The organism is Kitasatospora sp. NPDC098663 (genome assembly GCF_044760075.1).
Classification (GTDB): domain Bacteria; phylum Actinomycetota; class Actinomycetes; order Streptomycetales; family Streptomycetaceae; genus Kitasatospora.
The window spans coordinates 113,237-170,091 of the sequence record NZ_JBIWAP010000010.1 but is presented as its reverse complement, the minus strand read 5'-3'; the positions used below and the strand labels follow the sequence as shown (position 1 = coordinate 170,091).

Sequence of the window (56,855 nt, the reverse complement as noted above, 5' to 3'; positions counted from 1 at the left end):
GGCGTCGAGGTGCTGGTCGACGATGTCCTGGATGCGCGGAGCGAGTTGGTTGATGCGGCGGGCGGTGAACTGGCCGGTCACCAGGCGGCGCAGGCGGGTGTGTTCGGGCGGGTCGCTGGTGAGCAGGTCCGAGGGGCGCAGCCGGGCCATCTCCTCGGTGGTGATGAGGCTGGGGCGCACGTGGGAGTTGAGGTGGGGGCGGCGGGAGCTGAGGCGGGGGTCGGCCAGGGCGGCGCGGACGTCGTCGTAGCGGGTGACCAGCCAGCCGGGCGGGCCGTCGGGGAAGGCCAGTGGCGCCACTGGGAGTTCGGTGCGCAGTAGGCGGAAGTCGGAGGGCGGTTCGAGCGGGGTGGGCCGGTCGACCGGTAGCGGCCTGGGCGAGGGGGCGGTGTCCGGGTCCGCGCTGGGCGTGCTCACCGGGCTTCGCCGCCGGAGCAGGCGGTCAGGGCCAGCAGGACCCAGGTGTCGGTGAAGACCGGGGCGTCGAAGAGCAGGGGGCGCGGGGCGACCTGGTCGGGCCGTGCGGTGAACGACCCGTCGGGGTGTCGGCAGGAGAGCAGGTGGGCCGCGCCCGCGCGTACGACCGGGTCCAGCTCGGGGCGCACGAGCATCGCCGTCAGGGCGAGCAGCGAGTAGCAGGTGCTGGCGACGTCGCTGGGATCACCGGGCCGGTAGCCCCAGCCGCCGTCCGGGTTCTGCGCCCCGGCGAGGAAGCGGCGGGAGGCCTCGCTCGCATCGGCGATGCGGTCCTTGAGGGCGGTGCGGGTCGCTTCGGGCATCGAGTGCAGGGCCCACATCGCCCGCCAGACGGTGTTGGCCTCGCTCAGGCTCCAACTGCGCTCGAACGTGCCGTCGGCGCGCTGCGCGTCGAGCAGCCAGCGGGCCGCACCGTCCAGCAGGTCGGCGTGATCGCTTCCGTTCCAGGCCAGCGCGCTGACCGCGCCGGCGGTCATGCCGGCCTCCGAGGGGTCGCCCGCCATGTAGGTGGGGAACCCGCCGTCCTCGCCGGCGATGCCCCGGAAGTAGCTGCCGGCGCGCAGCAGTGCCTGGCGGTGGCGGACCGGGTCGACGGCGGCCAGGCAGGCTGCGGCGTAGGAGCTGGCGTCCACGTCGCTGTGGCGCATGTTCTCGCCGAACGACCAGCCGCCGTCGGGCATCTGCCGTGCGATCAGGTAGTCGCACATGCGGTGCAGCAGGGCCGGGTCCGCGCCCGCGCGGGCCAGCGCCAGGCCGGCGGGGCCGGTGCTGAACACGTCCAGGTTCGACATGGGTGGCACGCCGCCGTCCCGGTTGCGGCACGCCAGCACCGCCGCGACGCCGGTCTCGACCAGTTGGTGGCCGGGCGCGTACTCCTGGACGGCCAGTAGCGCCAGCAGGTGCGCGGCCGTGTAGTTCTCCCACACCGGCGCGCCGCTGGAAGGCAGCAGCTCCAGCAGCCGCTCCCGCTGCGCGTCGGTGATCCGCTCGCCCCGGCCGAGACCGTGAGCGACCACGATCCGCACGCTCAGCATGATCATCTCGATCCAGGTGACCGAGTTGTCCCCGCCCCGGCGGCCCGGGTCGGCGGGGCGCAGCATCGTTTCCGCGAACGGGACCGCGCCCACCACGGCCAGGTACACGTCGAACAGCAGCCGCTTGCGTGACAGCGAGAAGTGGTCGAACCCGGCCAGCAGCTCCTCGCCCACCACATCGGCCTCGACGGTGCGGCCGTGCAGGACTGCCTGCGCCAACGCCGCATCGAACCCACTGCCCTGCGACCCCGGTGCGGCCAGGTACTGCCCGAGCTCCCGCTCCGGCCCGGGTGGCCGCCGCGCCGGCGCAGCAGCACCAGCAGCAGCGCCGACTCCAGGGTGCGACTCGCACACGGCCTGCGCACCGAGCCGTCGGCTCCCACCGCCTCGCCCAGGCGCACTGCGGTCCGCTCCCGTGCAGCCGCTGACGAGGCCTCGGAGCCCGCTGCCGCGGTTGTGCCCGAACCGGTGTTCTCGACCTTGTCCGTCGTCATCTCACCTCTCCTCTCCTTCGGTTCGCATCATCGGCGACACGGCACCGGAACCTGCGGGGCGATGTTCGATCGCCACTCGAACGAGTGGTTCCGCTTGAAATCGGAACCCGTTCGTGCCTTGGCCGCCAAGGCCGGTCCGGCGACGGCGCGGACCACCGGACGCTCGACGGTCCCGTCTCTGCCGAGGACTCGGCGACTGCTCATCGTGACGGTGTCCGGGGAGGTCGTCCGGTCGTTGGACGGGGCACGAGTCCCCGGTGCCCCGTGGGGACGCTCCGGCTGCACCCTGTGTGAAGCCCGGCCCGGGTGTGAGGTGTGTATGGGTTGGATGGGCGCGACTGCGGGACGCCGCCTTGTCCCGCCGACCGACGCCGCCCCGGCGGCGCAGCCGGGCACCGAAGGGCCGCAAACCGCACCCGTGCGCCGGCGCCTCACCGCGTTGGACGCCTTCCGCAGGTGCCTCGTCGCACTGCGCATCTGCGTCGGCAGCCAGGTGGAGGAGATCGCGGCTGCTGTCCTGCGGCACCCGGACGGCTTCGGGCTGACGGTGGCCGACCTGGTCTTCCCCGGGTTCCTCTTCATCATGGGGATGGCGGCGCCGGTGTCCATGTCAGCCTTCCTGCGGCCGGCGGCCGAAGGCTGCTCGGCGACCCCGGACCGGCGCCCCCACCTGCTGCGCGTCGCGCGCCGGGCCGTCCTGTTGTACGCGATCGGCCTGTTCCTCAACGCCTACCCGTTCCTGCCCGAGGTCCTGGCGGGGGTGCGGTTCGTCGGTGTGCTGCAGCGGCTGGGCGTCGTGTACCTGGTGGTGTCGCTGCTGTACCTCACGTGTGCCTGGTCGGTGCGGCCAGGTGGCGGCACGCGCTCCCGGGGAGTCCGGTTCCTGGCCCGGGCGTTGCTGCTGGGCGCCCTCCCGCTCGGGTGCCTCGTCCTGTGGACCGTGGCGACGTACGCCTTCCACAACCCGTGGCCCGAGTGCGTCGGCGTGCACGGCCTGGTGCGGGACTGCTCGCTCGAGGCGTACGTCGACACCGGCATGTGGGGTGTCCGGCACAATCTCGACGGCGCCAGGTTCGACCCGGAGGGCCTACCCTCGACGTTGGTCGCCGTGGTCAACTGCTGGGCCGGGCTCGTCGTCGGCATGGACCTGGTCCGCAACAAGCGGCTGTACCGGACGGTCGGCGGTGTGCGCAGGCGCGCGTTGCTGCTGATCGCCGTCGGTGCGGGTGTGCGTCGGGGTGGGCCTGGCGCTGGGTCTGGTCATCCCGATCGGCAAGCAGCTGTGGACTCCGTCCTACGCGCTGGTGACCATCGGGATCATGGCCGTCGGCTTCGGCGTTGTGCTGCTGCTGTTCGACGGCGGGCTGTGGGCCGGTCGGGGCCCGGGTGCCGCCGTCCGGCGCGGGAGCGGGCCGGTGGGCGGGACGTTGGTGGCTCTAGGGCGCAATCCGCTGTTCTTCTACGTGCTGTCCGAGTTGGTCATCGACACGCTGGACTACCTTCCGGTCCGCTACCACGGTAGGCACGGGTCGGTGCGGAGCGTGGGCGCCGAGGTGGGCCTCGCCTCGTGGCTGCCGGCGCCGGTGGCGAGTCTGGTGTGGGCGTTGCTGTGGCTGTTGCTGTTCTACGTGCCGATTGCGCGGCTGCTCACGTCGCGTGGGTGGTACATCCGGGTGTGAGAGGAGTGCTCCGCGGACCGGCCGTTCACACCGCTGCCGGGACGACTCGCGCTTCCGGCCGGGGCGCCGTGTGGTTGCGCCAGTGGGGGCCGGCCCCCAGGGCCGCGCTGACCAGGGCGTGGATGGTGACCAGGCACAGGGCGGTGCGGTAGAGGGTCTGCTGGAGCGGCACCAGCCACAGGTGGCGCAGGCTCTGCCGGTCCTGGCGAAGGGCGTGGGCGGCGAGGGCGAGTTGGGCGAGGCTGAACGCGGCCCAGGTGTAGGCGGGGGCGGGGCTGACGCCGAAGGCGAGCCCGTAGAGGGCGGCGGCGTCCAGCGCGGGGGCGGTGAGCGGGAGGGCGAGTTGGAAGAGCAGCAGGTAGGGGAGGGTGCGCCGGCCCAGGCGGCCGGCGGTGCCGCGCTCGGTGACGGAGCGGCGGTGCTTCCAGATCGACTGCAGGGTGCCGTAGGCCCAGCGGTAGCGTTGGTGCCACAACTCCCGCACCGTCGTGGGGACGTGGGTTGAGGCGTGGGCGTCGCTGCGGTAGACGACGCGCCAGCCCGCCCGGCACAGGGCCATGGCGATGTCGGTGTCCTCGGCGATGGTGTCGGCGCTGATCCCGCCGCAGGAGGCGAGGGCCGGCCGGCGGAAGGCGCCGATCGCGCCGGGGACGGTGGGGCTGGCGCCGAACAGGTCGAACAGGCGGCGCTCCAGGCCGAAGCTCATCACGTACTCGAGGTGCTGCCACAGCGGTAGCAGGCCGGCGCGGTTGGCGACCTTGGTGTTGCCCGCCACCGCGCCGATGCCCGGGTCCGTGAAGGCGGCGGCCAGGCGCGCGACCGCGCCGTGGGCGAGCACGGTGTCGGCGTCGACCATGAGGATCACGTCGTGTGCGGCGAGGGCGACGCCGGCGTTCAGGGCTGCGGGCTTGCCCCGGTTGGGCTGCGTCACGACGCGGACCCTGGGGTCCGCCACGGCCGCGGCGGCTGCCGCGGTGCCGTCGACCGAGCCGTCGTCGACGACGACCACGTCGACGCCGGGGCAGCCGCCGTCCAGCAGGGCGCGCACGCAGGCGGCGATGGTCGCCTCCTCGTTGTGCGCGGGTACGACGACGGAGACGGGCAGCCCCGGATCGGGCAGGGCCTGCCTGTCGGTGCGCCTGCGGTGTGCGGTCGCGGCGACGGCGAGCAGGAGCAGGCGGACGGCCGTGAGCACCGCGACGGTGGCCAGTAGCCAGGCCGCCGTGGTGGGCACGGGGAAGGCGGCCCGCAGCAGTTCGATCAGCGCGGCGCCGTACCAGCGCTCCAGCCGGGGCACCGGCGCTGATTGGGGCGGCAGGCCGACCGCCTGGGTGAGGGTGGTGAAGCGGTAGCCGCGCGCCTTGAGGGTGTCGATGAACCGCCCCAGGGCCGCGACGGTGTGCGAGCGGTCGCCACCGCCGTCGTGCATCAGCACGATGGCGCCCTGGCCCGCGGGCGGGACGGCCTGGCGCACGATGTCGTCGACCTGGCCGCCCTCCCAGTCGAGGCTGTCCTGCGTGGACAGGACATTGAGGTAGCCGAGGGCTCCGGTGCGCTGGATCGCCTGCCAGTCCCGGTTGCCGACGGCGTCGGGTGTGGAGGAGTAGGGCGGGCGCAGCAGCGCGGTGCTGCGGCCGGTGGCCCCGGCCAGGACTGCGCGGCTGGCGGCGAGTTCCAGCTGCACCCGCCAGACGGGTGCGGTGGCGAGGTCGACGTGGGTGAAGGTGTGCAGCCCCACCTGGTGCCCGGCTGCGGTCTCGGCGCGGACGAGCTCGGGGTGTTCGGCCACGTGCTCGCCGATCACGAAGAACGTACCCGGGACCTGCTTGGCGGCCAGCAGGCGCAGGATCTGCGGGGTCCAGGCGGGGTCCGGGCCGTCGTCGAAGGTCAGCGCGACCGTCCCCGGGCGGACGGCTGAGCTGATCGGTGCGGCCCCCCGGGCATCGACCACGGGGCCGCCGCCGGAGACCGACCCCGGCACCAGGTCGTCCGGCCCCTGGCTCTGACTGGTGCCGGCCGCGCCGACGCCCCGGATGACCGAGGTCGCCAGGAACAGGGCGAGCAGGAACACCGTCAGCAGGCTTCCCAGGAGCCACCAGTGCCCGCGCGGCGTCGTGCCCCTCACCGCGGTGCGCTCGTGCTGCCAGCCTCGGCCGCCGGTGCGTGCGGATCGGCGTACAGGACACCACCGACCAACACCAGGACGCCCAGGCAGCCCAGGAACACCAGCACGCCGCCGGCGGTCACGGCCGCGCGGCGAAGACCGCGGGGGTCCTCGAACACGGCCGACGCCGTAGCGGCGGCGGATGAGGGACTCGCAAGCGTGTCGGTCGTGCCAGCGGATGCTGGGAAGGTCACGGACGGCTCCTGCCGGGCGCGCGGGCGTTCCCCCGGAGGAACGAGCGGCCTGCCGCAGGGCCACGGGGGCTACGGCGAACGGGGCAACCCGACGGCGAAGCGGTCACCCATTCGGGAGACCAGTGTCGACTTCCGTGCCCTGCAGGCCGTTAGCATCGCTGCGCTCCGCCCTACCGGCCGAGCTCCGGGCGACTCAGCCGGCCACCACCCCGACACCGGACGAACTGGACCCCAACCGATGGCCGCGCCTCAGGACACCACCCCGCCAGGACCACGCCGCCCCCGCTCCGGTCGCACCCGAACAGCACTGCGCCTGGCCTGCGGTCTGCTGGCGGCCGTCGCCCTCCTCGGTGCGGGTCTGCAACTGCACCACCGGCTCACCACCATCGACCTGCCGCGGGTCGACCAGCCGACCCAGGACGGCTACACCCTCACGGTGTACTACACGCCCAGCGAGGCGTTCTTCCACGGCCCCGCGCGCAGCATCCGCGACCAGGCCTGCGCCGGGCAGGACCTGCCGGACGACCATCCCGGTGACTACCTCGACCGAGTCGCCCTCGAGGGCTTCGGCAAGACCGTCCACGGGGACTACCTCGGCTGGGACTTCACCCGGCACTGCTACTTCACGACCGGTCAACCACCCGTCGGCTCCCACGAGAACCCACTCGTCCCCTGGCACTCCGTCGCCGCCAACCAACTGCCACCGGGCACCCGGATCCGGGTCCTCGACTGCGGCCAAGGACTCTCCACCGACATCTGCGCACGGGTGAAGAGCGCGGACTGGCACGTCGACGACCTCTGCAGCATCGGCTGCGACGACGCCAAACACCTCGACCTGTACATCGGCGAGCAGACCCACGCCAACCTCGAGGACCAGGACTCCTACTTCGTCACCACCAGCGCGAGGGTCCAGGCCGAGGCCCCCGCAGCGGCGAACTGAAGTGCGGTCGAACGCCGCGCGACCGGCCGGCTCGCCGATCTCCCAGTAGCCCAGACGGGTCTGGGCGATCGCGTCGGCCGACTCCGGCACGGCGTCCACCCGGAACCCGTCGATCGCGGGCAGGTGTTCGGCCAGATGCATGAAGGTACGGACGAGGTTCTCCCGATCGGAAGTGTCCAACCCGAACTCGATGTCCGTTGGACTCATCTCTTCCAGCAAGCGCCAGACGGACTCGAGCTTCTCCAGGTTGGCAGCCACCCGGTCGAACTGGTCGATCGCCGCCGCCAAGTCGGCATCCTGAGGCCCGAAACGCATTGAGGCTCCCCGCCTCGTCCGGCTTCCTCACGCAGCCCGGACGCCAACCGACCACATCCGCGCCCGTCTCGGCAGCGACTGAGTACCGAGCCCGAGCGTCGCAGGCATCCGTGTCCTATCTGGGCGCTCGGAAGGAGCCTCCGAAGCCGCCCGCAAATCGCCCCCAGCGAGCTGCTGCAACGATGTTGCTAGGTGCGACGCTTGGGGGGAACCGGGCCGGGGATGACGTCGAGGTTCAGGTGCTCCTTGAAGAGGTGGACCAGGTTGGCGCCGTCGAGGAGCTCAAGTCGGCCGTGGTCATTGGCGAACGCCTGGCTGGCCCTGCCGAACCAGGAAGTGGTGACCAGGATGCCCTTCGCCGCCCGCTTGTGCTCGACGACGCCGGCCAGGGCCGAGACGGTCTCGAAGGGCACGACGTTGCGGCTCCGCTTGGCCTGGATGACACACAGGCCCTTCATCACCGGGTCGGTGTTCATCACGATGGCGTCCACCCCCTCGTCCTTGGACGGCTGCGTGTTCCACCCCTCCATGCCGATGGCCTCGAAGAGCTGGCGGACCAGGTGCTCGAACTCGAGCGGGGAAAGGTCGATCAGCACCGGGCGACTGTCGAGGCCGGCGACCACGTCCATGCTGTCCATCAGCTTGAACTTCGACAGGTCGAACGTCACCAGCGGACGCACCGGTTCCAGCTCGTAGGGGTTGGGGGAGACGAGAGCCCGAAGCCGCTGAAGACACAGGCGCGGTTCCACCTGGGTCAGGACCAGGGCCTCGAACTCCTCCCGGCTCGCCTGCAAGGTGATCAGGCACGGATGGACACTGCGGCCCGTGGCACGGTCGATGGTGTCGACGTGGCAGTTGAGGGCGACGGACCGGATGACCCGGTCCGGGTCGGCAGCGAACACCTCGTGCAGAGTGCGAAGCGCGCTCTGAGCGAGCACCGACGCGTACAGCTCCTTCCGCTCCTTCTCGGGCCGCGGCACCGGGACGATCTCGTCCCGCGTCTTCACGTACTTGAACGACCGGGCCGCCGGCACCACGTCCTCCAGCGGCAGGTCCAACTGCACCAGGAGATCACCGGTGTCGGCCTGGTAGGACACCTGGTGCCGCTTCGGGAAGCCAAGGGGATAGACGGACGCAGCCAGCACCTGGTCGACGAACCACTCCACAGCCTCGACGTCCCCGGCCCGGTACGCCGATTCCCGCTCTGCCAGCGCGGCGTTGAACTCGCGGACCCGCTCGCCGACTTCCCGGACCTTCGAGTCGTGTGCGGCCCGGCGCTCCGCGAGCTTGGCCACCCGCTTCTTGTCCGCCCGGGCGTGCTCGCCCAGCGCCCTGTCGAAACGCTGCCGGGCCTCTTCGACCTCGGCCTCGTAGCGTCGGCTCGCGAATCCGAGCGACGCGAGCAGGCCGCCTCGGGCGGGCGGTTCGAAGTCCTCCCACCGTGGTGCGGCCACCGCACGGTCCAACTTGCCGGCCACGAACACAGCAGGCGTGAACTGCTGGCGGAGCGCGCCGAACGACAGCGGTGCCGTGTGCCGGACCGACCGGATCAGGAGGGTCCGCAACTTCTCGGCATCGTCTTCCGCCACGCTCGTGAGGTCCACTGCCTCCTGGGCCCGCGCCACTGCGTAGGCAGCACGCTGCTCCCGTTCAGCCTGCTTGGCACGGGCCTCCGCGGCCTTGCGCTCACGCTCCGCCTGCTGCTGGAGCCGACGTTGCTCGGTCTCGGCCCGCCGTGCCTGCGCCGCGTAATCCGGCTGCCGCTTCGGACGCGCCGAACCTCCCGCCACTGGCCCTCCCCAGACTCATGCGTTTCGTGCCGCTACCACTTTGCCCTAACCGACCCGGTGCCATGCAGCAAAGTCGACTAAACAGTCTCCCAGGGTCGGCCGTTCGGACACCAGGGGATCCGCTGGTGTCCGAACGGCCGACGGACCCCGTGCGAGTTGGGCGAACGGTTCACCGGATGAGGAACTCGCAGTCCACGAGCAACATCTTGACGAGGCCGGTGGACCGGTGTGGTGCGGCAGCCGGCACTGTGGGTCAAGAACACGGAGAGTTCCTCGATGGTGCAGCGATTGCGCCCGCCAGTGAGACTGGGAGCTGCTGTGGCTTCGCACTCGGTACCCGTGATCGAGGCTGAGCCTGGGTGGGTCGGCGGACCGGCCCCGCTGTCGACGCTGCGCTCGGGCCTGCGATCCTTGGCCGCGTGACGACAGTCGACTCGTACCAGGTGAGACTCCTCCTGGCGGCGAACTGCGGCCCCTGCGGTTTGCCTCGGGCGGTGACGCGAACCGGCCAGTGCCCCGAGTGCGGGCATCTTCTGCCGGATGACGAGGTGCGTGAGGTCAGGGCTGCGGTCGGCGCCCGGCGCAGGGCGTTCAAGGTAGCTCTCCAACGCCTTGGCCAGCGTGTCACCGTGACGGCCGACAGCATGTCCGCCTTCGCGACGCGTGGCGTTCCCCTCGGCGACCACGAGCACCTGGACAAGCTGATCCTGCCGGCGCTGGCAAAGCTGAGCGACCCGCTCCCCAAAGTGAAGCAGCTGCTTGAGAGTTGCACCTGGGACCCGCGAGAGGCTGGTACGGTCGCCGCTTTCAGCGAGCTGGTAGCGGCGTTCGATGCCGGTCTGGCATGGGTCGAGTCGTTGAGGGACATCATGCCGCCGATGGCCTGGCGGGCAGTGCACCGCGAACTGGCCCGGGCCGGCATGGCCCTGCTCCGCGGCCAGGTGGCCATGGCCAGCACGATCGTCGCGGTCGACCTGGACGCGGCACGAAAGCTGCAGGGGGAAGGCGAGAACTGGTTCGGCGCCGCAGCAGAGTACGGCCGGCGGGTCGCCAAGCAGATCGAGATCATCAGGAACTCGCCCGCCGACGGCCCGATCCAGGCGGACGGATCGATCGACGTCGCGGCCGTAGCCTGGGCGGGCGTGGGAGGCCGCGTCACGCTGATCGCGGCGGCAGCGGACACGTTGCGCACGGCCTTTGTCGACATCACCGGGGTGAGCGAGGCAGCTGACGAGCACATCCTCGGTCTGCTGCCGGTCCTGGCCACGAGCTCGGGAGCCGTCGACCATGAACTCCTCGTGGCACGGGCCCTCCAGCTCAGGGCCGTCCTCGACCAGGCCGACACCGTTGGCCCGTGGGTCGTCGATCACGTCCTCCTCGTGGCCCGCGTGAATTCCGCTCTGGAGCGGATCACGGACGAAGCCGAGCGGCTGGGGCGCGAATGGCGCTACCGCCTGCCCCGGCGCCACCTGATGCGGACGCTGACCGAGGTCTACCGGGAACTCGTCGAAGGCGCGCTGTGCGATCTCGGGGCCGTGATCCTCGTAGCCTCCCGAGCCAGCCGCCAGGACCGCGACGGCGTCTACGAGGAAGCCGTGGTGGAGGGCATCAAATCCGGCGACATCGTGAGCGAGCTCGCCCGCCTCGGACCACCGTGCGGCAACACCGTCGACATGCTCTACCGCAACGCCAGCGCCCACGCCTCCATAACCGTCAACGACCACGGCATCACCGCGACCCGGCGAGAGATCCGCGACGGCCGCCTCGTGTCGAGCAAGACCGCAACCCTCTCGGACGAGGAGTTCAGCGAGGAACTCCTCGCCCTGCACGAGCTGCTCCTGGCGCTCCAACTCGCCCTCCTGCCGTGGATGACCGGGCACAGCGATCCCGGCATGGCCACCGCGGTCGCCACGGCCACCGCCTCGGCGCGCCAACGCGACCAGATCCTCGCCCTGATCGCCGGCCTGGCCGGGATGAGCAACGTCGCCGTGACCACAACCGAAGGCCACCTGACGATCACGGCAGCCCCGCCCGCCCCAGGGGCCGACGACCGGCCAGAGACCAAGGTGCTCAGCGTGGTCCCCGCCGCCTTCGGCACCACTCCGACTCCGGCCACGGTCACACTGGATGTGACCGGCCTGCGCCCGGTGACCTTCACACCCGAGGAGTTCGCGGTCCTCCGCGATCCGGACGAAGCACCGGACACCGAAACGGCCCTTGGAGTCGTCACGGCACGCTGGCTCCTGGAGAGCTCCGAAACGCTCAGCCCGCGCGACGAAGCGACCTACATCACCGTGCCGCTCGCCGACCTGTACATGCGGTGCGCCAAGCTCGCCCCCGCCGACCAGGAGCTCGCGCTTCGCACGCTTCGAACGGCCCGGGCCCGCGTGGTCGAGGTGATCGCCGAAGGCCGGCGGTCACCTCTGACGCGCTCCGTCATCAGTCAGGTCGACATCATGATCGACTTCCTGGGAGGGCTTGCGCCTGGAGGCGATGCACCGAAGAACTCGGAGGAGGCCCACCGGCGAGCACGACGTGCCGTCGCTGCCATCGAAGAGGCCCACCGGATTGGCGAACAGGCCCGAGCCGTTCGCGACGCCGAGCGATGAACGCGCGGGGCCCTGCGTGAAGCCGCGGGCCGGTGCCCTATGCGACCTGTAGGACGACTTTGTCGAGCACCGTGGCGGCATGCTCGGCCCACTGGGCGTCAGCCTGGTTGAGGGCGGCGGCGAGCGCCTCGACGGCCTGATCGGCGGAGTCCTTGAGGAGGTGCCCGTAGAGGTCGGTAGTGATGGCGAGGTTGGCGTGGCGCAGGGTCTTGGAGGCGACGGCCAGCGGGATGCCGGCGGCGATCATGATGCTGGCCGCGGTGTGGCGCAGGTCGTGAAGGCCGATCTTTGGCAGGTCGAGCTCGGCGGTGCGCTTTCGGAGCTGGTCGAGGACCCACTGCGGGCGCAGGGGCTTGCCGTCCGGACGGGCGAAGACCAGGCCTTCGAGCCGGCCGTCGGGGTGGGCCGTCATCTGCAGGTTTGCCTGGCGATGGAGGGCGGCCATGACTCTGGGGGAGAGGCTGATCCAGGCGCGGCTTGACTCGGTCTTGGGCTCGCCGAGGTGGATCGTGCCGTTGTTGACGGCGGTCAGGGTCCAGCGGACGTAGAGCTGATGGTCCATGAGGTGCACGTCGGACCAGTGCAGGGCGAGGATCTCACCGCGGCGCATGCCGGTGCCGAGCATGACCTCGAACAGGTCGGTGAGCCGGTCCGCGTAGTGCTCCGCGTTGTGCCGCAGGAACGCCGCGGCCTCGTCGGGGGTCCAGCAGACGCGTACGGCGGCGCGGGGCTTGGCGGGCACGGAGTGCTTGGCCGGGTTGTAGCGCAGCCGCCACGTCCGCACCGCGTGGTTCAGGGCGTTGCGCAGCATGGCCACCGCGTGGTGAACGGTGGTGCGCCCGCGGCCGGCGGCAAGCTGCCTGCTTACCCAGGCGTCGATGTGCTTGGGCCGCAGATCGAGGAGCAGCATGCCGCCGAACGCGGGGACCAGGTCGCGCTCGATGCACGCCCGGTAGCCCGTCCAGGTGTTCGGGGCCAGCGCTGGCCGCTTCGACTCCAGCCACTCGTACAGGAACAACCCGACCCGCAGCGTCCGGTCCTCGTACACGCCCCGGTACTCGGCATTCAGCACCCGCGCCATCTCCCGGGCCGCCTCCGCCCGCGTAGCGAACCCGCCCCGCCGCCGAGTACGGCGCCTTCCGTCCTCCGGGGCGAGGTCCACCGCGTACGTCCACCGGCCATGCGTGGCGTCGGCGGCCAGCCGCGGACACCACGAACCCAACTGCTTCCCGCTGCTCCCGTCCGTGCACCCGCACCTGCGGTACACCCTGCCCCGCTTGGGACGCTGCGCCATGGGGTTCCTCCTCGAATCCAGTGGTGATGGCGTGTCCAGAGTTGCGGGTGTGGTGGGTGTGGCGGCAGAGCGTGCGGGGCGGGGCGTGGAGCACTGGCAAGATCGACTGGCCGGGACGCGCGCTGGCGACACGCCGCGAGGGTGATCACGTGGCACGTTCGGTGGGTAGGGCAGCTTGATCGCGCAGCATCCGCTCGCCCGTGGCCGCTGCTCGGAAGAGTGGCCGCGGACCAGGAGAAGGCGTCTGCCGGCCGGTCGTGGGTTGTTGGGCTCGTACAACCTGACGCACGTGCGGTGCGGTGGCGCCGAGCCTCGGAGCGGTCTTTGGAACACGCTATGGCGAGCGCCGGAAATTCTGCGAGCCCGCGTTGAATTTACGGTGCCGGGATTTGCTGGGGCTATTTCCTGGTTGGCTCCCGCCAGGGCCGGATTGATTTCTCTCGGCGGCGATGGAATCCCTTTCCGGGGCGACCTGAGGGAAACGCTGGAACCTGGGCCGGAGTCGCGCTACCCTGGAGGCATGAACGGCATCCGGACCCTCCGTCAAGCCCCTGACCTGGGGACCAGCTGGGGACCACACGTCATGCGCGCTGCCGCACGAGGTGCGCGAAACGTGCTCATCTGCACACGCACGACGTGTGTGCGAGCGCATTTCAGGCAGGAAAAGGGAAACCTCGCCTGACTGGGGGTCAAGGGGTCGCAGGTTCAAATCCTGTCGTCCCGACTGGAGTTCGCTCCATTGTCGCAGGTCAGGGCCTTGTTTCACGAGAGTGGAGCGAGGCCCTTGATCGTTTTCAGGGCCTGCCTCTCACAACTTCTCACATCGGTGATGATCATGGTCAGCCGAGTAGCTCGCCGAGCTTCTCCGAGCCTGCCTTGAGGCTCTGCGGGTCGGGGTGCACGTAGACCCGCTTCGTGAAGCTGAGGTCCGAGTGACCGGCCCAGGCGGAGACCACGGTGTCCGGGACGCCATTGTTGGCCATCCAGGAGAGTGTGGCGTGCCGGGCGTCGTAGAGGCGGACCTTTCGAACGCCGGCGGTCTCCATGAGTTTGTACGCCTCGCGCCGGAGCTTGTCCGTCTTGAGCGGGTTTCCCAGCTCGTCTACGAGAACATATCCGGTGTCGTTGTAGGCGGTTCCGGCCGCGAGTTTCTCCGCCGCCTGGATCGCCTTGAAATTCTTCAGGGCCTTGAGGGCGGGTGCCGGTAGGGGAAGAGTGCGCTTTCCGGCTTCGGTTTTGGTGTCCTTCTCGACGACCTTGTTGCGCGATCCCTTCTCCAGTGTGCGGTCGTAGACGATGGTGCGGGTGTTCTGGACGGCGATCGTGCCGCTTGCGTTGAGGTCGACGTCCTCGTCCCAGCGCGCGCCGCAGACTTCGGCGGGGCGTTCGGCGATGAGCGCCAGCATCATTGCGGCGTGGAGGCGGTGACCCTTGATGGCACCGAGGAACACCTTGACCTCGGCCTCGTGCCACGGGATGTTGTTGGGCTTGTTCGCCTCCGCCTTCTTCTTGGCTTCGCGTGAGATCGTGACGTGCTGGGCGACGTTGCGAACCACCAGGCCGCGGCGTACAGCGAGGTTCAGCGCGGCGCGCAGGCGGCCCAGGGCCAGTCGCACGCTCCTGACCCCGAGTCCGGTGCCGGGCCGCCCGCCGCGACGCCGACCGCTCGTCAGCATCCAGTCCACGAGGGCCTCGATGTCGTCCTCGGTGAGGCTCTGGAGTTCCCTGTGGCCGCTGTGGGCGCGTACCGGCACCATCGCGCTCTCGTAGTTGGACGCGGTCCCTTCCTCGACGTCGCGCGTCGCGCTCTTGAGCCAGATGTCCAGCAGGTCGTTCAGCGTCATCTTGCTCGGGGCCACGAACGCGCCGGTGCCGAGCTCGTGACGTATGCGGGAGAGCTCGGCCAGCGCCTCCTTCTTGGTCTTGAAGGTCCGAGTGAGCTGCTTGCGCTTGCCCTCGGCGGTGACGCCGATGTCCACGACGAGGCGGTAGCGGACGCTGCCGTCCTTGTGGACGATCTTGCGTATGGGTTCCTTCACGTAGCTTCCTTCATTCTCTGTCTTCTGTGCGTACTGCATCCTCGGCCTGATCGACGGCCGAGAGATCGTCGGGGAGCACGGGCGGGACGAGACCCCGCTCACGCATCCGCTTCCGGAAGGAAGCCAGCTCCTTGCGGTCGGCGTCCGCGTACTCCTCATAACCGGCGGCCAGCTCCAGAAGAGCGGCTTTGCGATCCGGAGCCGGTGTGGTGCTCGCGGCCCGGCGCCGCTCCGTTGCCAGTGCTGCGGATGCTCTGGTTGCGGCGGCGAGGTCGGCGTGCGCCCGGAAGGTGTCCAGCACGTCGCGAGCGCTCCCCGGCGGTGCCGGATCTGCGGCCGGCGTCTCCCCGGTGAACCAGGCAAGCGCATCCCAGGTGGAGACCTCCTGGCCAGGCAGAACCTCGACGGTCTCGGCGGCGCCGAGAGGGAACAGCAGGGTGATCGGTGGCACCCTGAGTACGTCTGCGAGGACAGCGAAGTCGGTGAGCGTGATGGTGCTTCGGCGCCCTGATTCCAGGTTCTTGATCGTCTGATCGGTGATCTCCGGCAGGCCGCGAGCGGCGCAGCCGTCCGCGACCGCCGACATCGTGAGGCCGACCGCCTTCCGGGCCTCGCGCATGGACTGTGCTACCCGGGTGGTGAAGGTCGTCGACCAATGCTCTGGGGTCATGGGTGCACTTTACGATCAGAAAAAGTGCTGCCGCAACTCCGTGATACAAACAAACTGCATCACGGCGGCACAACTATCGACATGGAGAGCATCATGGCGGCACCTTCGTGTGCTGGTGGCATGAGCGTGGCTGATCTGCTCGCCCTTCCGGTGGCCATCGACCTCGACACGGCCAATCGAGCCTTGGGGATTGGCCGCTCCACTGGCTACGCGCTCGCTAAGGCTGGCGAGTATCCCGTCAAGGTTCTGCGGCTGGGCAACGCCTACAGGGTGGTCACGGCGGAGCTGCTGTCGCTGCTTGGACTCGGGCGCGCCAGTGGGGCTTTCGCGAGCAGCGGAGAGCCCGTGGGAGGGTGCGCGCACGAGCTGTGCGCATAGTGCGGCTGAGGTCTGCCTGACACGTGACCACCGGACAGGTTGGGGTGGCCGCGCCATGGGCCGCTAGCCAACTCGCCGCTGCCAGCCGCGAGATCGCCTCTCAGGCTAGTCTCAATGCCGTGTAGATAGGGCCTCGGGCGGGTGAGTCAAGTCGCCTGAAATGGGGCGGAGCTCCTGCTAGAACTGTGTCGACCAAGATCACTGTCCGGTAGGAGCTCCGTGGATGCTCAGTCGGTCATCTCTCGTGAGGTTGTGGTTGCCGCTGGGGCGTTCGCGCCCGGCCATCTCGGGGAGTTGACCCGGGTTGTCCCGTTCGAGATGGTCGACGAAGCGTTGACGCAGACCGGCAGGATGCAGGCCCGGGTGAGGGACCTGCCGTCGCGGGTGGTGGTGTATCTGCTGCTGGCCGGGTGCCTGTTCCCGGGGCTGGGCTGGCGGCAGGTATGGCAGCGGCTGACCGCCGGCCTGGACGGCCTGCCGGTCGCCTCTCCGACCGGTGGCGCCATGGCGCAGGCCCGCACACGGTTGGGGGCCGAGCCCCTGCGCTGGCTGTTCGACCTGCTGCGCGGCCCGGCCGCGGGAATCCGCACCCCCGGCGCGTGGTGGCGAGGGTTACTGGTGTGCGCGATCGACGGCACGACGATGGCTGTGCCCGACAGCCCGGCGAACCTGACCGAATACACCAAACACGGCTGCAACAACGGCGGTTCGGGGTATCCGGCACTGCGGTTGCTGGTCCTGGTGTCCTGCGGCACCCGCACGGTCCTGGACGCGGTGTTCGGGCCGACCACCGACGGCGAGACCACCTACGCGCCACGCCTGCTCCGCAGCCTGCGCGAGGGCATGATCGTGCTGCTGGACCGCAACTTCGCCGTGCAGAGCCTGGTGGCCGCTATCGCGACCACCGGCGCGCAGGCGCTGGTCCGGGTGAAGAACGGCCGCCACCTGCCCGTCCTTCACCGCAACCGTGACGGCTCCTACCTGTCCAGACTCGGCACCGTCGCGGTCCGGGTCATCGACTGCGAGATCAGCGTCGCCACGGTCACCGGTCGCCACACCGGCCGCTACCGGCTGGTGACCACCCTGACCGACGACCGGACCCATCCCGCCGCCGAACTGATCACGCTGTATCACCAGCGATGGGAGATCGAGACCGCCTACCTGGAGATCAAGTCCACCGTTCTGGGCGGCCGTGTCCTGCGCGCCCGCACCCCCGCCGGCCTCGACCAGGAGATCTACGCGCTGCTGGTCACCTACCATGTCCTGCGCCTGGCCATGGCCGATGCCACCGAAACGCGCCCCCATGTCGATCCCGACCGGGCCAGCTTCACCATCGCCCTGAACACCGCCCGCGACCTGGTCATCCAGGCCGCGGGCGTCATCGCGGACACCGTCATCGACCTCGTCGGCACCATCGGCCGCCGCATCCTGGCCGACCTCATGCCCGACCGGCGCATCCGCACCCGACCCCGCATCGTCAAACGCGCGATCTCCAAGTACAACGCCAAAGGCACCGTCGACCGGACCAGCTACAAGGCCACCATCAGCATCAACATCCTGACCACACCAGACCCGTGACAGCCGGAGTAGGTCGAGGGAGAGCCTGGAGAGGCTGCACGGGCTGACCTCGTCCTCGTCAGGAGCCGAGAGGGCGCTCACCTCTGCGGCGGGGCTCGGCTGCGCGCTACTCAGGAAGGAGTTCCATGGATCCACGGAGTCGGGCTGGGACCATTGCGTACTCCATCGGCGGCAGCGACGGCACCCGCCTGCATTGTGCCGCTCGCGGCCCGAGAGGGAGTGGGAGCACCGCCGTACCCCGGACGGTCGTCGGCCGGGGCACGGGCGGAAGGGAGTCAGGAGAAGTGCGCCTTGAGCGTCTGCTCCAGCGTGTCGGACGAGCCGCCGGGGAAGTTCACCACCAGACTCCGGTTCAGGTAGAAGGAGAAGGCGGGGGCGCTGCGGACCTTCTTGACCAGCGGGTGGGTGTCGAGCTTGTCGATGTCCACCTTGCAGAACGTCGCGTCAGGGTAGTTGTCGGCCTGCTGCTTGAAGATGGGGGCAATCTGCAGGCTCGGTCCAGCCCACTCGGCGTGGAACATCACTGCGACCTGCGGGTTCGCCAGCAGTTTGTCGAACTCCTCAGCGGTCTGCGGTTCGTTGTAACTCATGGGCCCTCCCGGCGGTTGGCAGTGAACAGTTCGATGGGCCGTCGGCTGACACCTGACGGCCCGTCGGCAAAAGGCTTACCACCCGCCCCGGAGAAGTGGCGTCAACCGCCTCTGTATTCACTTGAATGGGTGACGGCGGTTCCTCCGGCCCTCTCGGTGAGCTGTTTGGAGCACGTGGTGCACCAGGGCGGCGGCCTCCTGGTCCTCGTACGTGCCGTACAGGCCACCAGCACAAGCGAGCCGCCGGTGACCACGGCTTCGCGGTGGCAGGAGTTGCCGGTCCCGTCCTGGACGGTGGCCCGGGCGACGGAGGTGGTGCTGACGGCGGACCGGGCCGCGCCGTTCGGCCGGCGGGGCCCGGCCGGGGGCAGTCGCGGACTACGTCGTTCTACCGGGGCTCCGCTTCCTACGTCAGGCGAACCTGCAGATCAAGCCCCCTCGACAACCCCCATCAGCCCTTAACTTCACGGCCTTGAGGCTAGTCTTGGGATCGTCCGCTCGGCAGAGGCCTCGTCGTCCCGGTGACCCAGTCGCTGTGCTGGATGGAGAGGGCCGTCCTGGTGTCGCCCTTTCGTCGCGGTAGCGGAGTGGGCAGGAGGTCGTCAGACCTATTCACGGCGAACGCTGGGTCGTTAAGTGCCAGGTTCGCCATCCGCTGGAAGTTGCGTCGGTGCTCCGCGAACATGGTGATCCGCTGCTCGAACTCGTCGATTGGGTCCTTCCCGGCCAGAACCCGGTGAGGCAGCGCTGCCACCAGGGAGGTGACGGCGATGTAGCGGAAGAGCCAGTCAGGATCGAGGATCTGGTAGGTCGGCCATGAGCCGATCAAGTACCGCTGGGCCCGGAAGTACGCACTCGGGTAGCTGTCGTCGCCGCAGTCCTCCACCAGGCGTGCTGGCCCGAATGCCAGGATGAAGCAGGCCTCCAGATCGCGTAGGCGCTCGGCTGTGGCGATGTACAGGTCGGCTCGGCGCCCCGAGACCGCCTCGCTGACCGGGAGCTGCGAGATGCTGATGCCGCCCACGGAGTCGGCCTGCACCAGGACCCCGACCCTTCCGCCGGACACCGAATTCCGCACCCGTCCCCCAGGCATACCCGCTCGGCCCTCCGCTCCCCGCGCATGCTGCCACACATCGCCGCTGCCATCTCACAGTCCGCATCTGTGGCGGCAAACAGGACAGACCGCTGAGCGGGCTACTTCCGCTTGCTCTTCGGTTGGCGCTTGGGCTGGACCTGCCTGCCGACCGTGCGCACCGAGGGCTCCGTCGTCTTGGTGAGCGTGGCCGTGGCAGCCTGCAGCACGGTGAGGAGTTTGGCCTTGAGTTCTTCGGCCTGCTCCGGGGTGGTGGCGTCGGCGGGCGTCTCCAGCAGGTGCGTCTTGAGGACGGCCAGCATGTCCCACTCCCAGGGGCCCCGATCACGGGGGCCGGGGATCGGCCGGACGTACTCCTCGTCGTACAGGTCCGCGAGCAACGCAAGGGCGTCAGCGTCGCTGATCTCGTTGATCTGCTCGCGCTCCGGGGCGCCGGAGGCCGTGCTCTCTGCGTAGCGCACCTGCTTGAGCAGGGTCAGCCGCACGGACTGCTGCATCGCCATGCGCCCCCGGCGCCGCCGATCATCCACGCGGCTGCCGTCGCGGCGATGACGGAGTCGACGGCCCCGGCTTCCTCGCCGCCGGAGAGGCCCATCGGCTCGCTGCCTGGGGGCAAGGCCGCCAGCTTCTCCAGAGCGGCGTCGTGGTACTCCGCAGGGGCGAACCGTTCGATCAACGGGCGGGCGCCGTCCACCACGGCCTCGTTGGGCAGCGGGCCGACCTCCTCGATGGCGGTGAAGGCGTCGTTGACGATCCGCAGCGCCTCCGTGACGGCGAACTGGTAACGGGGCCGCGGGTACGGCGTGCGCCCCGGATCGTCGTCCCAGGTGCCGATTCGCTCCACCAGAGCGGCGAAGGTATCGGGCTGCTCGTCGACCAGGGCGATGATGCCGCGCAGTGCCATCGCCGTCCTCGGCGTCGAGGTGGTGGAGCGTGTGGACCAGGTCCAGGTCCTCCTCGCTGATGCCGATGCCGAGTTCCTCTTCGGCTTCCCGGACCATGCCGCGCAGGACGGACTCGCCCTCTTGGAGGTGGCCGGCGGGAACGTGCCAGTAGCCGTCCGCGAAGGCGGCGTTGGTGCGCTGCCCCAGCAGCACCCGCCCGTCCTCGATCAGGACCAGGTGGACTCCCACAACCAGTATGTGGACCATCGGAATTCTTCCTCTCGAAGCGGCGGAGAGCGGACGTGAAGGGCCGCCCGGCCGGATCAGGGCGCGGCGAAGCCGCGATCAGGCAAGTGATCGCTTGTCGTATGTGAGTGCGTCAGCAGGTGTTCCACCGTAGGCGGCTGGGCGGGGCCGCGTCGGCGTGTCGCGTCGGATGACACACGATCCGGTGAACGACCCCAACTCGCATGACCGACGAGGATGTTGCTGATCGCCTCGGACACTGTGTCAGGGACCTCCGGCAACCGCGCCGAGCCCGGCGGGCCGCAGGGTCGGTGAGCGTTGGTCACTGGTGCAGCAGGGCGAGCAGCCGGTTGTGAAGGCGTTCCACGTCGCGGCTGCTGCCCAGGTTCCGGTACTGGTCCTGGCTGGCGGAGTACCAGCTGGCCGCGACCTCGGGCAGCCCGCCGCGTTCGGCGGCCTGTCCGAGGTACTCGATGGCGTGGGCCGTCCAGTGGCGGTGGCCGAGGTGCGCGAACTCCTGTACGGCGATGTTGATGGTCCAGTTCGCGGGGTCGTGCTGGCCGGCGAGAGACTGGGCTTCTCCCAGGAAGACCTTCGCCCTGGCCGCGTTCAGCGGGTCGGGCGGGGTGAGCGATTCGAGGTCGGCGAGGGCCTGTTGGAGTAGGGGGATGCCGAGGTCGGTGTTGCCTTGGCGGGCGGCGGCGGAGCCGAGGAGGATCTCGGCGAGGCCGGCGCCGCGCCGGTCGCCGAGGTCGGCGTAGAGCGTGATGGCTCGGGTGAGCTCGGGTTCGGCGGCGGCGTACTGCCCGGCGTCGTAGAGGGTCGCGCCGATTCCGGCCGTGCACTGGGCGATGCGGCTGCTGTCCTGGTCCTCGGTGGCGAGGGCGCGGCCCTCCTCGTAGAGCCGCAGCGCCTCCTCGCGGGCTCCGGTGCGCTTGTGCGAGATGGCCAGGGTGGTGGTCATCTCGTAGATGGCCAGGCGGTGGCCCCAGAGCCGGGCGAAGCCCAGCCCGAGCGTGTGGCAGGGGACACTCAGGTCGGTGCGCCGCAGGCGGTGGAAGAGAGGCCACAGGTCGTGGACCAGGACGGTGGCCGCCTGGTTCTCGTCGAGTTCGCGGGCGGCAGCGAGGGCCGGCAGGACCGCGGGGGTGATGGCCTCCAGCCATTCCTGCGCGGTGCGGTCGTCGGTGATGGGGAACCGCTCGGCGGGGTGGTGGCGGTGCTGGCGCGGTAGGACCCGGTGGTGAGGGGTGAGGCGCTGGATGGTGTCCTGGGCGGTGGCGATCAGGTGGTCGAGGTAGCACTGCACTACGCGCTGGCGGGTGTCGGTCGGGCTGCGGATCAGCTCCCGGACCTCGGGGCGGATGCGGTAGACGTCGCCGCGCACGCTCTGGCGGCCGGTGTGCTCCAGCAGTTGTCGGGCCGCGAGTTCGTGCAGCAGGTTCAGGGTCTGGGCGGCGGGGGTGGCGGTGGCGGCGGCCACGGCGAGGTGGTCGAGGTCGGGCGCGGGGACCAGGGCGGCGAGCCGCAGCAGGCGTGCTTCGGGTTCGGGCAGTGAGGTGAGCGCGAGCGCGGTGGTCATCGGGACGATCTCCACGTCTGTTGCGGCGAGGGCTGGGTGGTGGACGAGCGGTCGCGTGGGGGCGAGGACGGCCTCGCTGGCGGCCAGGCCGAGGGCCAACGGGTTGCCCCCGCAGGTGCGGGCGAGGGCTTCGGCGGCGCCCGGCTCCGCGCTCACCCGGTCCTCGCCGAGGATGCGAGCGAGCAGCCGGACGGCGTGGGCGGGCGTGAGCGGGGCCAGATGGTGGTGGTGCGCTCCGTGGGCGGCGAGCGCGGGCATCGGCGCGCGGCTGGTGACGACGACCAGGCAGTCGGCGGTGGCGGGGACCAGCGGCAGGACCTGGTCGGCGCTGGTAGCGTCCTCCAGCGTCACGAGCAGCCGCCGGGTCGCCGCGATGGAGCGCCACAGCGCCTGCAAGTCGGCGTCCTGCCAGGGAAGATGCCCTCTTTCGCCTTCGCCGAGGCCGAGCAGCAGGGACCGGGCGATCTGGGCAGCCGGGGCCGGACCGCCGACGCTGCTGGCGCGCAGACGGACGAGGAGTTGTCCGTCCGGGTACCGCTCGGTGTGCCGGTGGCCCCAGCGAGTGGCGAGGGTGCGTTTGCCGATCCCGCAGGCCCCGGTGATCACGATCACCGGGGCGGTGCCTTCCGGCAGGCCGGTGAGCAGCCCGTCCAGGGCGGCCTCGTCATGCTCGCGGTCGGTGAACACTCGGGTGACCGCGGTGAGTTGTCGGGGAACCGGTCGCGGCGGCGCGGCGGGGTGGAAGTGGACGTCGCGGACTTGGCCGGTCTGGACGACGGGGCCGCTCCGGGTGCCGGTGATGCGGTTGGACACGGACGGCAGGGGGGCGGTCATCAGCGGCATTCCTGCCGCACGCCCGCGACCGTGAGCGTGCCCTGTTCCCGCTCGGGGGGCGCCCCGGCGGGCTGGGTGCGCTGGGCCGGCAGGTAGGCGGTGCCGCAGGCGGTCAGTCGCATGGCGGCGTCGACCAGGGCGAGGTGGGTGAAGGCTTGCGGGTAGTTGCCGACCTGGCGCCCCAGCCGGGGGTCCCATTCCTCGGCGAGCAGGCCGAGGTCGTTGCGCAGCGCGAGCAGCCGGTCGAACAGTTCGCGGGCCTCCTGCACTCGGCCGATCATGGCGAGGTCGTCGGCCAGCCAGAACGAGCAGGCCAGGAAGGCGCCCTCGTGGCCGGAGAGCCCGTCCACATTGTTTCCGGACTCGTCGTGGGTGGGGTAGCGCAGGACGAAGCCGTCCTCGGTGGACAGTTCGCGCTGGATCGCCTCGACGGTGGCGATGACGCGCTTGTCGTCGGCGGGAAGGAATCCGACGGCGGGGATGAGCAGCAGCGAGGCGTCCAGTTCCCGGCTGCCGTAGTACTGGGTGAACACGCCGCGCTCGGGGTCGATGCCGTGGGCGCAGACGTCGGTGTGGATCTCCTCGCGCATCGCGCGCAGGTGTGCCACGGCCCGGCCGGTGCCGGGGCGCCGGGCCAGGAGGGTGGCGGCCCGGTCGAAGAAGAGCCAGCTCATGACCTTGGAGTGGGTGAAGTGCCGGCGTGGGCCGCGGACTTCCCAGATCCCCTCGTCGGGCTCGCGCCAGCGCCGCTTCAGCTGGTCGGCGAGCGCGAGCAGCAGTTCGTCGGCGTCCCGGTCGCGGGGCAAGCCGGCGTCGTCGGCCAGCAGCAGGGCGTCCGCCAGTTCGCCGTAGACGTCGAGTTGCAGCTGGCCGGCGGCGCCGTTGCCGATCCGCACCGGCCGGGAGCTCTCGTAGCCGGGCAGGTGGTGTAGGACCTCCTCGTCGGTGTCCGTCGTGCCGGAGAGCCGGTAGAGCGCCCGCAGGTTGGAGGGGTCCAGGCAGCTGGTGAGCCAGTCCCTCCACGCCCCGGCCTCCTGGACGAAGCCCAGCCGCAGCAGGGAGGAGACGGTGAGCGCGGAGTCACGCGGCCAGGTGAAGCGGTAGTCCCAGTTGCGTTCGCCACCGATCTGTTCGGGCAGGGAGGTGGTGGGGGCGGCGATGATCCCGCCGTGTATGTGGCACATGGCCTTGAGGGTGATGGCGGAGCGCACCACGGCCTCGCGGTCCGGCCCGGTGTAGGTGCAGCCGGAGGACCACGCGTGCCAGAACGCGAGGGTGTGGCCGAGGGCGCGGTGGGCGTCGGGCGCGGTGGGCGCGGGGTGGCGGGCCTCCTGCCAGGTGAGGACGAGGGCGACGCGCTGTCCGGCGGCGACCGGGAAGTCCGCGAGGCAGGTGCCGTGACGCCCGGGGCTGTGACGCGGGCCGCCCTGCAGCCAGTACGCGTCGGTGCCGCTGACGGCGCCGACGGTGCCGAGTTGGGCCTGGCCGTGCTTCTCGGCACGCCGGATCGCGGGCTGGTGAGCCCCGTATCCGGGGCGGGGCCGGAACTCCGAGGCGACGCGGACCTCCCCGGACAGACCCTCGATGATGCGGATGACCTCGGCGGGCGCGTGGTCGGTGTCGTCGGGCGCGGGCATGAAGTCGATGACCCGGATGGATCCCTCAGGGGTATCCCATTCCTGTTCCAGGACGAGGGAGTCGCCCCGGTATCGGCGCCGGGTGCTCGCCGCAGGCGGCGCGCCGTCGTACCCGGCGGGGCCGACGCGCCAGAAGCCGTGCTCCTCACTGCCGAGCAACGCGGCGAACACCGCCGGCGAGTCGAACCGGGGCAGACACAACCAGTTGAGCGACCCGTCACGGGTCACCAGGGCCGCGCTGCGCATGTTGCCGATCAGGGCGTGGTCCTCGATCAGCGGGGCCGACATTGGGCTGGAGAGCATCAGGTTCCTGTCGTGGGCGGGGGTATGCGGCCGGTGGAGCTGGGTTGTTGGCGCGTGTTCTGGGCGGCGTCGGCCTGCGCGTGCTCCATGGCGGGTCCGGCGGCGTCGGCGACGACCTGTTCGGCGCCGGGGCGGGCACGGGCGGAGCCTTCAGCGGGCTCGGCGTCGGCGGTCGGTCTCAATGCCGGCTGGTGGCCGGGGCGCTGAGGTGGTCGAGGGCTGCGCGCACGGTGGCGGCGAGGTCGGTGGCGACGGCCAGCCCAGGTGTTGTACCGAGCAGTTCGGCGTGGACGAACCGCTGGAGGCGGTCTTCCAGATCGCAGCCGACGACCAGCGAGGTGCGGGAGCGGTGGAGGAAACGCTGCTGGACGTCGCGCACGTGCTGCGCGCCGTGCGGGCACCACAGGAGGACGGCGCCGAGGCGTCGCAGGTTGTGTTCCTGCCAGCCGGACGGTGCTTCCGTCTCGGAGTCGGGTTGGGGGTTGAGGACGGTACCGGTGAAGCCGGCCACGTTCAGGAGGGCGACGGCGTCGGCCTGCCAGCCGGGACGGCCGGCCCCCGCCCCGGCCAGATACAGCGACAGTCCGCCATCGGGGGTGTACTGCCGGGGGTACTCGACCAGCCTCACCGCGCACCACCGGATTCGGCGGGGTCCGGCCGGCCGAGCAGGAGGACCATGACGACGGCGTGGGTGCGGCTGCGGGCTCTCACGGCGGTGACGGCTCGGGTGATGACGCTGCCGATGGTGTCCTGGTTGATGCCAACCAGGCGTGCGACGGTGCGGACTTCGTGGGTGGCGAGCAGGGTGAAAACCTGAAGCATGCGCGGGGGAAGGCCGGGGAGCTTGTCGGGCAGCGCGGCGCGCAGCTCAGTGGTGTCGAGCAGCCCGGTGGTGATGAGGTCGGCGATGGTGCGGGTGCGGTCGCTGCGGCCGTGGCGGTGCATCAGCCTGGACATGGTGTTGGAAGCCCTAGCGATGGAGCAGCCGAGTTCCTTGGCGGCGCTTTCGTAGGTGTGTCCGAGGGCGATCAACTGGGCGAGGGCGTGTTCGTATTCGTTCAGCCCGGTGACGGCCGTGGCGGACCTGCTGAGGACTCCGGTGCGGCTGAGCAGTACCCGGCGTGCACCGCTGGCCCCCGCCTCGGGGGGCGCGGGGTTGGTGGTGATGACCAGACAGCTGTCCACCGACAGTCCGAGAGCGTGGGCTGCGGCGCGGTAGGGGTTGGCTCCCCGTTCGCGCTGCTCGGCGGTGGACACGGATGCGGACCACACGTTGGGGACGCGCTGTGTGATGAGCATGCCGGTCAGTTGCAGGCCGAGGCGTTCGGCGACCAGGGCGCACGGGACCGCCATGGAGCCGGCGCGCATCAGCAGCCGCAGTAGTGGTGCGGGGACGCCGGTGGGCACGGGGGTACCTGTGGCCAGGAGGACGGGGGAGGCCCCGGACAGACGGGTGACCGGTAGGTCGTCGAGCGTGCGGGAGTCGACGAGGATGCCTGCGCGGTTGATCAGGTGGCGGTCCAGGTCACGGGCGGCCAGACCGTCGGTGGAGGGTGGCGGAGTGCTCAATCTTCTTCTCTGTGGTCGAAGGGGTGCGGCCCGGGCCCGAACGGCCGCCATGGGTCGGTGCGGTGGTGGCGCGGGTGCTCAGTCGGCCGGGCGCGGCGGCTCCTCCGGGGAGGGGTCGGTGCGGCGTTTCGGCGTGGAGCGCGAGGCGAGCAGGCGGTCGGCGACGGCCAGGGTGGCGAAGCCGACGAGGGCGAAGACCGCCAGGTAGAGCGGCTGGGCGAGCTGGGCGCGGTGCTGGACGAGGAAGAGGGCGGCGGCCCCGACCTGGACTCCGAGAAGGAAGCAGACCAGCCCGATCGCGGCCCGGCCACTCGTGTGGGGAGCGTTCACGCGGCCTGCGTGCGGGGTGCGGCGGCGCGCTCCAGAGGTTCGGCGGGCCAGGACGGGTCGATGTCGCTGAGCAGCACCAGGCCGGACAGGACCGCGGCGATGCTCGCCTGCACCTGGGTGCGCACACCCAGCCAGGCACGCAAGTCCTTGCCGTAGCTGCGCACGGTGGTGGTCGCGACGTCGAAGCCCGCCGCGAGCTCCGGGGCGGTGCGCCCGCCGACCCAACCCACCAGGACACGGTGGAGGCGCCGGGGGAGCCGGATATCGGCGGTGAGCGCGGCGCAGGTCTGCGCGGTGTCGGTGATGACGCGGTGCGCGGTGCCCCAGGCGACGAGCTGGGGACCGGTGCGGGTGCCGGTGACCGCGAGCAGCTCCTTGACGGCAGCGTCGACCTCGGCGCGCTCCCACGGGAGGTCCGGGTCGGCGGCGATCGTGCGGGCGGTGGATTCGGTGGCGATGTGTCCGAGCAGGCGGACCTGCTGCCCGGTCAGGGTGTGGGCGGGGAGGGTGGTCATGGTGGTGTCTCCGGTGGTCGGCGGGCGGTTCACGGGCGGTCGGCGCCCGGGGCGCCGGTCGGGGTGAGGCGGTCCAGCACGCGGGGCCCGAGCCGTTCGGCCTGGCCGGTTCCGACGACCAGCACGAGGTCGCCCTCGGTGGCCATCTCGACGATCCGTTGCTCGGGGCCGGGTTGGTACGGGCCGGAGCGCACGCGGTGGACCGCCCCGTCTCCGAGGACGCGGACGGCGGCCCGCTCGACGGCGTCCAGCGGGTCGGGCCCGTCGTGTCCGGACAGCGGGGTGGCGACCGGCAGGAGCAGTGCTAGGTCGGCGTCGCCGAGGGCGGCGCCGAGTTCGTCGGCGTGGGCGCTGGTGCGGGCGATGCCGTCAGGCTCCAGGGCGACGATCACGTTCCCCTCGGTGAGCATCCGGGCGGCCGTGACGTCCTGGGCGATCTCGCGCGGGTGCCGGGCGCGGGAGTCCGCCATGGTGATGCCGCACTGTGTGCCGAGCATGGCGAGCGAGCGAGTGACGCCGCGGAAGGCGGCGAGGCGCGTCGCCACGGTCTGCGGGTCCTCGCCTGCGACGAGGGCGGTGGCGATGGCGGCGCACGCCGCGAGGGCGTGGTGGCGGCCGATGACTGCAACGGTGAACTGGTGCTGCACGCCCTGGTATCTGAGGGTGAGGAGGTGCTCGCCGCCGAGCCACCGGGGTGTGAGGACCCACACGTCGGCGCTCTCGTCGAGGCCGACGGTCACCACCGCCACGTTGGGGTCGGGCCGGTCCGTGAGTCTCTCGTGCACGATGGTGGCGCCCTTGTCCCACAGCGGCAGCACCACGGTGGTGGACGACCGGGCGAGGTTGGTGGCGGCGTTCAGGGCCTCGATGGTGTCCTCGAAGTGCGGCGCGTTCCTGGAGGCGGTGGTGATCAGCGTTACCGAGGGTTGCGGGCGCCGGTGCGGGTTCGCGGTGCTGGGACGGTAGTTGTTCCAGGACCTGAGGGGAGCGGACTCGTGGGTGGTGGTGTCCGGGCACAGGTCCACCACCAGCCGCCGGTCGCCGCCGTGCCCCGGTGTGCGGTTCTGGGAGGGGGCGTTGAGGATCCAGCCGGTGCGTCCGTCGTTCAGCGCGGCGGCGAGCACTGCTGCTGCCGTCGCGGTGTCGTGGCTGCCGCTGACGACCACCAGCTGCGGGCCGAAGCCCGCCGTCAGCGAGGCGAGCGCGTGCGCGCGTGCGAGCACCGGCAGCTTCAGCTCCTGGTTGAGTTCGGGGTGCGGAGCGGCCACTACCCCCGACCACACGACACAGGTCCGGTCCTCGCGTACGTTGCGCGCGTCGAAACCGACCACCACGCCGACCCCGGCCTCACGCAACCGGGTGGCAGCGGCGCCGTCCTGGTCGGCGGGCTCGATGCTGCCGGTGACGTCCAGGCCGTGGGAGACCAGCCACAGCGCCAGGCCCTCCATACCGGGCTTCGCCGCATCGACGAGGTGTGCCCGGGCCAGCACGTCGGGCCGGTCAGGGGTGGGCTTCGCGTCGCCGTTCGGGCGAGGGCGGGCGGCGGTGTCCACGGTCTCCATGGGGTCCTCCAGCAGGTGAGGGTGAGGGGTGGGGTTGGACCGGGCCGGTCGCGGGCAGGGGGTGTGGCGCCGCGACCGGCCCGGGGCTCATGCCTGGGTGAGACCGCGCTCCAGCTCGGCGTCGGTGACGCGGGCGGCGTGGTGGTCCAGGTCCAGGCGGGCGACGCGGGCTAGGTGCGCGACGACCGGCTCGTCGAGCAGTTCGCCGGCCAGTGCGCTGGTCTCGAAGGCGGCGAGTGCCTCGGCCAGGCACTGCGGCACGAGCAGCGCCTCACGGTTCAGGTAGGCGTCGCCGCGGGTGACGGGCGGGGGCTTGAGGCTGGCCTCGACGCCGTGTCGGATACCGGCCAGGACGGCCGCCAGCGTGAGCATCGGGTTGGCGTCCGCGCCGGGCAGCCGCACCTCCAGCCGCAGGCTGCGGCCGTGGCCGACCAGGCGCACCGCGCACGATCTGTTGTCCCGGCCCCAGGCGAAGCGGGCCGGAGCGAACGAGTGCGGCTGCAGGCGCTTGTAGCTGTTCACATATGGTGCCCACAGCGGGGCGGTATCCGGCAGCACGGTCAGCAGCCCGGCCACCGCCTGCTCGCCCAGCTCTGACAGCACGGTCCCGTCCTGCGGGTCGGCGGCCAGGACAGGCCGGCCGTCGACGTCGTGCAGCGAGACGTGCAGGTGCATGCCGCTGCCGACCCCGGTGGACGGGGCCGCCATGAACGACGCCGCCATGCCCCGCTGATCCGCCGTTGTCTTCGCGGCGTGTTTGAACAGCACGTGCTGCTCGCACATAGCCGTCACCTCGCCGTACGGGAAGGTGACCTCCAGTTGGCCCGCGGCACCCTCGCCCTTGACCGCCTCGACCGGGAGGCCTGCCCCGGCGAGGACCTGCCGCAGCCTCCTGCTGAACTCCCGGACCGGCGTCGGCAGGTCGAGCGCGTAGTCGCGGTTGTCCCACACGGCGGGGCGAAGCCCGCGCCAGCCGGCCGCTGTCGCGTCCCGGGCGGTGCCCGAGTAGAGCACGAACTCGGTCTCGATCCCGACCATCGCCGTCAGGCCGACACCGGCGAGGCGCTGCTGCTGCTTGGCCAGCACGGTGACGGGGGCGAGCGGGTGCGGCCACCCCTCGCTGACCGGATCGGCGAGCACCGCCGCGGTGGACGGTAGCCACGGCAGGACGCGGGCGCGCAGGGTATCGGGCAGCAGCCCGATGTCGCCGAACCCGGACTCCCACGAGAACGACCCGGCGTGCGGGGCTGTCATCCCGAGGTCGGTGCCGATCACGTACCCGCACATCTCCGGGGCAAGACGGCCCGACCGCAGCCGGTCCACCAGCCAGGCCGCGTCGTACTCCTTGCCCTTGAGACGGCCCTGCACATCGACGGCCGCAAGCAGCACCGTCTCGATCCCGAAGTCGGCCACCAGCCGGTGCAACAGTCCGGTGGGCGAAGCCGCCACCGGCGAGCTGCCGGCCCCACAGTACCGGGCTGCCCGCATCGCCGTCTTCGGATGCCCCGAGCGGCGGCTGGTCACACGACCTCCTCGGTCAGCTCCACCAGCTCGGCCGACTGCTGGACCGGCGGCGCGTACGAGCGTCCCGCCCGGAGCCACCACACCCACGCCAGCACCATCACCGCCAGGAGCGCGACGGGAGCGTAGTTGAAGGTGTCGACGGTCACCGGGTAGCTCTGCGGCAGGCACACCAGCACGCTCACCACGGCCACCCAGCCCACCGCGATCCACCCGATCAGCGGCCCCCGGCGGCCCAGATTCCATGGCCCGGGCCGGAACTTCCGGCCCCTGCGAAGCCGCAGGTAGATCGGCACCGCGTACGCCGGCGTCATCCCCACGACGTTCACGGCGGTCACCGCCCCGTACGCGGTGGCGCTGTACAGCGACGGCAGCGCGAGCACCAGTGCCGCCCCCACCGACAGCCACACCCCGGCCACCGGCGTCCCGGTGCGCTCCGACACCCGGCTCCACAGGCCCGAGGCGGGGAGCGCGCCGTCCCGGGAGAACGCGAAGGCCATCCGCGCTGACGCCGCCGTCTCCGCATTGCCGCAGAACACCTGCGCCACGATCACCACCACGAGGAGCACCTTCGCCCCGGTCGTTCCGAGCGCGTCGGCGAAAACCTGCGCCGGGGGCACGCCGGTGGGCGAGTTGAGGACGCCGGAGTAGTCCTGGATGGCGAACAGCATGCCGGCCAGCAGGACGGTGCCGGCGATCCAGCTCACCCAGATCGAGCGGACGATCCCGCGAGGCGCCGACACCGACGCCTTGGTGGTCTCCTCGGCCATGTGCGCGCTCGCGTCGTAGCCCGAGAAGGTGTACTGGGCCAGCAACAAGCCGATGCAGGAGACATAAATCGGGTTGCTCCAGCCGGTGTTGTTGACGAAGTGCCCGACGACCCAGCTGGCGTCCTGGTGCTGGGTGGGCACGATCGCCAGCGCCCCGACGATCAGCACGACGCCGCCAATGTGCCACCACACCGAGACGCTATTGAGGAAGGCGACCCGCCGCACGTTCGGCAGGTTCAGCAGCGCGTGGAGCAGCAGGACGGCCGTGAAGATCGCGAACAGGCCGCCAGGGGTCGGCTCGTAGCCGAACTGCAGGTTGAGGAAGGCCCCGATGAAGCTGGCGGCGCCGTAGTCGATGCCGCAGATTCCGCCGACCAGCCCGAGCAGGTTGAGCCAGCCGACCAGCCAGCCCCAGCGCGGGCCGCCGAGCTGGTGCGCCATGAAGTACAGGCCGCCGGAGGTCGGGTAAGCCGAGGTGACCTCGGCGAGCGCCAGGCCGACGAAGAGGACCATTGCCCCGACGCCGATCCAGCCCCAGAACATCACCGTCGGCCCGCCGGTGTTCAGGCCGAACGCGAACATCGTCATGCAGCCGGACAGGATGCTGATGACGGAGAACGCGCTGGCGAAGTTGCCGAATTCGCCCATCCTCCTGCTCAGTTTGGGTTCGTAGCCGAGTTGGCGAAGCCGTTCCTCGTCGGTCGGCGGTGCGGCGTGGGCGGGGGACATCGAGGTCGACCTCCGTGCGGGGAAGAAGGTGGGCAGGGGTGGGATTGATCAGGCCAGGGCGGTCGCGCGGCCGGCGAGGGCCTGCTGGCGCGCGGTCAGCAGCAGACTCTCGGCCTGCTCCGGCGAATTGGCGACCAGGCTCCATGGGACCCGGGACGCGAACTGGCCGAGCATGGTGAACACCTCGACGGCGGCGGCCATCCGGGCCGATGCCCACAGCGCGTGGGTCAGGTAGCTGAGATCGACAACCGGCCACGACCCGGGCTCCGACGCGGACCAGCTCTCGTACGCGCGCTGAGCACGGGAGAAATGGGGCTCCCGAAGCCATTGCCGGAGCACGGCCGCGTTCCGCCTTGGCTCGTTGCGGTAGTGCTCAACTGACAGGTACAGCGGCAGGACGGCGAGCGGCGAGCCGGCCGAAGCCTTCGACATGGCGAGGTGAACGAAGTCGGCAGCCGCTGGCCGGTAGGCCTGGAGCCAGTAGCGGAGCACTCGGTGATGGGCCTCCCGATTGCCCGGATCACGCGTGAGCGCCTCGTCGAGCAGCCCCCACGGCCCGAGCGGCAGCATCGGATCCGATGAGCGGCACCGGTGCTCGGGGCGGGACTTGGACCGGTCCAGCATGGCCAGGGCGAGAAGGCACACCCACGGAACAGGGTCGGAGGGCACCGCCTCGGCGGCGGCCCGGCACGATTCCCGCGCCGCTCGCTCCAGGTGGCCGGCTGCGGGGGAACCGGCCTCGGCTGCTGCCAGGGCGTGCTCGACCATCACCCGGGTCCGCAGGATGGCCAGTCCCGGGTCGCCCGGATCCTCACGCGCCCAGTCGGTGAGCACCGTAGACCGGGCCGCGACCAGCGCCAGCACCTGCGTCCGTGACGTCCGAAGGCCAAGGTTCTGTGCCGTGGTGGCCAGCAATCGCTGTGTCGACAGCCAGCGACCGGCCCGCAGATCGTCCACCGCAGTCCGGAGCGCATCGTCTAGGCCGGCCGGGTGGTACGCCGGCGGAGCCGGAGACACGGCGATCATGGGATCGTCCTTCCAGGCATGGACATGGCAAATGTTTGTCGAGTTCTGGGCGCCGATCGATCCAGCTGCCCACCGGGCCCTGCGCGGAGCCCACTGGGCGCCAGCGTTCAGACGGAGGGTGGTGGGAGGCTGTGTGTGGCGCTTACGCGACTCCGGCACCGGGAGGCCGAGCCGAGAAGTCACCGTTCTGTGCGGGTCATACGGAACCAGGCGACAATGGCGTTGCAACAGGGCAGATTTGTTGCATCGTGTGGCATCCATGCGGGAAACCTGGCCGTGAGCTGCGGCCTTTAGAGCGACAACGTACTGGAGTGCATGATGAAGCTGTTCGCCCAGTGGCGTCGGGCGGCGGGCTGGACCCAGGAGGCGCTGGCGGAGCATCTCGCTGTCGACCGTTCGACGGTGCACCGCTGGGAGGCCGGCAAGGCGGCCCCGCGACCGTGGCAGCTCCCGGCACTCAGCGAGGCCATCAAACGTGCTCCCGCAGAACTCGAAGCCTTGTTCGACGGACAGCTCGACGAGAGGCCGACGAAGGCCAGGTCCGGCGATCACGCCGGAGGCTCGCTTGATGAACTACGGATCGTGTATCTGGACCTTGAGCGGCGGTACGACCGTGTGCCGTCCTCAAGCCTGCTCGCTGAGGCCGGCCAGCACTTCGCCCTGCTCGACCAGATGGCCTGCCAGTTTGGCGATGGCCCGCAGAAGCGTGACGTGCTGACCGTCCAAGCCGAAACGGCCACCCTGATGGGGAAGTTGGTCTGGGACGCCTCGCAACGACGCGACCACATCGGCGCCCGCAAGTGCTATTCCCAGGCCGCCACCCTCGCCCGACGTCTTCAGAATCCCGTTCTAGAGAGCCATGCACTCCTGCGGTCGAGTTACGTCGATCTGTACGGCACCACCGACGCGCCGACCGGACTCGCGCTCGCCGAAGCCGCAGCCAGACGGGCGGGGCCGGTCAGCCCGGCTCTCGCCGGCCTGGCACTCCTGCATGCCGGTGAAGCGCACGCCATGCTGGGAGACAGGGAAGAGTGCGAGAAAAGCATCGGCCTCGCCCAGGAACTGCTGGCGCACGGCGACACCGGGCCCGCCGCAGACCTCGTCTCTCCGGACCAGTTCCGCCGTCTCGCCGGTTCCTGCTATCTCGAACTCGGCCAACTCCGGCGAGCTCAGACTGAGTTGGAGACCGTCGCCGGGAGCCTGGGGCGTCGACAGAAGTCGCGGACGATCGTGTTGGGGAACCTAGCCCTGGCCCTCATCCGCCAGCGGGAAGTCGACGGCGCCCTGGAGGTACTCGACCAAGCGGTCGACGAACTCGAACAGACTCGTGGTGGCGGGGGAATGAACCGAGTGTTCGCCGCAGCCCGGGAGCTGAAACCCTGGCGGCGGGAGGTCCAGGTCTTGGAGCTCAACGACCGGCTGCTGTCCCTGATGGCAGCGCCCTGACCAAAGAAGGAGACGATGCAGCTGTGACCGCGAGCCGGGAACGAGACAAGGCCGCACTGCGCGAGCGCGTCTGGACCGAGCTGGACGCTGCCTTGGCGGTTCAGGACGACACGGCGCACGGCAGGATTCCGGCCTTTCACGGCGCCGAAGAGGCAGCCGGACGCCTCGCCGACCTGCTGGCATGGCGAGCAGCCGAGATCGTCAAGGCGGTGCCGGACACCGCGCAGGAGCCCGTCCGCGCCCTTGCCCTGGCGCAGGGGAAAATCGTCTACATGGCCGTTCCCCGGCTGGCGGCACAGGCGCCCTTCTACGTCCTTGACCCTGCGCGCCTCACCGTCCCTCCCGCGGTGGCCGCGAGCCGCCGAGAGGTGCCGAACCTCACCCACGCCGTGGACGTCGACGAGCTGGCGCCGGTCGACATCGTCGTCCTGGGCAGCGTCGCGGTCGACCGGACCGGCGCCCGGATAGGCAAGGGTGCCGGATACTCGGACATTGAGGCCGCCCTCCTGACCGAGGCCGGGCTGATCAGCGAGAAGACGGTGTTCGTCACCACGGTGCACCGCCTCCAAGTGGTGGACGTGGTGCCGACGGAGGCCCACGACGTCAAGGTCGATCTGATCGTCACGCCGGAGACGGTGATCCCGTGCCCTGGGCCGCGCACTCCCGCCCGGATCCGGTGGGAGGATCTTCCGGAGGAGAAGATCGCTGCGATTCCGGCGCTCGCCAAGCGCTGGGCAGAGCGCAGTTGAACATCGTGAGCGATGGCTGAGCGAACGCCAGGGCGATCGGAGCCGGCGGTCAGCGAGTGTCGTTACTGACCACCGGCACGGCTTGCTCAGGCCAACTCCTCCTTGGGGGCGTAGCGCAGGAGAACGACGTCGCCCACCGCCTCGGTGCCGAGGAGGCGCATCCGGCGCGTGCTTCCGCCGGGGTAGTCGGCCGGGTAGAGGAAGCGGGGCGCATCGGCGTCGCCGACGAGCAGAGGTGCGACGGCGAGGTGGATCTCGTCGACCAGGCCCTGGGAGAGGAACTGGGTATGGATCTGTCCGCCGCCCTCGACCATGAGCCGCTCGACGCCGCGGGCGGCGAGGTCGTCGAGCAGGGCACCGAAGTCGACGCTCTCGCCGGTGCTGACGACATCGGCCAGACCGCTGAGTTCCTCGCGGAGCTTGGCGGAGGCGGAGTCGGTGGTGTAGATGACCTTCTTGTCCCCGAAGTGCCAGAACTTGAGGTTCCGGCTCAGGTCACCGCTGGCGCTGATGGTCACCTTGAGCGGGTACTCCGGCTTGCCGGCCGCCACGCGGTCGGCACGGCGCTTCTCGTTGTTCACGAGCAACCGGGGATTGTCGCTGCGCAGGGTGTTGCCGCCGATGAGGATGGCGTCGGACTCAGCCCGGACCTGGTCGACACGGTCGAAGTCGGCCGAATTCGACAGCAGAAGACGTTCGGGCGAGGCGTCGTCGATGTGGCCGTCGACGGAGGTGGCGACGCTGAGCAGGACGAAGGGGCGGGTGGCCATCGTGGTCCGTTCTCTCGGTGGTGCTGGGTACTTTGATGATCAGACTTCATGAAGGAGATGGCTGTCGAGGGCTTCCCGGAACCGGTCGACCTCGGGAACGCCCCGGCATCGTTGTAGCAGTCCATCGAGCGTGGCCAGCTCGGTGAGAATCCGGGCGGAGCCGGTCGCTACGGCGATGGCGAGCGCCGCCTCGCCCGTTGCGGCTGCATGTTCCGGGCCGTTGGCAGCGAGCTGGGAGATGGCCGAGCGGGCGAGGTAGACGCCGCGGTCGCGGCGGAAGTTGGGGGGCAGGGAGCGGATCGCCCGCTCAAAGCCGGCCACCGCTTCGTGGTGGTGTCCGAGCAGAGACAGCGATCGAGCGCGCTGGGCCTCCACGTACGCGGCGTCGAGCCATCTGCCGCGCCCGATCGGAGCTTCGGACGGGTCGGCGATCAGCGCGAGCGCGCGGTCGAAGGTGTGCTGGGCGGTCAGCTCGTCACCGAGGAGCGCGTGCCCGTGAGCACCGTAGACCGCACCCATGGCGCTCAGTCGGCTTCCGGGACGGGCCAGACGCTCGGCGTAGTCGGCGAGGTCGACGGCGTCGGCGGATTCCCTCATGTCGCCTGCCAGTTGGGCCTTCCTGGCCGTGATGTAGGCGGTCAGGTCGTGGTCGCCGCAGGCGCTCGCCCAGTCGGTTGCGCGGCCGGCCCAGTACTGGGCGGCGCGGTGGTCGCCGCCGTCCTGATGGAGCCAACTGCAGAACTCCGCGTACTCGGCGAGAACTTGCAGCAGGGCTTGCCGGTCGTGACCGGTGGCCTCCCGGCGGAGGTGCTGGATCAGTTGGATGTGTTCCTGGGCGGTGGCGACCACCTCGCGAGGGCCGAGGATGTTGTCGCACTCCACCAGGGACCTGCGCAGCGACCGAAGGCTCTCGACCGGGTGAAGTTCAGGGGCCAGCACGGGAGGCAGGGCCTGGACGTTGGGCATGGCGAGGCCGGACAAGCGCGTGACACCGGATGTCGCCGATACGCCATGGGACAGCGCCTGGCGCGGCATGGTCACGAAGATGATCCGCCCGTCGGCCGCCCGGCACCCGACCCGGACGCCGCCGTCCATGAGAGCCATCGTGGCGGTTCCAGCCGTCATGGAAGTGCCCGTGCCACCCAACCCGTGCGCCTCGGGCCGGCGAGGGGCCTCATACGGATTGCTGGTGGCCGGGGTAGTTCCAACGGCTGGCCGGATGGGGCCGGGATTTCGCAGGGCTGCGACGAGTTCGTCCGGGGTCATCCGCAGAAGGTCGGACAGCTTCGCCATCTGCCAGGGCTGTGGCGAGGACTTGCCCCGCTCCCACCGGCCCACGGTCGATCGGTCGACGGCCATGGCCTCGGCCAGCGATTCCTGGGTGAACCCGGCTGCCACGCGAAGTGCGACGAGCCGCTCGCGCCGCTCCCCCATCACCTGTCCCCTCAGCGTGCTGTGCCGATCCTGACTGTGAAGTCACCTGCTCAGCGCCTGGTTTCCCACACGGATGCCCCATCTGTGCACCAATTCTGCTCTGTTCGGATGCGTCGCGCAGCGATTCCCTGGTGTTCGCCGGAAGGCCCGGCGAAACAGGAACGAGAGGTCGACCGCATGAAGAACACCGTGACGGCCGTTGAAGGCGTCGAGGACGACGGGCTGCTGGTCGCCAAGCGGAGCATCGCCGCCGCCCGCAGCAGGGCCGACGTGCCCTCCGACGTCACCGGCGGCCGTTCCGACGGCAACGACAACGACTAGCCGGAGCGCCCACGACGATGCTTGACACCGCTTCGTGGGCGGCGTGTCTGGGCGGGGAGACCTTCCTCGCCCAGACGCTCCACCGCTCCCACCTCGTGATCCCCGGCAGGTCGGCAGATGTGGCCGACCTGCTGTCCTGGGACGACCTGAACACCATCCTGGCCACCCACCGGCTGGAGCCGCCCCGCTTGCGCCTGTCGGCGGACGGCGAGACTCTGCCCGCTCACCGGTACGCCTCGACCGTCACCAACCGGCGTGCCGCCACCTGGCACCGGATCCAGCCTTCCGAACTTCACCAGCGTCTGGCCGACGGCGCATCGCTGGTCCTCGACGCCATCGACGAGATACACCGCCCGCTCCGGGCCGCCGCCGTCGGCCTCGAATGCTTCCTCGGCACCCCTGTCCAGGCGAATGCCTACGCCTCCTGGACCTCGGTGGAGGGCTTCGGTACCCACTGGGACGACCACGACGTCGTCGTCGTCCAACTCGACGGCGCCAAGCGATGGCGCATCTACGGCCCGACCCGGACTGCACCTGCCTGGCGCGACGTCGAGACACCGACCGAGCCGACCGGCGAACCCATCGCGGACTTCGTGCTCACCCCGGGTGACGTGCTGTACCTCCCCCGCGGGTGGTGGCACGCGGTCACCGCCGATCAAGGAACCGCCTCGCTCCATGTCACCTTCGGCCTGGTCGCCCACACCGGAGCCGACCTTCTGTCCTGGGTCGTCGACCGGGTACGCGCCGAGACCGCCGTCCGCCTGGACGTGCCGCGGTTCGCCCCCGTGGGAGACCAGGCCGCCTATGTAGCCGACTTACGGCGCGCTGTTCTCGCTGAGCTGGACGACCCGTGCCTGCTCACCCGGTGGGCGCAGGCGATCGACACCACCCACCCGGGCCGCCCAGTGCCCTCGTTTCCCTTCGTCGGTGGGCTGCCGGTCCCGCGCACCCCTGCCGAGACGGACACGGTCGGCTCGCTGACGATCACGTCGACGGTTCCTCGCGCCCGGTTGACCGAGAACCCGGCCGAGGGAACGGTCACGTTCGCGGCGGCCGGCACCGAGTGGGAGTTCAAGGACCAGGCCAGGCCCGCCATGGAACGCCTGCTCGTCGGGCAGCCGCTGACCGTCCGCGCGTTCGCCGAGGCGGGCGGGATCAGTATCAACGACGCCGTCGCCCTGCTGAACGAGCTCCTCGCTGGGCAGGTTCTCCACGTCACCGAAGGAAGCCGATGACGGCCGTGCTCGGCCTGGGCACGTACAAGGTGCGCGACGTCGAACTGGCGGCGCGCACCGCCCTGGCCTCTGGAGCACCCTGGATCGACACCGCCCCCAACTACGCGGACGGCCAGGCCCATCGGGCCCTCGCACCGTTGCTCAACGAGCACCCGGGCGTCCGCGTGGCGACGAAGACCGGGTTCCACACGGCCGAACAGGCGCGCGCCGCCATGGTCGACGGAGTACTCGGCATCACCGAACCGACCGCCGGGCACAGCCTCGCACCGGGCTTCGTCCGCTGGCAGACCGAACGTACCTTGGAGGAACTCGGCCGGGCCGACCTCGTCTTCGTCCACAACCCAGAACGCGCAGGGGAACACCGGCCGCAGATCCACACAGCTCTGCGCCGCGCGTTCACGGTGCTGGAGGAGTTGGTCCACCAGGGCCGGATCACCGGGTACGGCGTGGCCACCTGGTCGGGTTTGCGGGACGGCGCGTTCACCGTCCCGGAACTGCTTCGCCTGGCCCGAGAGGCCGCAGGATCGGACGAGCACCATCTCGCAGGTCTCCAGCAGCCCGTCAGCCTCGTCATGGCGGACCCGATCGTCCAAGTGCTCGACGCCTCGCCCAGCTCGCTCTACCAGGCCCAGGACGCTGGCATCACCACCTTCGGGTCCGCCCCCCTTCACGGCGGTGACCTACCGGGTCTCATGACACCCGAACTGGTCAACCTCATCCGACCCGGCTTGACGCCCGCCACCGCCGCCCTCCTGGTCGCAGCCTCCTGCCCTGGCCTGACCGTCACACTCCTGTCCGCCAGCAGCAGCACCCACTGGCAGGATGCTCTACAAGCCACCACCGTGCCGCTGGAGCCCGACCAGCTCAGGAGCGTGATCTGTGCAGTCGCCTGACGAACCCACCCGCATCCGCATGGAAGCCGCGCACGCCACCGCCGCCGCCCACCTGGAGGTGACCTGCACCGGAAGCCCCGTCTGGGGCTTTGCAGGCAGCACCATCGGCCGCCGGGCCGGCACCCACTGGCTGCGCGTCGCTTCCACCTCGCCGACCAGCACCCGCAAGCAGGGGCGCGGCATCGCCGGAGCCGACGCCCTCGTCCCGAAGGACGTCTCCCGGCCGCGCCTCCACGGCATCTTCGACTGGACGCAGGACGGGCATGGGTACCAGGCCGACCTGCTCGACCACATCACCAACCCGGTAGTTTCCAGCCGACCCGACCTGACGACGGACCCTGGCCTCGACGACTTCTGGTGGCACAGCCTCCGAAGCGCAACTGAGAGCCTCGCCACCGCCAAGGGCGTGCGGACCACGGTCCGGGACACCTGGATCGAGCGAGCGTTCCCCCAGTTCCTCGGCGTCCGCGCCCCGGAAGCTGTCGAACGCGCCACCGGACACGGCGACCTCCACTGGGCCAACCTCACCGGTCCCACCCTCACCATCATCGACTGGGAACGCTGGGGCCTGGTCCCGGTCGGCTTCGACCCGGGCATGCTCCACGCCAACAGCCTCCTCGTCCCCGCCGTCGCCGCGCGGATCCGCCACGAGTTCGCAGCCGTCCTCGACAGTCCAGCTGGCCGCGTCGGTGAGCTCACCGCCATCGCAGAGATGCTTCAAGCCGTCGCCCGCGGGTGGTACCCGGAACTGGCCGTCCCGCTCGCCGACCGCGCCCGTGAGCTGACCGGCGTGCCCCCTCCGGGGGATGCCGCCCCCGAACTCGTCGGGTAGGGGCGTAACAGCGGTGATCTGGTGACAGCTTCTGCAGCGCAGAACTCACGGCCCACCGACGGTAGTCGGCTGCAGCGCGGACCGCGGCGCCGTCCTGCCTCGGCCCTGCTAACGTCACCGCCGTGACGCTATCTGTAGTAGACGGCTGTGCGGTGGACCTGCGGAGGGAGTCGGTCGACCACATCCTCGAACGGGTCGAACGGCGCCTCGGCGCCGTACTCGATCGGACCGGCATCGTCCGCAAGCGCCGGTCGATCGGAGCGCGCACCGACCGGGATACCTGGGTCCGTGTCGAGCGCCGGCCGTGGTCGCGGGCCCGCGAGCAGGGTTGGGCGGCACTGAATCCGCAGCCGTGCTGACCGGAGTGGCAATGCCCCGCTGGGTGGAATCGGCGGCGTGGCAGGACCCCGGAGACAAGGCCTTCTGGCGGTCGGACGAGACCTCGCTGCTTCCGGGCAGCCCGGTCGGCACGGCCGTCCTTGCCGCCGATCCTGAGCTTCCGGACAGCTAGTGGAAGGCTCTGAACGCTTCGTTGGACGTGCTCGCCGCCTGGCCAACGGCCAGGGTGGCGACACCGGACACCGAGCTGATCACCCAGCAGCTGGTCGACCACGTGATCCGAACCGCTTTCCCGCAGGCGGTGAACACCAAGGTGTGATCCTGGTCGTCGGCGCATGCCGACCTGAACTGGGCGAACGTCACCGGGCCCGAGTTCTGCCTGTTCGACTGGGAGGACTGGGGGATCGCGCCGCGCGGCCTCGACTCCGCGTCGCTGCTGGCTGCCTCCCTCGCCGTCCCAGAGCTCGCGGACCGCGTTCGCCGCGAGCGCAGGGCGGACCTGGAGAGCCGGGACGGCATGGTGATGCGCCTCTTCGTGCTGGCAAAGATCGCCGGGCCCCACGCCAACCCGGACGACCCCCGGATGGCGCTGGCCCGAATCGAGGCCGAGCAGTTGATCGGCCTGCTTTAACCTGCTCGTGTACACCCCTGGCGACCCTTGTGCGGTTCATCCGGGCCGTGACGGGTGAACCACCGCACGCGAACTCGAAGGACGCGGAAGGTCACCAGACCAAGGGCTCGCGTTCGTAGAAGAGTCCGCCGGTGGGGCCGTCGTCGGGCAGGGTGGCGAGCCAGACCGGGGTGTCGGCCGCTTCATCGGGGGTGCGGTCGGCCTCGCCGTAGGCCATGCGGGTGTCCATGCGGCCGGGGGAGACGGCGTTCACGAGGATTCCGGTGCCGGCGAGTTCGGCGGCGAGGATCTGGGTGAGCGCGTTGAGGCCCGTCTTGGAGATGCGGTAGGAGACGTTGCCGGTGCCCATGTTGCTCTGGGAGCCGAGGTGGCTGGTGATGTTGACGATGCGGCCGTAGCCGTTCTTGCGCATCTCGGGCACGGTGGCTGCGGCGAGGCGCCAGGCGCCGAGGAGGTTGGTGTCGAGGGTCGCACGGACGCGCTCGAAGTCGGGTGCGGAGGCAGCTTGGCCGCGGTCGACGGCGACGGCGGCATTGTTGACCAACACGTCCAGGCGTCCCAGCTGGGCGGCTACGTCGGCGACGAAACGGGCGACGCTGGCCGGGTCGGTGACGTCAAGTTCGTAGGAGCGAACCGTGAGCCCCTTGCTGGCGAGGGCTGTCTCCGCCTCGCGGCCGGCCAGTCGGTCGCGTACTCCGATGACGACCTGCATGCCCTGTTCGGCGAGTCGGGTGGCGATGGCGAGGCCGAGGCCTCGGTTTCCGCCGGAGATGAGGGCGACGCGCTGGTTGGGGTGTGTGGTCATGCGGACAGTGTGGCGAGCAGCTCGTCGAGGCGCTGGACTTTCGGGTCTTTCTTGGTCATCGGGAGTTCGGCTCGAGCCGTGAGCACCCGGGTCGTGTTGCGGTGGGACGGTGCGCTGGCGGCCAACTGGGCGGCCCTCTCCAGGAGGTGGACGGCGTGGTCGGCGTTGCCGAGCGCGGTGTGGGTACGGGCGCTCTGGATCGTGTAGGTGGCCAGGTCACGTACCTTGGCCGGGGACATGAGGTCCAGCGCGGTAGTGAAATGGACTTCGGCCAGCCTCGGGCGGTGCAGGTCCGCGTAGCAGGTGGCGGTCTGGGCGTGGAACTCGGCGGGGTCGAAGTATTCGGTCCAGGCCGGGTCGTCGTCGGTGGTGGTGGAGCGGGCAATCTGCGTCTCGGCTTCGGACAGCGAACGGTCGCACCCGACCCGGTTGCCGCAGGCGGCCTGGGCGCGGGCTTGCCGCAGCAGCAGCATGGCCCGCGTTCTGGGGGTGACGTCGCCGGCGCCTTCGACGGCGGCGGTGGCGAGGGCGAGGGCGGCGGTAGCGAGGCCGTGGTCGTAGCACTGGAGGCTGAGCGACTTGAGGATGTTGGCGCCCAGGGCACGGTCGTCGGCGGCGTGGGCGACGCGCAGGCCGGTAGTCCAGTACCGCTGGGCGGCGGCATGGAGTTCGGCGTCGAAGCTGGCGAAGCCGGCGAGTCGGGCGAGTTCGGCGTTGAGGCGGAGCAGGCGTCGGCCGACCTTCTCGGTGTAGGACGCCTGCTTGAGCAGGTCGGTGACGGTAGCCAGCTCGGTGTCGAGGAGTAGGCGAGCGCGGTGGCCGCCGAGTGCGGCCTCCAGCCGGCGAAGCCGTGGCAGCCCGCTCTCCAGGTCCTCCACCAGCTGTTCGTCGACCGGGCCTCCGGCGAACGCGGCGGCCAGTGCGTCGGGCGTCTGTGAGAGCCACTGGCCGGCGAGCAGGGTCAGGGTCTGCCCGCCGAGTTTCATGAATCCGCGCCGGTCGGGCATCGCATGCTCCAGGGTGTCGTCCAGTGCATCGAGCGTCCCCGCCATGGTCCAGGGAAAACTGGTGCGGACCGGCCCGCCGTCTGGTAACCACCCAGGCCAGCCGAGCCGGTGCACCTCCCCCAGCGGTACGCCGAGTGCCGCCGCGAGCGCTGCCTGACTCTCGGCGTCCGGCTCGACGCCCCAGTTCTCCCACTTCCACGCCTTGCGCCGGTCGGCCGACCGTTTCGTGGCTTTGGCGACGATGTCGACGACGTCCTGGTACGTCCAGTCCTGTGCGTCCCGGACGACGCTGAGCGGGTGGACGAGGCGCATCCGTGTGCGTAAGCCGCTTGATCGGCTCATCAGTAAACCCCCGATGTGTTCACCGGATTGTAGCCCTTCCGCCACTGTGTGCTGATGTCTCATTTGCGGCCGGTGGGACCGGAAGACGACACGGAGACGACAAAAGTGCTCTTCACAAGGGGAGTTGGGCGGCGGTTAGCTAGTGATCCCCCGAAGGGAGTCCTGCCGCTGGTGTGCGGTGGGGCACCCGGGAGCGCGGCCGGGGACCACTTCAGGACCGAACCTGTCGATGACCTGGGCCGCAGCGAGATGACGTCACCGAGGACGGACCACTCGCACCGATCGCCGAAGTACGGCACCAGCCGTGTCCGAGTCCGCTCACCTGCACACCGATCCGCCGGCGGCGGCGCCGTCGCGCCGCCGGACGGACTCGGCATGCCAATCTCTGAGGAGCCCCATGTCACGAAGGACCGCCGTCGTGACCGGTGGAGCCGGATTCATCGGCTCCCACCTGTGCGACGTGCTGACCCGCAGTGGGTTCGCCGTCGTCTGCGTGGACAACTTTCTGACCGGAAGCCGCGCGAACATCGCGGACCTGCTCGGCGCCGAGCACTTCGAGCTGATCGAGCAGGACGTCAACGACAAGTTGGCCGTCAACGGTGCGGTGGACGTGGTGTTCCACCTCGCCTCGCCGGCCTCCCCGGCCGACTACCTGTGCCACCCCATCCCGACGCTGATGGTCGGCTCCATCGGCACGCTCAGCGCGCTGGAGCTGGCCAAGGAACACGGTGCTCGGTTCGTCCTCGCCTCCACCTCCGAGGTCTACGGCGACCCGCACCAGCACCCGCAGACCGAGACGTACTGGGGCAACGTCAACCCCATAGGCCCGCGCAGCGTCTACGACGAGGCCAAGCGCTTCTCGGAGGCCGCCACCGCTGCGTACCGCCGCGAGTACGGCACCGACACCGCGATCGCACGGATCTTCAACACCTTCGGCCCCCGGATGCGCACCGACGACGGCCGGGCCGTGCCGGCCTTCATCACCCGAGCGCTGACCGGGCAACCACTCCAGGTCGCGGGGGACGGCAGCCAGAGCCGCTCGCTGTGCTACGTCGACGACACCGTGGCTGGGCTGCTGACGCTTGCCACGAGCCGCCACCCGGGCCCGGTCAACCTGGGCACCGAGGACGAGCGCACCGTGCTGGACATCGCCCGCAGCATCCTCGGCCTCACCAGCTCCGCCGCAGGTATCGAGTTCGTCGCCCTGCCCGAGGACGATCCCGTGCGCCGCCGACCCGACACCACCCTGGCCCGCCAGGCGTTCGGGTGGGAGCCACAGATCCCGGTCGAGGACGGCCTGGCCGCCACCGCGGCCTGGTTCGCCCAGCAGCTCGCCACCGGGGCCGCGCTGTGAGCGCCCCGGCCGTCGACGCATTCAGCCGACTGCGGGCAGACGGGTACGCGGTCGTCCCCGCGGTGGTCACCGATGTGCTGCTGGAGCGGCTGTGCGCCGAGGCCGACGCCCTGGTGACCGCATTCGAACGTGGTCAGCGCAGCGACGACTTCTGGCACTTCACCCGTGACGGGGAGAGCGCCCCGGTGCTTTACCGCGTCCACAACCTCCATCAGCAGCCGAGTGCCCCGGTCGCCGCCGTGCTGTTCGCCGCCGGCCCGCTGCATCACCTCGCCGAGACCCTCCTCGGCCGCCCGGCGCGAGCCCGGGTCAGCGCAATGATCGTGAAGATGCCGCACGTGGCCGCCGCCGTCCCGTGGCACCGCGACCGCACCGACGTCGCCCCGGGCACCGCGATCAATCTCAGCCTGTTCCTGGACGACTCCGACACCGGCAACGGCTGCCTGGAGTTCGTCCCCGGCAGCCACCTGCTGGCCGACGACGCCGACGTGGACCAGGCCCGCACCGCGGGGCCGGTCCTGCCGGTCGGTGCGAAGGCCGGCGACGTGGCCGTGCACGACGTGCGGATCGTCCACGCCTCTCGCCCCAACGCCTCCGCGCGGCCCCGCCGCAGCCTCGTCATCGAATTCGTCCCCGCCGACACGGAGTCACCTTGACCAGCCCCGCACCCGCCCGACGACCGAAGGTCGCCACCATCACGGTCGGCACCAACGAGTCCCGCTGGCTGCCTGCCTGCCTGTCCACCCTGCTCGCCAGCACCCCCGACCTCGACCTCACCGTCTGGTACGTCGACAACGCCTCCACCGACGGCAGCACCGCTCTGGTTCGCGACACCTTCCCCGCGGTGCGGATCGTCCAGAACGACAGCAACCTCGGCTTCGCGAGGGCCAACAACGTCGGCATGCGCGCCGCCCTGGCCGACGGCGCCGACTACGTCTTCCTCGTCAACCCCGACACCCGAACGCCGAACGACCTGATCCACCAGCTGACCGCCTTCATGGAACGCTGGCCCGAGTACGGCGTCTGCGGCCCCATGCAGTACACCTACACCGACGGTGACCCCGTCGCCTTGGACGAGCACAACGAGTGGTCGCGCACCGCGTTGCGCTTGGGAGAGGCCGACGGCTTCGTGGGAGATCGCCCGCACCGGCCCTCGCCCGCCGGTCCCGCCGCGGGTCGTGCCCCCGAGACCTTGGAGCACGCCTACGTCCAAGGCGCCGCGTTCTTCGTCCGCGCCGAAGTCCTGCGCACCGTCGGACTGTTCGACCGGGTCTTCCACACCTACTACGAGGAGACCGACCTGTGCCGCCGGGCCCGCTGGGCCGGTTGGCGGGTCGCCCTCAACCTCGGTTTGGGCATCCAACATGTCGGCGGTGGCGGGACCGGCGCGAGCACCTACCGGCGGGTGCAGATGCGCCGTAACCGGTACTACTTCCTGTTCACCGACATCACCTGGACCTGGCCCGCGATCCTCAGCCTGGTCGGACGGTGGCTGCGCGAAGACCTGCTCGGCCGCTCAGTGGGCGGCACCACGACTCCGGCCCGTGGGTGGGCAGAGACGGCCGCTGCCGCCTGGTGGCTGCTGCGGCTCGCCCCGACCGTAGCCCGGCGCCGCCGCGCCCACCGCCGTCTTCGAGCCGTCCGCCCGGTCGCCCGCACCGCCGGGAGCGCGCCGTGACCAGGCTGCTGTTCGTCGGCGACTTCCACTGGCAGGCCGGCTCCGCCCACATGATCGCAGAGTACGTGCGTGCCGCGCCCGCCCTCGACTGCGAAGTGGCCCTCGCCGGGCCGCTGTGCCGGATGGACGACCAGGTCCCCGGCCTCCTACCGGTCGTCGATGACCTCACCTGGGGCACCCACCTCGTCCTGGTCTTCGAGGGCCGCCAGTTCCTCGACGAGAAGCGGCTGGAGCTGTGCGAGCGCTTCCCCCGCGAGCGCCGGATCGTCCTCGACCCGGACGCCCACTGGGGCGAGCACACCGTCCTCGGCCCGGACGACTCCGCCGGAGCCTACGGCCACGAGCAGTGGCAACGGCTGTACCGGCAGCTCAGCGACCGCATCCTCCAGCCGCGCCTCGGCGCCCTGCCGGACGGCGCCCGGTTCTTCTCCTACTTCGGGATGCCCAAGCCGGTACGCCGCCCGGAGCACGCCCCCGAGGACCTGCCGTACGAGTTGCAGTACGTCGGCGCGAACTGGTGGCGCTGGGACGCCCTCGCACACCTGGTCGAAGCCGCCCGATCGGCCCGGCCGCCGCTGACCCGCCTGCGGGTGGCGGGCCGCTGGTGGAGCGGTGACCCCCACCCCGACCACCTCACCGCCACCGCCAACCGGCCCGGCTGGCTGGCCGGGCACTCTGTGAAGGTCACCGGCCCCGTGCCCTTCGGCCAGGTCCTCAACCAGATGGCCAAGGCTGAGATCACCCCGGTCCTGGCCCGTCCCCTGCTCGCCCACCAGCGCCTGCTCACTCCTCGCATGTTCGAGACCATCGCGGCCGGCACCATGCCAGCCCTGCCGCCCGAACTCGCCTACACCGCCGACTTCTACGGCGAGGAGATAACCCCGTTCCTCCTCGGCGACCACCCCGCCGAGGACCTCGCCCGGATGCTGCGCGACGCCACCGCGAACCGCCCGCGCCTGGGCCGCATCCAGGACGACCTGCGCCGCCGCTTCAACTACCGGCGCGTCCTGGGCCAGCTCCTCGCCTTTACCGACTAGTCCGGGAGGACCACCGTGCCCACCATCCTGATCACCGGGATCACCAGCTGCGAGAGCCGCGGAGTCGAAGCCCTCGCCCGATCCCTCGCCACCACGCTGACCGCCGCACCGGACACCTCGGTCACCGTGCTCACCCAGACCCCCGATCTCGATGCCGAAGCCCTGGCCGGGACCGGCGCCGACTGCACCGCAGACCCGTGGGTCGTCTCCCGCTCCTGGGCCACGATGCGGCCGGTCGAGACCGAGCCGCACCGCCGCGCCCGCGCCGAACGCCTGCTCCAGCACGCGGACCTGGTCCTCGCCACAGGCGGCGACCTGCACACTTCCGGCTACGGCGTCTCCACCCCCTACCTCGCGGTGCTCGACCGCGCCCAGCAACTCGGCATCCCCACCGCGATGATCGGCCAGTCCGTCGGCCCCTTCACCGACCCCACCGAACGGGCCGCGTTCACCGCCACCGCCAACAGGCTCGACCTGCTGACCGCCCGCGAGACCACCACCCTGGCCTACCTCATCGGGCAACTCGCCCTGCCCGCCGAGAAGGTGCTGCTGAGCGCTGACCCCGCCTTCCTCCTCCAGTCCTCGCCCCCGGAACGCACGAAGCAGCTGCTCGGCGACGCCGGCCTCGACGCCGGGCAGCCGTACGTGTGCCTGGCACCGAGCAAGGGCGTCACCCGCTACAGCACCATCACCGACGCCGAGCACCTCGACGCGCTGACCCGCCTCGCCGACACCCTGTGGCGGGTGCGGCGGCGCCCGCTGGTCCTCGTCCCGCACTGCCACGACTCCCGCGAACACAACGACGACCGCATCCTGGCCCGGCAGATCGCCGCCCGCCTGCCCGACGTACCTGTCCACGTCCTGCACGCCGACGGCACCGGGGCCAGCGACTACAAGGCCGTGCTCGGCGCCGCCGACCTCGTCGTCTCCGAACGCCTGCACGCCTCTCTCGGAGCCCTGTCCAACGGCACCCCCGCCGTCGCCATCGGTCACAGTCCCAAGTTCGGTGGCGTCCTCGCCGACACCTACGGCCCCGGCATCCCGGCCGCCGACGTGCACCACGACGTCGCCGCCTTCACCGCGGAGCCGGCCGCCGCCGAGCACCTCGCCCGTCTGGACACCGACAAGCTGCGCGAGCACCTCGCCACCCGGCTCCCGACCCTCACCGCGCTCGCCGCCGCCGACATCGCCCGCGTCCGCTCCCTCCTCAACTCCTGAGCCCGTCAACCCGATCGGAGCACAGCATGACCCTGCACCTGGTTACTGGCGGCGCCGGATTCATCGGCTCCCACCTCACCGGCCGCCTCCTGGCCGCCGGACACGACGTCGTCGTCCTCGACAACCTCGACGGCGGCAAACGCGAGAACGTCCCCGACGGTGCCACCCTGGTCGTCGGATCCATCGCCGACAGGAAGGCTGTGGACGAACTGTTCGCCCACCACTCCTTCGACAGCGTCTTCCACCTGGCCGCGTTCGCCGCCGAGGGCATCAGCCACGCCGTCAAGGCCCACAACTACGAGGTCAACGTCCTCGGCAGCACCCACCTGATCAACGCCGCCCTGCGCACCAAGGTCCGGTACTTCTCCTACGCCTCCTCCGTTGCTGTCTATGGCACCGGCCGCGTCCCGATGCACGAGGACGACCAGCCGCAGCCCTCCGACAGCTACGGCAACGCCAAGCTCACCATCGAGCGCGAACTCGCCATCACCTCGCACCTGCAGAGCCTGCCGTTCACCGTGCTGCGGATGCACAACGTCTACGGCGCGCGGCAGAACATGGCCGACCCCCTGCGCAACGCCGTGGCGATCTTCCTCAACCAGATCATGCGCGGCGAGCCGATCACTGTTTACGGCGACGGCAGCCAGCTCCGCTCTTTTACCTACGTCAACGACATCGTCGGTTGCTTCCTTGACGCCGCCGACAACCCGCGCCACTGGAACCGGGTGATCAACGTCGGCAGCCAAAAGCCCTGCACCGTGCTGGAGATGGCCCACGCTGTACGCGAGGCGATGAGCGTCCCCGACCACCCAATCCGCTACCTGGCCGCCCGCGAAGAGGTCCATGCCGCCTACACCAGCAGCGAACTCGCCCGCATGCTGCTTGGAGACTGGAAGGACACCCCGCTGGCCGAGGGCCTCGCCGCCACCGCCGTCTGGGCCAGGACCCACGGCCCGGTTCAGCCTCGCAGCATCCTCGCCCTCGAAGTCGACTCCGACACCCAGCCCGAGTGGTACACCACTGCCACCTCCAGGACAGAGAAGCCGTGACCAGGACCATCGCCCTGCCCTCGACCGAGACCATCGCCACGGACGTCGGCGGCGTCCTCTACTACGACGAGCCCTTCGAACTCGCCTGGTTGCAAGGAGTTCTCGAACGTGCCGGCGAAGCGGACCCGACGCTCACCATCGCACAGTTCACCGCCGAGATGCGCCGCTTCTACCTCCAGCGGGCCCACTCCACCGCTAGTCCCGGCCTCTACAGCCCGGCTGGCACCCACAGCTGGAACCACCTCCGCCGCACCTGGGAAGACCACGTCCAGCTGATCCCCGGCGCCTTCGACGCCCTCGACGCCCTCGCCGCCGACCGCCCGGTGTGCGTCGTGGCCAACCAGCCGCGCGAGTGCGAGAACGTCCTGCGCGACACCGGGGCCGCCAACAACCTGGCGCTGATCGCCCTCGACACCACGGTCGGCATCGCCAAACCCGACCCCGGCCTACTGGACTGGGCCATCTCGAAGCTCGGCTGGAGCCCGGCGACCACCCTGATGGTCGGCGACCGCCCCGACCACGACGCCGCCCCCGCCCAGCGTCTCGGAGCCCACGCCGCTCTCGTCGAACCGTCCACCGGATGGACTGTCCCACCCGGCACCGACCCGACCCTCGTCACCGCCTACCGCGAGGTGCGGGCCGAGCGCCTGGAGATCCGACGACACCCCGCCGCCGACCAAAGCCTCCGCCTGCTCGACCTCGCTGACCTGGCCGAACAGCTCGTCGGCCGCCGGCGCCCCGCCCGGAAGGGGTCCGACAGGTGAGCGTTCCCCTGACCCTGGCCATGTGCAGCAACCGGCCCGATCTGCTCCTGACCGCCCTCGACCGGCTCCACGGCATCCTTGGCCCGGACGACCACCTCCTGGTCGTCGTAGACACCGCTGCGGACGCCGCCACCCGGCGACGCCTCACCCAGCCCTCCAACCGGCGCACGGTGCACTTCAACGGCACCACCATCGGCCTGTCCCACAGCCGCAACCTCGCGCTGAAAGAGGCCCCCACCCGGTACGTCGTCTTCGTGGACGACGACATCGCCCCCACTGCCACCGCGGTTGATAACCTACGCACCGCGCTGACCGGCGGAGCGCACGTAGCCGGCACCCGGATCACCGCCGACCTCCAAGGCCACCGAACGCCCCGGTGGCTGACCGCAGGGCAACTGCACTACCTCGGCTCCCACCACCCCGATCTGCCCGCCAGCATCTGGGGAGGCTGCTTCGCCCTCGACCGCGACCACCTCCACCTGCTCGGCATCGACTTCGACAGCCGCCTCGGCCGTGTCGGAACCAACCTCGTCTCCGCCGAGGACACCACACTGGTACGCCAGCTCGCCGCCCTCGGCGCCACCACCGCGGTCCTGCACACCACACAGGTCCACCACCTGATCCCCGCCCACCGGCTCAGACCCAGCTACCTCCTGCGCCGGGCCTACTGGCAAGGCCGCAGCGAAGTCCGCCGGGGCACTACAGCCAGCGGCCTGCACAAGGAGTGGACACGCAACCGATCCGGCGGCCGGGGCGCGCGACCCGCAGCCCTCGCCCTCCTCTACACCGCAGCGGTGCTGACCGGCATAGGCCACGAACTCCTCAACCAAACCCGGAGGCGCACGTGAGGATCGCCATGCTCAACCCGCCTCACCGGTACGGGCAGGACACCACCCAGTGGATCACCGTCCCGCCGCAGGGCTACGGCGGCATCCAGTGGGTGGCTGCCACCCTCATCGACGGACTGCTCGACGCCGGGTGTGAGATCCTTCTCGTCGGCGCACCCGGCAGCGCCCCCCGGCCGGGCCTGACCGTCTCCGGCGCCACCACCTTCGACGCCACCCGGGTCGCGCTCCGCGAGTTCGGCCCGGACGTGGTGCACGACCACACCAACGGCCAGATGCTGCCCGCCGAACCGGACTGGCCGGCCGTCCGCACCCATCACCTCAACGGCGCACCTGAGCACCGGGCGAACATCGTTTACCTCTCCCGCGCCCAGTGTCGGGCCGCCGGGTCCACCGGCGCGCCGATCATTCGGCTGCCGGTCAACCCCGATCGCTACACCTACCGCGAGACGAAGGCTGACTTCCTGCTGTTCCTCGGCCGGGTTTCCGCCCACAAAGGGGCCCGCCAGGCCGCTGCCTTCGCCCAAGCCGCCAGCCTGCCGCTGAGACTCGCCGGACCAGCGTGGGAGCTGGACTACCTGCACGGCATCCTCACCGACTACCCCAGCACCGCCGAGTACATCGGAGAAGTCGGAGGCCCCTGCCGCACCGACCTGCTCGCCGACGCGCAGGCCCTGCTCGTTCTCTCCCAGCCCTTCGGAGGACCCTTAGGCGGCGAGTGGATCGAACCCGGTGCCACCGTCGTCGCCGAGGCCGCCGTCAGCGGCACCCCCGTCATCGCCACCGACAACGGGTGCCTCGCCGAGATCGCCCCGCAAGTCGGTACCGCCCTGCCCGCCGAGCTGACGCCTACCCCGGAGCAGGCTGCCAAGGTCCTGGCTGGCCTCCCGGCCCCGAAGCACCTTCGGGCCACCGCGGTCGAGCGGTGGGGCCACCATGTGATCACCGCGAAGTACCTGGAGGTCTACCGCCGTGCCGCATCGGGCGGCACCTGGGTCTGACCTGCGATCAGCGAGGACGCTTCCCGGCGGCGATCCGCTGCCGGGAAGCCTCGTACAGGACCGCAGTCGTGGCGTTCGCCGCGTTCAGCGAACTGGCCGCCCCCGTCATCGGGATGCTCACCGTGAAGTCGCACAGCTCCCGCCACGTGCTGGACAACCCGGTCGTCTCGTTCCCCACAAGCAGCAGCACCGGCTGGGTGAGGTCGAAGTCGTAGACGTCCGCGTCGCCCTTCTCGTCCGTGCCCACCAGGACCAGCGGCCGACCGACGGAGCGCTGCTGTTCCACCCAGGCCATCACCTCGGTCGGCCCCGGCACCCGGACCGACGGCAGCGAGAACAGGCTGCCCGTGGTCGCCCGCACGGCCTTCGGATCGTAGACATCGGCCGCGTGACCCGAGACGATCATCCCGTGCGCACCGAAGGCATCGGCCGATCGGATGATGCTGCCGATGTTGCCGGGGGTGGTCGGCCTGTCGAACAGGACGCCCAGAAAGTCCGGCCCGCCCTCGATCCGGTTCAGGTCGTCCGCCAGCATGCCGACCACCGCGATCACCTCGGGCGCGCCCTCGGCCTTCTCCCCGAGTTCTGCCAGCAGCTCCGGCGCCATCGCGATCCGCTCGGCCCGTGTTGTCCGCAGCAGCTCCTGCGCCCAGTCCGACAGTTTCCGCCTGTCGTCGTAGAGCAGGGCATTGATCGGCCAGCCGTACTCGACAGCGAGCGAGATCGGCCGTACCCCTTGAACCAGGAACTCGCCGAGCTGATTCCGCTTCTTCCTGTTGCTGAGCAGCGCCTCCCATTGCTGGAACCGCGCGTTGCGAGACGTGATCCGCTGAACCGCTGGCACCTGTCCTCCAAGGTGAGCCGACAACGATGCGTTCCGACTTCGGCGGAGTCCGCACCAGCGCAGCAATGACCTTACACCTGGCACCAACATCTGTGTTGAACGAGACTCTTGACCATACCTCAGGTACTTGCGCACGCACCGTGGACGCCCCACAGCCCCGGGACACCTGGCACCGGCAGAGCACCGGCGCCGGAGGGGAAGGCCCGCGCTACTACAACTGGGCATGGGTGCAGGCCGGAGCCAGCAAGAACCGGTGCCTGCTGATCGATCACCCAGCCTCACCCGGATGTGCTGCGACGTTCTCGCAGCCAGCGCGGCGCCACCCTTCCGACCGACTCCCATGGCTGCCGAGATCGGCTGCCTGGTCGCAGCCGAGCAGGCAGCCGCCGGCATGCGACGGGACGGTCGAGAGTTGACGGCAGATCGGACGACCTCGCACTCGGCCCGTCGTGGTGCTGGCGGACCGGTCCTACTCGTCGAGAGCCCTCCACAAGCACCAGCGCAGGCGCGGCATCCGAGCGGTGATCCCGCAGCCCGCCGACCAGATCGCCAACCGCAGACACAAGGGCCGAACCAGCGGCCGCCAGCTCTCGACCTCGAACCCTACAAGCAGCGCAACACTGTCGAACGGTGCATCAACCGCCTGAAGAATTGGCGAGGCCTGGCCAGCCGCTACGAAGACCGCCACCGCTGTCCGGACCGGACTCCACATCGTCGGCATCTTCGTCTGATTCGCCCGCTGAGCCAAAAGAAGCGACCCAGGAGTAGCAATTCGCTGCCTTCATGAGGATTCCACGAGGGAGGGGTGATGGGTGCGATCATAGTTCCGTCATAGATGTGCAAACTTCGCAGGCATTCACTCGATCGTGTAGTGGCGTTTTCCGCCAGCAAGGGTGAATGATTCTTCTCGCTCGGCCTGCGAAATCCCGTGCAGGATTTCGCAGGCCTCCCGGCAGGGGCTTCCCATTAATACGACCAATGGGAGTGGGGTGTCGTTCGATCATGAAAGAGGGATCGCAATGGAGATCTTCAACGGCATGGCGGCGGACACCATCAAGGCCAAGGGCCCGTGGCAGAAGGCCAGGCGCAGCGTGGGCTCCGGGTCCTGTGTGGAGTTTCGCGCGCTGGACAACGGTGCGGTGGCGGTCCGCAACAGTCGGTATCCTGGGGGCCCGGCCCTGGTGTTCACCCGTACCGAGATCCACGCCCTGTTGGACGGTGCCCGCAACGGGGAATTCGATCATCTGACGGTTTGATCTTCAGCTGACGGATGATTCCCGTCTTAGCTGATTGGTGTGACGGCCTGGCTCTCTTGTGCGAAACTCATCCGGATAGCTCAATGGTTGGGATAAAGCACTGGGGGGCCTGATGGCCGTCGACACATTCATTTCTGGACGCGGGGGCGGTACGGACCGGCCGTGGGCGGAGGCAGCGCTGCTCCTGGGCGCCCACCTGGAGGTCGCGCGCGGGCGCCGCAAGCAGAGCGAGGTGGTGGAGGCGACCAACAAGCGGGTCAGCACGTCGCACTACAGCCGTCTCGAACGCGGCGAGGTGCGGATCGACAAGCCGCACATCGTGTCCATCATCCTGGACGCCCTGAACATCGCGCCGGGCACCCACCGCGACCACCTGACTGCCCTCGCGTTCGCCGCGTCGAAGGAGGGCTGGGCGTCGAGGTTCCGCAGCGGGCACCGCGAGGTGGTGCCCGACTCGATGCTCCGACTGACCTCATTGGAGGAGTCGGCGACCGAATTCTTCGTGGTGGACCGCAATGCGATCCCCGGCCAGCTCCAGACCGAGGCGTACTCCAGGCTCGTCACCCGCTACACCCTGCCGGCCAGCCTGAGGGACGCCGGTCTGCAGGAAGTGGTCGTCGGTCTGCGGGCCGAGCGCCGTACCCGGTTCGCGGGGCGGCTGATCACGGACCAGCCCAAGGGCCGGTTCTTCGTCGAGGAGGCTTTGCTCTACGCAGACTTCGGCCACCCGGAGGTGCTGATCGACCAGCTGCAGGAGCTGCTCGGCCTCGTGGAGAACCGGGCCCTGCCGGTCGGCATCCGGGTGATGACCGCGCGGGCTCCCCTGGCCGTCCCGGTGAGCACCCTGACCCGTCTCGGATTCCGCAAGGAGCTCGCGGACGCGGTCCCCGACGTCATCTACAACGAGACGGGCCGCACAGCGTCCTTCCACCGCGGCTCGCTCCCCGGGATCAACGAGGTGACCGACCCCGACTACGTGGACCTCGACGATCTCATCGACAATGTGCTCATGAGGGCTCCCGGTTACCGGGACAGCCGCCGGCTCATCGAGAACGCCCTGATGGAGGCTCAGCTCCGCCTGTAATGGCGGAGCCGGGCCGGGCGAAACTGGCGGGCGCGTTCGGGTCAGACGACCCGGGCGAGCCCGCCAAACTCGATCCACTCCAAGGTCGCCTGCCGGGCGGGGGAGTCAGCGTCGGGGTGCCAGTCGGTGACGTCCACCAGGCCGGGGGGCTCGACGACGAGCCTGTCGACATCGAAGAAGCCGCGAACGTCGGCCTCTGTTCGCACGCGCCCCCACTTGCCGCCGGTCTGCTGCTGCATCAGCTCGGTCACGGTGTTGCGGATGGCGGCGTCGTCGCTGACCAGCTGACAGATCACCACGACGCTGCCCGGGGCGAGCAGGCTCACCGTGCGCTCGATGATCGCCTTCGGGTCGCCGTTATCCCGGTCGGGGACGCAGTGGAGCACGGAGACGAAGAGTGCGGCGACCGGCTCGGCCAGGTCGATCCGATCCTTGAGGCCGGCCACTATCGCGGGTGTGTCCGCCATGTCGGCGTTGAGGATCACCGCGTTCGGGCTCTCATCCAGCACGGCTCTGCCGTAGCCGAGGACCATCGGATCGTTGTCGACGTACACCACGCGCGCGTCCGGATGGACGGCTTCGGCGACCTCGTGGACGTTGCTCTGGGTGGGTAGGCCCGAGCCGTGATCGATGAACTGCTTGATCCCGTAAGTTTCGGCGATGTGCCTGACCACACGGATCAGGAAGCTGCGGTTGTTGAGCGCTAGTTCGCGACTGCTCGGCACCGTCTTCAGTAACTCCTCGACCGCTCTGCGGTCGGACGGGTAGTTGCGGTTCCCCCCGAGCAGGAAGTCGTACATGCGAGCCGCACTTGGCCTGCCCCTGTCAATAGGCTCTTGCCAGTCGTCGGCTTCGTTCCGGTTCACCCGCTACCCCTTGCGTGATGCGAACTTCAGTGCCAACGAGCAAGTATGACGCTGCATCATAATATGCCGTGATCCGAAGTGCTGAAACCACACGTGTGGGTGAAGGTGGTTAAGGCATGACCAAGAGCCTGGCCAACCGGAGCATTCGTGGTCGGTTCGCCAGGCTGTCGGGTCGGTCGACGGAGTGTCAGGCGCCCCCGGTGGAATCG

General features: G+C 70.3%; 52 protein-coding genes and 4 pseudogenes (2 of these 56 running past the window's edge). 24 read left to right on the top strand and 32 right to left on the bottom strand.

The features are described from left to right. Both ACIQVZ_RS13730 and ACIQVZ_RS13725 read right to left on the bottom strand, forming a co-directional pair. On the bottom strand, positions 1–417 hold the start of the coding sequence (locus ACIQVZ_RS13730; RefSeq protein WP_402449753.1) for a cytochrome P450. Its footprint begins 825 nt before the window's first position; 417 of the gene's 1,242 nt are visible here — the first part of the coding sequence; its start codon is at positions 415–417; its stop codon lies beyond the left edge, outside the window. Further along, a complete protein-coding gene (locus ACIQVZ_RS13725; RefSeq protein WP_402449751.1) occupies positions 414–1,730 on the bottom strand; it encodes a prenyltransferase/squalene oxidase repeat-containing protein in 1,317 nt (438 codons plus the stop codon). Before ACIQVZ_RS13725 ends, ACIQVZ_RS13730 begins: the two co-directional genes overlap by 4 nt. 1,513 nt (positions 1,731–3,243) lie before the next feature. Between ACIQVZ_RS13725 and ACIQVZ_RS13720 the strand changes: the two genes are divergently transcribed. Next, entirely contained in the window at positions 3,244–3,684 is a 441-nt protein-coding gene (locus ACIQVZ_RS13720) for a hypothetical protein (protein ID WP_402449749.1), read from the top strand. A gap of 25 nt (positions 3,685–3,709) precedes the next feature. Here ACIQVZ_RS13720 and ACIQVZ_RS13715 read toward each other — a convergent pair whose 3' ends face one another. Next, positions 3,710–5,809, bottom strand: a complete 2,100-nt coding sequence (locus ACIQVZ_RS13715; protein ID WP_402449747.1) for a bifunctional polysaccharide deacetylase/glycosyltransferase family 2 protein — start codon at positions 5,807–5,809, stop codon at positions 3,710–3,712. Then, positions 5,806–5,967, bottom strand: a complete 162-nt coding sequence (locus ACIQVZ_RS13710; RefSeq protein WP_402449746.1) for a hypothetical protein — start codon at positions 5,965–5,967, stop codon at positions 5,806–5,808. Before ACIQVZ_RS13710 ends, ACIQVZ_RS13715 begins: the two co-directional genes overlap by 4 nt. Positions 5,968–6,280: 313 nt before the next feature. Between ACIQVZ_RS13710 and ACIQVZ_RS13705 the strand changes: the two genes are divergently transcribed. Next, positions 6,281–6,982 (top strand): hypothetical protein, encoded by a 702-nt coding sequence (locus ACIQVZ_RS13705; RefSeq protein ID WP_402449744.1) that lies wholly within the window; start codon positions 6,281–6,283, stop codon positions 6,980–6,982. 503 nt (positions 6,983–7,485) lie between these two features. On the opposite strand, the gene ACIQVZ_RS13700 is transcribed toward ACIQVZ_RS13705, so the two are convergent. Next, positions 7,486–8,886 (bottom strand): restriction endonuclease, encoded by a 1,401-nt coding sequence (locus ACIQVZ_RS13700; RefSeq protein WP_402449741.1) that lies wholly within the window; start codon positions 8,884–8,886, stop codon positions 7,486–7,488. Positions 8,887–9,716: 830 nt separating this feature from the next. On the opposite strand from ACIQVZ_RS13700, the gene ACIQVZ_RS13695 reads away from it, so the two are divergent. Next, on the top strand, positions 9,717–11,696 hold the full coding sequence (locus ACIQVZ_RS13695) for a hypothetical protein (protein ID WP_402449739.1): 1,980 nt from the start codon (positions 9,717–9,719) through the stop codon (positions 11,694–11,696). 37 nt (positions 11,697–11,733) lie between these two features. Here ACIQVZ_RS13695 and ACIQVZ_RS13690 read toward each other — a convergent pair whose 3' ends face one another. From ACIQVZ_RS13690 to ACIQVZ_RS13675, 4 genes and pseudogenes are all read right to left on the bottom strand, one after another. Then, positions 11,734–12,768, bottom strand: a complete 1,035-nt coding sequence (locus tag ACIQVZ_RS13690) for a tyrosine-type recombinase/integrase (RefSeq protein WP_402449849.1) — start codon at positions 12,766–12,768, stop codon at positions 11,734–11,736. A 3-nt stretch (positions 12,769–12,771) separates the two neighbouring features. Continuing rightward, positions 12,772–12,990 (bottom strand): annotated as a pseudogene (locus tag ACIQVZ_RS13685) (Arm DNA-binding domain-containing protein); the annotation flags it as partial. Between the two features lie 839 nt (positions 12,991–13,829). Further along, the gene (locus tag ACIQVZ_RS13680; protein WP_402449737.1) at positions 13,830–15,029 is read right to left on the bottom strand and encodes a tyrosine-type recombinase/integrase; all 1,200 of its coding nucleotides are present in this window, start codon (positions 15,027–15,029) and stop codon (positions 13,830–13,832) included. 10 nt (positions 15,030–15,039) lie between these two features. Continuing rightward, entirely contained in the window at positions 15,040–15,699 is a 660-nt protein-coding gene (locus ACIQVZ_RS13675) for a helix-turn-helix domain-containing protein (RefSeq protein ID WP_402449735.1), read from the bottom strand. 93 nt (positions 15,700–15,792) lie between these two features. On the opposite strand from ACIQVZ_RS13675, the gene ACIQVZ_RS13670 reads away from it, so the two are divergent. Continuing rightward, positions 15,793–16,077 (top strand): integrase, encoded by a 285-nt coding sequence (locus ACIQVZ_RS13670; RefSeq protein WP_402449847.1) that lies wholly within the window; start codon positions 15,793–15,795, stop codon positions 16,075–16,077. Between the two features lie 219 nt (positions 16,078–16,296). Next, a complete protein-coding gene (locus ACIQVZ_RS13665) occupies positions 16,297–17,655 on the top strand; it encodes an IS4 family transposase (protein ID WP_402449733.1) in 1,359 nt (452 codons plus the stop codon). 275 nt (positions 17,656–17,930) lie between these two features. Here the strand turns inward: ACIQVZ_RS13665 and ACIQVZ_RS13660 are convergent, their stop codons facing one another. The 16 genes and pseudogenes from ACIQVZ_RS13660 to ACIQVZ_RS13585 all read right to left on the bottom strand — a co-directional run bounded on the left by ACIQVZ_RS13660 (position 17,931) and on the right by ACIQVZ_RS13585 (position 32,846). After that, on the bottom strand, positions 17,931–18,245 hold the full coding sequence (locus ACIQVZ_RS13660) for a thioredoxin domain-containing protein (protein ID WP_402449732.1): 315 nt from the start codon (positions 18,243–18,245) through the stop codon (positions 17,931–17,933). A gap of 478 nt (positions 18,246–18,723) precedes the next feature. Further along, entirely contained in the window at positions 18,724–19,284 is a 561-nt protein-coding gene (locus ACIQVZ_RS13655) for a hypothetical protein (RefSeq protein ID WP_402449731.1), read from the bottom strand. Between the two features lie 155 nt (positions 19,285–19,439). Continuing rightward, entirely contained in the window at positions 19,440–19,835 is a 396-nt protein-coding gene (locus tag ACIQVZ_RS13650; protein ID WP_402449865.1) for a hypothetical protein, read from the bottom strand. Beyond that, positions 19,814–20,242: a hypothetical protein gene (locus ACIQVZ_RS13645; RefSeq protein ID WP_402449863.1), complete on the bottom strand. Its 429-nt coding sequence runs from the start codon at positions 20,240–20,242 to the stop codon at positions 19,814–19,816. Before ACIQVZ_RS13645 ends, ACIQVZ_RS13650 begins: the two co-directional genes overlap by 22 nt. A gap of 37 nt (positions 20,243–20,279) precedes the next feature. Beyond that, positions 20,280–20,489, bottom strand: a pseudogene (locus ACIQVZ_RS13640) (NUDIX domain-containing protein); the annotation flags it as partial. Positions 20,490–20,790: 301 nt separating this feature from the next. After that, complete coding sequence (locus ACIQVZ_RS13635; RefSeq protein WP_402449729.1) at positions 20,791–22,884, bottom strand: NB-ARC domain-containing protein; 2,094 nt, start codon at positions 22,882–22,884, stop codon at positions 20,791–20,793. Then, positions 22,884–24,824, bottom strand: coding sequence for a glycoside hydrolase family 15 protein (locus ACIQVZ_RS13630; RefSeq protein ID WP_402449726.1), 1,941 nt, complete (start codon positions 24,822–24,824; stop codon positions 22,884–22,886). Before ACIQVZ_RS13630 ends, ACIQVZ_RS13635 begins: the two co-directional genes overlap by 1 nt. Beyond that, complete coding sequence (locus ACIQVZ_RS13625; protein ID WP_402449724.1) at positions 24,824–25,006, bottom strand: hypothetical protein; 183 nt, start codon at positions 25,004–25,006, stop codon at positions 24,824–24,826. Before ACIQVZ_RS13625 ends, ACIQVZ_RS13630 begins: the two co-directional genes overlap by 1 nt. Next, positions 25,003–25,452 (bottom strand): hypothetical protein, encoded by a 450-nt coding sequence (locus tag ACIQVZ_RS13620; protein ID WP_402449721.1) that lies wholly within the window; start codon positions 25,450–25,452, stop codon positions 25,003–25,005. The genes ACIQVZ_RS13625 and ACIQVZ_RS13620 overlap by 4 nt, the downstream gene beginning before the upstream one ends. Continuing rightward, positions 25,449–26,393 carry a hypothetical protein gene (locus tag ACIQVZ_RS13615; RefSeq protein WP_402449717.1) on the bottom strand — a complete coding sequence of 315 codons (945 nt, stop codon included), beginning with the start codon at positions 26,391–26,393 and terminating at the stop codon, positions 25,449–25,451. Before ACIQVZ_RS13615 ends, ACIQVZ_RS13620 begins: the two co-directional genes overlap by 4 nt. A gap of 78 nt (positions 26,394–26,471) precedes the next feature. Beyond that, positions 26,472–26,723: a hypothetical protein gene (locus tag ACIQVZ_RS13610; protein WP_402449714.1), complete on the bottom strand. Its 252-nt coding sequence runs from the start codon at positions 26,721–26,723 to the stop codon at positions 26,472–26,474. Beyond that, a complete protein-coding gene (locus tag ACIQVZ_RS13605; RefSeq protein WP_402449711.1) occupies positions 26,720–27,238 on the bottom strand; it encodes a hypothetical protein in 519 nt (172 codons plus the stop codon). The genes ACIQVZ_RS13610 and ACIQVZ_RS13605 overlap by 4 nt, the downstream gene beginning before the upstream one ends. Before the next feature lie 29 nt (positions 27,239–27,267). Further along, a complete protein-coding gene (locus ACIQVZ_RS13600) occupies positions 27,268–28,800 on the bottom strand; it encodes a Mur ligase domain-containing protein (protein ID WP_402449710.1) in 1,533 nt (510 codons plus the stop codon). 87 nt (positions 28,801–28,887) lie between these two features. Then, positions 28,888–30,324, bottom strand: coding sequence for a glutamine synthetase family protein (locus ACIQVZ_RS13595; protein ID WP_402449708.1), 1,437 nt, complete (start codon positions 30,322–30,324; stop codon positions 28,888–28,890). After that, positions 30,321–31,820 carry an amino acid permease gene (locus ACIQVZ_RS13590; protein ID WP_402449705.1) on the bottom strand — a complete coding sequence of 500 codons (1,500 nt, stop codon included), beginning with the start codon at positions 31,818–31,820 and terminating at the stop codon, positions 30,321–30,323. The genes ACIQVZ_RS13595 and ACIQVZ_RS13590 overlap by 4 nt, the downstream gene beginning before the upstream one ends. A 48-nt stretch (positions 31,821–31,868) precedes the next feature. Then, positions 31,869–32,846, bottom strand: a complete 978-nt coding sequence (locus tag ACIQVZ_RS13585) for a hypothetical protein (protein ID WP_402449703.1) — start codon at positions 32,844–32,846, stop codon at positions 31,869–31,871. A 315-nt stretch (positions 32,847–33,161) separates the two neighbouring features. Between ACIQVZ_RS13585 and ACIQVZ_RS13580 the strand changes: the two genes are divergently transcribed. Both ACIQVZ_RS13580 and ACIQVZ_RS13575 read left to right on the top strand, forming a co-directional pair. Then, positions 33,162–34,292, top strand: a complete 1,131-nt coding sequence (locus ACIQVZ_RS13580) for a helix-turn-helix transcriptional regulator (protein WP_402449701.1) — start codon at positions 33,162–33,164, stop codon at positions 34,290–34,292. 23 nt (positions 34,293–34,315) lie between these two features. Then, positions 34,316–35,041 (top strand): 5-formyltetrahydrofolate cyclo-ligase, encoded by a 726-nt coding sequence (locus tag ACIQVZ_RS13575; RefSeq protein ID WP_402449698.1) that lies wholly within the window; start codon positions 34,316–34,318, stop codon positions 35,039–35,041. Positions 35,042–35,127: 86 nt separating this feature from the next. Here ACIQVZ_RS13575 and ACIQVZ_RS13570 read toward each other — a convergent pair whose 3' ends face one another. Next, complete coding sequence (locus tag ACIQVZ_RS13570; RefSeq protein WP_402449696.1) at positions 35,128–35,811, bottom strand: RibD family protein; 684 nt, start codon at positions 35,809–35,811, stop codon at positions 35,128–35,130. A 39-nt stretch (positions 35,812–35,850) separates the two neighbouring features. Then, positions 35,851–37,245: a helix-turn-helix transcriptional regulator gene (locus ACIQVZ_RS13565; protein WP_402449695.1), complete on the bottom strand. Its 1,395-nt coding sequence runs from the start codon at positions 37,243–37,245 to the stop codon at positions 35,851–35,853. Between the two features lie 177 nt (positions 37,246–37,422). Between ACIQVZ_RS13565 and ACIQVZ_RS13560 the strand changes: the two genes are divergently transcribed. From ACIQVZ_RS13560 to ACIQVZ_RS13540, 5 genes and pseudogenes are all read left to right on the top strand, one after another. Next, on the top strand, positions 37,423–37,566 hold the full coding sequence (locus ACIQVZ_RS13560) for a hypothetical protein (protein ID WP_402449693.1): 144 nt from the start codon (positions 37,423–37,425) through the stop codon (positions 37,564–37,566). A gap of 17 nt (positions 37,567–37,583) precedes the next feature. After that, positions 37,584–38,801, top strand: a complete 1,218-nt coding sequence (locus ACIQVZ_RS13555) for a cupin domain-containing protein (RefSeq protein WP_402449691.1) — start codon at positions 37,584–37,586, stop codon at positions 38,799–38,801. Next, positions 38,798–39,694, top strand: a complete 897-nt coding sequence (locus ACIQVZ_RS13550) for an aldo/keto reductase (RefSeq protein WP_402449689.1) — start codon at positions 38,798–38,800, stop codon at positions 39,692–39,694. The genes ACIQVZ_RS13555 and ACIQVZ_RS13550 overlap by 4 nt, the downstream gene beginning before the upstream one ends. Beyond that, entirely contained in the window at positions 39,681–40,526 is an 846-nt protein-coding gene (locus ACIQVZ_RS13545; RefSeq protein ID WP_402449686.1) for a hypothetical protein, read from the top strand. The genes ACIQVZ_RS13550 and ACIQVZ_RS13545 overlap by 14 nt, the downstream gene beginning before the upstream one ends. A gap of 122 nt (positions 40,527–40,648) precedes the next feature. Further along, a pseudogene (locus ACIQVZ_RS13540) lies at positions 40,649–41,496 on the top strand (hypothetical protein). 91 nt (positions 41,497–41,587) lie between these two features. Here ACIQVZ_RS13540 and ACIQVZ_RS13535 read toward each other — a convergent pair. Then, positions 41,588–42,301 (bottom strand): SDR family NAD(P)-dependent oxidoreductase, encoded by a 714-nt coding sequence (locus ACIQVZ_RS13535; protein ID WP_402449684.1) that lies wholly within the window; start codon positions 42,299–42,301, stop codon positions 41,588–41,590. Continuing rightward, positions 42,298–43,620, bottom strand: coding sequence for a hypothetical protein (locus tag ACIQVZ_RS13530; protein ID WP_402449682.1), 1,323 nt, complete (start codon positions 43,618–43,620; stop codon positions 42,298–42,300). Before ACIQVZ_RS13530 ends, ACIQVZ_RS13535 begins: the two co-directional genes overlap by 4 nt. Positions 43,621–44,047: 427 nt before the next feature. On the opposite strand from ACIQVZ_RS13530, the gene ACIQVZ_RS13525 reads away from it, so the two are divergent. Genes ACIQVZ_RS13525 through ACIQVZ_RS13485 form a run of 9 tightly spaced genes read left to right on the top strand, consistent with a single transcriptional unit; the run spans position 44,048 to position 52,596 of the window. Next, complete coding sequence (locus ACIQVZ_RS13525) at positions 44,048–45,004, top strand: UDP-glucuronic acid decarboxylase family protein (RefSeq protein ID WP_402449679.1); 957 nt, start codon at positions 44,048–44,050, stop codon at positions 45,002–45,004. Continuing rightward, a complete protein-coding gene (locus tag ACIQVZ_RS13520) occupies positions 45,001–45,660 on the top strand; it encodes a phytanoyl-CoA dioxygenase family protein (protein ID WP_402449677.1) in 660 nt (219 codons plus the stop codon). Before ACIQVZ_RS13525 ends, ACIQVZ_RS13520 begins: the two co-directional genes overlap by 4 nt. Next, entirely contained in the window at positions 45,657–46,682 is a 1,026-nt protein-coding gene (locus tag ACIQVZ_RS13515; protein ID WP_402449675.1) for a glycosyltransferase family 2 protein, read from the top strand. The genes ACIQVZ_RS13520 and ACIQVZ_RS13515 overlap by 4 nt, the downstream gene beginning before the upstream one ends. Next, a complete protein-coding gene (locus ACIQVZ_RS13510; RefSeq protein ID WP_402449674.1) occupies positions 46,679–47,719 on the top strand; it encodes a hypothetical protein in 1,041 nt (346 codons plus the stop codon). Before ACIQVZ_RS13515 ends, ACIQVZ_RS13510 begins: the two co-directional genes overlap by 4 nt. Positions 47,720–47,734: 15 nt before the next feature. Further along, positions 47,735–48,937 (top strand): polysaccharide pyruvyl transferase family protein, encoded by a 1,203-nt coding sequence (locus ACIQVZ_RS13505; RefSeq protein WP_402449672.1) that lies wholly within the window; start codon positions 47,735–47,737, stop codon positions 48,935–48,937. 26 nt (positions 48,938–48,963) lie between these two features. Further along, positions 48,964–49,986 carry an NAD-dependent epimerase/dehydratase family protein gene (locus tag ACIQVZ_RS13500; protein WP_402449670.1) on the top strand — a complete coding sequence of 341 codons (1,023 nt, stop codon included), beginning with the start codon at positions 48,964–48,966 and terminating at the stop codon, positions 49,984–49,986. Beyond that, entirely contained in the window at positions 49,983–50,750 is a 768-nt protein-coding gene (locus tag ACIQVZ_RS13495) for an HAD family hydrolase (RefSeq protein ID WP_402449668.1), read from the top strand. Before ACIQVZ_RS13500 ends, ACIQVZ_RS13495 begins: the two co-directional genes overlap by 4 nt. Continuing rightward, positions 50,747–51,598, top strand: a complete 852-nt coding sequence (locus tag ACIQVZ_RS13490; RefSeq protein WP_402449667.1) for a glycosyltransferase family 2 protein — start codon at positions 50,747–50,749, stop codon at positions 51,596–51,598. The genes ACIQVZ_RS13495 and ACIQVZ_RS13490 overlap by 4 nt, the downstream gene beginning before the upstream one ends. A gap of 8 nt (positions 51,599–51,606) precedes the next feature. Continuing rightward, positions 51,607–52,596: a glycosyltransferase family 4 protein gene (locus ACIQVZ_RS13485; RefSeq protein WP_402449665.1), complete on the top strand. Its 990-nt coding sequence runs from the start codon at positions 51,607–51,609 to the stop codon at positions 52,594–52,596. A gap of 7 nt (positions 52,597–52,603) precedes the next feature. On the opposite strand, the gene ACIQVZ_RS13480 is transcribed toward ACIQVZ_RS13485, so the two are convergent. After that, positions 52,604–53,440, bottom strand: a complete 837-nt coding sequence (locus ACIQVZ_RS13480) for a TrmH family RNA methyltransferase (RefSeq protein ID WP_402449844.1) — start codon at positions 53,438–53,440, stop codon at positions 52,604–52,606. Between the two features lie 422 nt (positions 53,441–53,862). Here ACIQVZ_RS13480 and ACIQVZ_RS13475 point away from each other — a divergent pair. The 3 genes and pseudogenes from ACIQVZ_RS13475 to ACIQVZ_RS13465 form a co-directional block, all read left to right on the top strand. Next, positions 53,863–54,171 (top strand): annotated as a pseudogene (locus ACIQVZ_RS13475) (transposase); the annotation flags it as partial. A gap of 288 nt (positions 54,172–54,459) precedes the next feature. Beyond that, on the top strand, positions 54,460–54,696 hold the full coding sequence (locus tag ACIQVZ_RS13470; RefSeq protein WP_402449663.1) for a DUF397 domain-containing protein: 237 nt from the start codon (positions 54,460–54,462) through the stop codon (positions 54,694–54,696). A 112-nt stretch (positions 54,697–54,808) separates the two neighbouring features. After that, complete coding sequence (locus tag ACIQVZ_RS13465) at positions 54,809–55,780, top strand: Scr1 family TA system antitoxin-like transcriptional regulator (RefSeq protein ID WP_402449660.1); 972 nt, start codon at positions 54,809–54,811, stop codon at positions 55,778–55,780. Positions 55,781–55,821: 41 nt separating this feature from the next. Here ACIQVZ_RS13465 and ACIQVZ_RS13460 read toward each other — a convergent pair whose 3' ends face one another. Together ACIQVZ_RS13460 and ACIQVZ_RS13455 are read right to left on the bottom strand one after the other, a co-directional pair. Beyond that, the gene (locus tag ACIQVZ_RS13460) at positions 55,822–56,646 is read right to left on the bottom strand and encodes an SAM-dependent methyltransferase (protein WP_402449657.1); all 825 of its coding nucleotides are present in this window, start codon (positions 56,644–56,646) and stop codon (positions 55,822–55,824) included. A gap of 187 nt (positions 56,647–56,833) precedes the next feature. Beyond that, a protein-coding gene (locus ACIQVZ_RS13455) for a hypothetical protein (RefSeq protein WP_402449655.1) crosses the window boundary here: on the bottom strand, positions 56,834–56,855 show its 3' end. The gene runs 398 nt beyond the window's last position; only the last 22 of its 420 coding nucleotides appear in the window; its start codon lies off the right edge, out of view — the gene reads right to left on this strand; its stop codon occupies positions 56,834–56,836.

Coding starts and splice junctions, on each gene's coding strand:
- ACIQVZ_RS13705 (WP_402449744.1), top strand. CDS start 6,281: ATGGCCGCGCCTCAGGACACCACCCCGCCAGGACCACGCCGCCCCCGC.
- ACIQVZ_RS13675 (WP_402449735.1), bottom strand. CDS start 15,699: ATGACCCCAGAGCATTGGTCGACGACCTTCACCACCCGGGTAGCACAG.
- ACIQVZ_RS13670 (WP_402449847.1), top strand. CDS start 15,793: ATGGCGGCACCTTCGTGTGCTGGTGGCATGAGCGTGGCTGATCTGCTC.
- ACIQVZ_RS13660 (WP_402449732.1), bottom strand. CDS start 18,245: ATGAGTTACAACGAACCGCAGACCGCTGAGGAGTTCGACAAACTGCTG.
- ACIQVZ_RS13650 (WP_402449865.1), bottom strand. CDS start 19,835: ATGCAGCAGTCCGTGCGGCTGACCCTGCTCAAGCAGGTGCGCTACGCA.
- ACIQVZ_RS13645 (WP_402449863.1), bottom strand. CDS start 20,242: ATGGCACTGCGCGGCATCATCGCCCTGGTCGACGAGCAGCCCGATACC.
- ACIQVZ_RS13635 (WP_402449729.1), bottom strand. CDS start 22,884: ATGACCGCCCCCCTGCCGTCCGTGTCCAACCGCATCACCGGCACCCGG.
- ACIQVZ_RS13630 (WP_402449726.1), bottom strand. CDS start 24,824: ATGCTCTCCAGCCCAATGTCGGCCCCGCTGATCGAGGACCACGCCCTG.
- ACIQVZ_RS13605 (WP_402449711.1), bottom strand. CDS start 27,238: ATGACCACCCTCCCCGCCCACACCCTGACCGGGCAGCAGGTCCGCCTG.
- ACIQVZ_RS13600 (WP_402449710.1), bottom strand. CDS start 28,800: ATGGAGACCGTGGACACCGCCGCCCGCCCTCGCCCGAACGGCGACGCG.
- ACIQVZ_RS13590 (WP_402449705.1), bottom strand. CDS start 31,820: ATGTCCCCCGCCCACGCCGCACCGCCGACCGACGAGGAACGGCTTCGC.
- ACIQVZ_RS13585 (WP_402449703.1), bottom strand. CDS start 32,846: ATGATCGCCGTGTCTCCGGCTCCGCCGGCGTACCACCCGGCCGGCCTA.
- ACIQVZ_RS13580 (WP_402449701.1), top strand. CDS start 33,162: ATGATGAAGCTGTTCGCCCAGTGGCGTCGGGCGGCGGGCTGGACCCAG.
- ACIQVZ_RS13570 (WP_402449696.1), bottom strand. CDS start 35,811: ATGGCCACCCGCCCCTTCGTCCTGCTCAGCGTCGCCACCTCCGTCGAC.
- ACIQVZ_RS13565 (WP_402449695.1), bottom strand. CDS start 37,245: ATGGGGGAGCGGCGCGAGCGGCTCGTCGCACTTCGCGTGGCAGCCGGG.
- ACIQVZ_RS13560 (WP_402449693.1), top strand. CDS start 37,423: ATGAAGAACACCGTGACGGCCGTTGAAGGCGTCGAGGACGACGGGCTG.
- ACIQVZ_RS13555 (WP_402449691.1), top strand. CDS start 37,584: ATGCTTGACACCGCTTCGTGGGCGGCGTGTCTGGGCGGGGAGACCTTC.
- ACIQVZ_RS13550 (WP_402449689.1), top strand. CDS start 38,798: ATGACGGCCGTGCTCGGCCTGGGCACGTACAAGGTGCGCGACGTCGAA.
- ACIQVZ_RS13535 (WP_402449684.1), bottom strand. CDS start 42,301: ATGACCACACACCCCAACCAGCGCGTCGCCCTCATCTCCGGCGGAAAC.
- ACIQVZ_RS13530 (WP_402449682.1), bottom strand. CDS start 43,620: ATGCGCCTCGTCCACCCGCTCAGCGTCGTCCGGGACGCACAGGACTGG.
- ACIQVZ_RS13525 (WP_402449679.1), top strand. CDS start 44,048: ATGTCACGAAGGACCGCCGTCGTGACCGGTGGAGCCGGATTCATCGGC.
- ACIQVZ_RS13500 (WP_402449670.1), top strand. CDS start 48,964: ATGACCCTGCACCTGGTTACTGGCGGCGCCGGATTCATCGGCTCCCAC.
- ACIQVZ_RS13485 (WP_402449665.1), top strand. CDS start 51,607: ATGCTCAACCCGCCTCACCGGTACGGGCAGGACACCACCCAGTGGATC.
- ACIQVZ_RS13470 (WP_402449663.1), top strand. CDS start 54,460: ATGGAGATCTTCAACGGCATGGCGGCGGACACCATCAAGGCCAAGGGC.
- ACIQVZ_RS13465 (WP_402449660.1), top strand. CDS start 54,809: ATGGCCGTCGACACATTCATTTCTGGACGCGGGGGCGGTACGGACCGG.